We start from the raw sequence: 57,671 nt of genomic DNA on the forward strand, positions 1-57,671 counted from the left end.
ACAAGGACCAATTTATCCGGCGGTTGCAGGCTGAAGGGCGCACGGTGGCGATGGTCGGCGACGGCATTAACGATTCACAGGCGCTTTCGCGTGCCGACGTGAGCATCGCGATGGGGCGCGGCACCGATATTGCCATGGAGGTGGCGATGGTGACGCTGATGAACTCCGATTTGCTGCTCGTACCGCGGGCCTATAAACTTTCGCGTGATACGGTACGCGCCATCCGGCAGAATCTTTTCTGGGCGTTTGTTTACAATGTGGTGGGTATTCCGATCGCGGCCGGAGTACTCTACCCGGTATGGGGAATTTTGCTCAATCCGATGTTGGCCAGTGCTGCGATGGCTTTCAGTTCGGTGTCGGTGGTGCTGAACAGCCTGCGGCTCCGGTGGAAATAGCGAATGAACGGCATTGCGGCTGCAGGGGTTGACAAAAATTATCGGGACAGCATTCCGGATAGGATCAATCAAAACATCCGGGGATAAAATTATATTGAAAAAATAACGAAGGTGTGAACCTGAAAATAAAGGAGTAAATTATGAAAACGAGTAAATTCAAAACGAATGCGAAGTGCGGCGGATGTGTCGCGCGCATAGGAGAGAAGCTGGATAAGATGATACCGGGACAACAATGGGATATCGACCTGACGACTCCTGAACGGATATTGACCGTCACTTCGGACGAACCGGACGATAAAATCGTTGCGGCCGTCGTGGACGCTGGTTATAAGGCGGAAAAGCTCTGAACGGCATTTGTTCGCACAGCCCAGTAGCCCGATCCGGGGACGGAAGCGGCGTGGTGCGGCAGTGTCGGTTTCACACATGGGTAAAACCGGAAAATGGTTGGGATTCCTGCCTGACGAATTACCCGCCGAAGATAAAAAAGTGTTGTAAAGTCACGATTTTTTGTCGGATAAGGGCAATCGGTTTGCAATTATTTCGTTAGTTTTGTCGAAACCGTTTTGTAAGTGAACGTGAAAGAGACTGCTGCGAAAATACTTGATCCGTTCGAAGGCCAGGATGAAGAGTCGTTGTTTAAAATTTTTACCGCTACCGCCCAGGATCATCCTTTGCCCATGGAGGCCCTCGCTCCGCATCAAATCCGGGGGATGGGCCTCTGCATTTGTCTGGCCGGTGAAGTCCGGATATCCATCGACCTGAAGCATTATACGGTGCATAAGGGGGAAATGTTTATTATCCTGCCCGGGGTGGTGATACAGCCCATCGGCCGCAGCGATGATTTCGTCGGTTATGTACTCGGCCTTAAACCCGACCGGGTGGCGGAAATCGACTCTTCGGTCGGTCTCCAGTTCTATCTTACGGTCCGGGACAATCCTTGCCTTGCACTCCATGACGGAGATTTGCAGACACTCCTGGAGCTGTGCGATTTGATTAAAAAGAAATTGCAACGCACGGGACATCCTTATCACCGGGAAGTTGTCGAACACCTGATTCTCACCCTGTTTTACGAAATCAGTGCGATTTGCCACCGGGGACAGCCGCTGCGCCAAAAAGCACGCAGGCGGCAGGAAGAGCTGTTCGAAAAGTTCCTTTATCTGGTGGCGACCCATTACCGCACCCAGCGTAGCCTGAATTTCTATGCCGAGCAAATGTGCCTGACGCCGAAATACCTTTCGTCGATCATCAAGCAGGCTTCGGGTGAGAGCGCTACCGAATGGATCATCCACACGGTGATCCGCAATGCCCAGGCGTTGCTCGAGAATTCACAGCTGACCGTCCAGCAGGTAGCCGACTATCTCAATTTTCCTACGCCCTCTTTCTTCGGGCAATATTTCAAAAAACATGTGGGCATGACCCCCAAGGAGTACCGGTTGAGCAAGCGTTAGAGCTTACCTGTGCCGGGCTTGCGGGATGGTCGTTGTCTGGATACCTGATGTTTCGATTTGCATGGATCGGATTTTATTTTTGTCCCGGAATGCAAAAAATATTGTCATGATACATCAAAAAGAACAAAAAAATGTACTTTTGGGACATTAACCCAAATGTAATTTTTTGAAAACATATCGATTCGCAGCTCTGTGCCGGCTAGCCGTAGCTGTATCCGTAATGTTGTTGCGCGGAATTTTTCCGGTGTGTGCTTTGCCGTCCGTCATTTCTGACACGATGGCAAAAAAATGTGTGACCGCGCTGGATACCTCCGAAACCGCGCCAGGCGGTTTCTCCGTTTGCGTTGCCTGCGATACGACGGATACCCCGGTGCAGGACACGTTGCGGAACGGAGTGGCGAATATTTCTTTGACGGGTTCGGCAGCCCAAGATTCCAGCATGGCGGACAGGATGGAGCATGCAGCCTGGGCCGGTGTTTCGCAAATCGATACCGTGAGGCCCGACACGACCATCAGGCTTACCGGTTGGGATAAGTTCCGTGCCGGGGTCGACCGCATGACCACTACCCGGGCCTATAAAATGACTTATATCGCCGTGCCGTTGATGGTAGCCGGCATTGCCGTCAATAGCGAGCGCAACCATTTCTGCGACCTGCGCAACTCTTATATGCCTACGTTCCGCTACGATTTCGACGATTACCTGCAATACGCTCCCATGGCACTGATGTTCGGGTTGAAAGTCGCGGGCGTGGAGAGCCGCAGTTCGTGGGGGAGGATGTTGGTTTCGGACGCGTTTTCCGCCGGATTGATGGCGTTGATGGTCAATGGCCTCAAATATACCGTGAACCAGCCCCGTCCCGACGGTTCGGGCAACAATTCGTTTCCTTCGGGGCATACCGCGACGGCTTTTATGGCTGCGACGATGCTGCATAAGGAATACGGCCTTACGAGGAGCCCGTGGTACAGTATCGGGGGGTACACCATAGCGACGTGCATCGGCATGACTCGCCAGATGAATAACAAGCACTGGCTCTCGGATGTGCTGATGGGGGCCGGGATCGGCATCCTGTCGACCGAGTTGGGGTATTTTCTGGCCGACCTGATCTACAAGGATCGCGGACTGCGCCGGCCCGAGCAGGATTATACGAAATTCAACTACGCTCGTAAATCCTCTTTTTTCGGTCTCTATACGGGTTTCAGTTGGGCGAACCGGCATATCGCGCCCGTCGGCGACCTGAATCTGCGTTTCTCTACCGGTGCCAATGTCGGCGTCGAGGGGGCCTGGTTCATGAACCGTTATATCGGTGTGGGCGGCAGGTTTACATGCGCCAGTATCCCCATGTCGATCGATAACGACCTGTATTTCGAGGCTCACCCCGGGTTTGCCGCGAATTTGCAGCGGATCGAGCTTTCGTCGCTCAAAATATCGCAGATCATGGCCGGGCCCTATTTCTCTTATCCGGTAACGAACCGCTGGCTGCTGGGAACGAAACTGCTGGTCGGCTATTATCATATGCGCCGCAGTGAAATCAATGCCGTGGTGGGACAAAGCAACGATCAGCAAACCGCCTCTGCTCCTGGAGATGCCGCACTCCGGCATGTCGCGCATGGCAATATTGTGCAGGGGAATGCGGAGCGGCCTTGGGGACGTAGTGGTAATCCGGACTTTGAAACCTCCTCTTCCGAATCGTCGTCGGCGCCCGGAGAATTGCGGCTGCCGATGGTGGCCCTCGGTGAAACCGGCAATTTCGGTTTCGGTTCCGGCTTGTCGTTCACTTATCTGGTTGAACGTAATTTCGGGGTCCGCATATTTTACGACTGTAATTTTTCCCCGGCCAATCTGGCTGTGACCACTTATAATGCCGACGGGGCTTCCAAACAGACCAATGTCAAGCACTTCAGTACCTCTTCGACACTCGGTATCGCCGTTAATATCGTATTCTGGTAGAGCCTGAGGTCCATGTGCAGGGAGGCGGTTTTTCCGAAAATTTACTTTTTGCTATCTTTATCCGGCGGTCATCTCCTGATATCGGATCGTTTGGCGAACCTCGCAGGACGAGGTCCGGAGCGGATTTTCCCGATCGCAGATTTTTATCGAGCTAATCGGATGACCTAAAAACGGATGAAGATGAAACCAATCAAGAAGTGCGGATGGTGCAGCAGGCTGCGTATCCGGAAGGCCGGGATATGCGCAGTGCTGTCCGGCGGTGCGCTTTTGCTGGGTGCCGGCCGTGTCGCGGCGCAGGCGGACAAGGCCAACTATGATGAATCGAAAGTGCCGCATTATAGGCTGCCTGAACCGCTCGTGTGCAACGACGGCAGGCGCGTGACTTCGGTCGGGGAGTGGGAATCGCGCCGGGACCGGGAGATCCTGCCGCTGTTCCGGTCGCAGATGTATGGTTATGTGCCGGCACCGGAAGTGCCGTTATCGACGGAGTACACCGTGCTGTCCGAAGAGGAGGCGCTCGACGGGCGTGCGATTCGCCGTCAGGTACGCATCCGCTTTGTCCGGCCGGCGACAGGCCGTTCGCCGGCCGATCGGCAGGATGTGCTGGTGTTGATCTATCTGCCTAAAGATAAAGCGACCGGTGAACATCGCGGTAACCAGCGTGGGGTGCCGGTGTTCCTGGCATACAATTTTTACGGGAATCAGACGGTAAACGCCGATCCGGGTATTCTGCCGACTATCTCCTGGTGCCGCAATAACGAGCGTTTCGGCGTGACCGATCACGACGGCAGCAAGGCGATCCGGGGGAGTAATGCGTGGAGCTGGCCGGTCGATACATTGCTGTCCGAGGGTTTCGGATTGGTGACCGCATGCTATAACGACATCTATCCCGATGGGACGGGTAACCGGGATCGGAGTGTGATCCGCCTGTTCGGCGACACGTTGCAGCGGGCCGACGGTTGGGGCGCTATTTCGGCCTGGGCGTGGGGGCTCAGCCGCATTATGGACTATCTGGAACAGGCACCCGGAGTGGATGCTTCGCGGGTTACCGTTACGGGACATTCACGGCTCGGCAAAACTGCTTTGTGGGCTGCGGCGCAGGATCGGCGGTTCGCAGCGGTGATTTCGACCAATTCGGGTTGTGGGGGAGCGGCCCTTTTCCGCCGCGAATTCGGCGAGACGGCGGACCTGATTTGCGGACCGGTGGGATACTGGTTCTGTCCGAATTTCCAGCAATACCGCAACAACGAAGCGGCTTTACCGGTCGACCAGCATGAATTGATCGCACTGATGGCTCCGCGTCCGGCCTACGTGGCCAGCGCGACGGAAGACCTGTGGGCCGATCCGCGCGGAGAGTTCCTTTCGGCGGCGCATGCCGGAGAAGTGTATGCGCTGTACGGGTACCGGGGGCTGGATACCTTTACGATGCCTCCGGCCGATCGACCGCTGGCGCACCGCGTGGGCTACCACCTGCGTACCGGGCAGCATGACGTGACGGCTTGGGACTGGGCGCAGTATATTCCTTTCGTTAAACGGGAGGTGTGTGCGAATGGGAAATGAATCCCGAAACAGGAAATAGGCAGCCGCGGGCTATCTCGATCCCCAGTAGAGGAAGAGCATGCCGATCAACACCAGCACCAGGTCGACCGCTTTGCTGCGCAGATTTTTTTCGCGGAACAGCATCGCTCCGAATGCGAAGGAGACGATGACGCTGCCCCGCCGCACCATCGATACGACCGAAATCATCGAACCGTCGAGGCTCAGCGCATAAAAATAGGCGAAGTCGGCTGCCGACAGGAAGATCGAGATCAGCGGAATACTCCAGTGCCAATGGAATGGGGATGAGGCACGATGCGGCCACCACAGGGCGGGCAGCACGACGGACATGATTCCCAGTTGGTAGAGATTGTACCACGATTGGACGAGCATAGGGTCGAGCCGCCGCATCAGGAATTTGTCGTAGAGGCCGCTGACGGCCCCGAGCAATGCGGCGAGTACGATGCAGAAGATCCAGCGGTTATGTTTGAAGTCGATACCTTCCTTCCGTCCCGAGCGGCTCAGCATCAGGAACGACACGGCGGCGAGGATGACGCCGATCCACTGCCAGAGGTTCAGCCGTTCGCCGAAGATCAGCATCGCACCAACGAGCACCATAACCGGCCGTGTCGCATTGATCGGACCCACGATCGTGATGGGCAGGTGTTTGAGACCGAAATAGCCGAGCATCCATGAACTGAGTACGATCAGCGATTTGAGCAGGATCAGGCGGTGCACTTCCCATCCTGCGGCGGGGACGTAAATCAGCGGATGGGCGGCCATCTGTTCGGGCATCCACGCCGAAAGCAGGATAAACGGCAGGAAGATCAGCGAAGAAAACAGTGTGTTGAGCAGCAGTACCGGCAGGACGGCATTCCCGTCGAGCGACTGTTTTTTGAATACGTCGTAGAAGCCCAGTAACAGGGCCGAAAGGAAGGCGAAGGCTAACCACATGGGCGGATCAGGTTTGTCCGGGGTGTTTCCCGTCCCGGTTTCGGGGGGCAAATTTAACGGAATTTTTCCACTTTTCGCTAAAATCGGCTACCTTTGGGTTGCTTTGCCGGACCGTGGCGGTATTGCTCGCGTAAAGGCCTTGCGATAAGAGTTATCCGGTCGGTGCGGGTACTGTCGAGCCGGCACCGCCGGCGGCAGGGGCGGCTTGTGGCTTTCCCCGGTCCGCAGGTCATTGATCAAGCATATAATACAGATAACCAGATCAGATAAAAATGCAATCCGAAAACACCCAACCCGAAAACATTCAGTCCAATTCACTGCCGGACAACGCATACCGCGAACTGCGCCCCGGCGAAGAGTATCATCCCGTCATGCCGGCCGTGAGCCGTCCGAAAGAGGTCACGCTTTATTCTGTCCTGTTCGGTATTGTGATGGCCATCGTCTTTTCCGCCGCCGCCGCCTACCTGGGCCTTCGGGTCGGGCAGGTCTTCGAAGCGGCTATCCCCATCGCCATCATCGCGGTGGGCGTGGGTAACCTTACCGGCCGTAAAAATATGCTGGGACAAAATGTCATTATCCAGTCCATCGGCGCCACTTCGGGCGTTATCGTCGCCGGGGCGATTTTCACGCTGCCGGCGCTTTATATTCTGGGACTGGAGGCGCAGTTCTACCAGATTTTCCTCTCGTCGCTGTTCGGCGGCCTGCTCGGTATCGTGCTGCTGATTCCGTTCCGGAAATATTTTGTCAAAGATATGCAGGGACGTTATCCCTTCCCGGAGGCGACAGCCACTACCGAAGTGCTCGTTTCGGGGGAAAAGAAGGGTAATCAGGCCAAACTGTTGGCCGTGAGCGGACTGATCGGCGGCTTGTACGACTTCGTCGTCAGTACGTTCGGTTGGTGGACCGAAGAGATTTCGACGAGGATCATGCAGTGGGGCACGGTGTTGGCCGACAAAACCAAACTGGTGTTCAAGGTCAATACCGGCGCGGCGGTGCTGGGGCTCGGCTACATCGTGGGGCTGAAATACGCCGCGATCATTTGCGCCGGATCGTTCACCGTATGGTTCGTGCTGATTCCCTTTATCAGCCATTTTGCCGACGGGCAGACCATCGCTGTGGGCGAAGGTGTGACGACCTTGCTGCGGGATATGAGCCCGGAAGAGATCTTCCGTAACTATGCGCGCCATATCGGTATCGGCGGCATCGCCATGGCGGGCGTCGTAGGTATTATCCGTTCGTCGAAGATTATCCGGCAGGCGCTGGGGTTGGCCGTCAGCGAACTCAAAGGGAAAAAAGAAGCCGACGAGACGGCCGAGCGTACGCAACGCGACCTGCCGATGAAACTGATCCTCACGGTGCTGATCGCTACGTTGCTGACTACTTTTATATTTTTCCAGTTCGGGGTGCTGAACAATTGGTTTCATGCGTGCATTGCGATCCTGATCGTTTTTGTCATCGCATTCCTGTTCACGACCGTGGCGGCCAATGCGATCGCCATCGTCGGAACCAATCCGGTTTCGGGTATGACTTTGATGACGCTGATTCTCAGTTCTCTGGTACTGGTGAGCGCCGGGCTGACCGGAACGGGCGGCATGACTGCGGCGATGATTATCGGCGGGGTGGTTTGTACGGCCCTGGCGATGGCCGGAGGTTTTATCACCGACCTGAAGATCGGTTTCTGGCTCGGATCTACCCCCGCGAAGCAGGAGGGCTGGAAGTTCCTCGGTACGGCGGTGTCCGCGGCGACAGTGGCCGGTGTGATGATGATCCTGAACAAAACATACGGCTTTGTCGGCGAAGGGGCGCTGGTCGCTCCGCAAGCCAATGCGATGGCTGCGGTGATCAAGCCGCTGATGGAGGGCGGCGCCACCCCTTGGATGCTCTACCTGGCCGGTGCTGCACTGGCGCTGATTCTGACGATGATCGGCGTGCCGGCGCTGGCATTCGCGCTGGGAATGTTCATTCCGCTGGAACTCAATACGCCGCTTCTGGTCGGCGGCCTGATCAGCTGGTATGTGGCCAGCCGCAGCGGCAGTGAACGCGGGAAAAAGGCGCGGCGCGAGCGCGGAACACTGATCGCGTCGGGCTTTATCGCGGGCGGAGCGCTGATGGGCGTGGTGAGTGCGCTGCTCAAGTATTTCGGGGCCGACTGGTTCGCCTCGTCGTGGAACGCCACTTCCGGGGCTGAAATATTGGCCGTGGTAATGTATGTGGCCATTATCGGTTATTTCATCTGGGACAGTCTGCGAGCCAAACCCGAGGCCGAGTAAGCCGAACCGGTCGCAAATGTTGTAAAGTAGCTAAAACGAAATTAATTAAGATATAATAAAATGGAAATTAAGATTAGTCGGGAGAGGCTGGTGGAGCGGTTCCTGCGTTACGTGTCCGTCGATACCCAGAGCGATCCGCAGAGCGAAACATTCCCTTCGACGGCCAAGCAGTTAACGCTGCTGAACCTGTTGCTCGAAGAGATGCTCGCACTGGGACTCTCCGATGCGGAGATCGACCCGCACGGTTATGTGACAGGTACCGTTCCGGCGACGCCGGGGCACGAGGGGAAACCCGTCATCGGATTGATTTCGCATGTGGATACGAGCCCTGACATGGCGGGAGCCGGAGTGAAACCGCAATTTGTGCAGGATTACGACGGCAATGACATTCGGTTAAACGATACGCTGACGATGCGTGTGGCGGATTTTCCGGAACTGGCCTTTTTCAAGGGACATACGTTGATTACCACGGATGGTACGACGCTGTTGGGAGCCGATGATAAGGCGGGGGTGGCCGAGATTATGACGGCTGTCGAATATTTGATGGCCCATCCCGAAATTCCACACGGCAAACTGCGGATCGGTTTCACGCCCGACGAAGAGGTAGGGCGGGGCGTCGATTTCTTTGATGTGGAGGCTTTCGGCGCGCAGTTCGCCTATACGGTGGACGGCGGTTTCGAAGGGGAGTTGGAGTATGAAAATTTCAATGCCGCGAGCGCGAAGATCGCCGTGCAGGGGCGCAACATCCATCCCGGATACGCCAAGGACAAGATGATCAATGCGCTTCAGGTGGTTTGCGAGATCAACGCGCTGTTGCCTGCCGCCCAACGTCCCGAACATACCGAAGAATATGACGGTTTCTATCATCTGGTCGGCATTAACGGGACGGTCGAGCAGGCTGCTTCGGAATACATTATCCGCGACCACTCGCGTGAAAAGTTCGAGGCGAAAAAGGCTTATCTACAAAGTGCCGTGAAGTTGTTGGCTGAGAAATACGGTGAAGGAGTCATTACGCTGACGCTGAAAGACCAGTACTACAACATGCGTGAAATGGTCGAGCCGCATCCGGAGGTGGTCGAAAAGGCCGAAGAGGCGATGAAACTGACGGGCGTGACGCCTGTGGTGCGTCCTATCCGCGGAGGTACCGACGGTTCGCGGCTCTCTTACATGGGATTGCCCTGCCCGAATCTTTTTACGGGCGGAATGAATTTCCACGGTAAATTCGAATACTGCTCGGTCGATACGATGGAGCGGGCCTGCCGGACCTTGGTGAACCTGGCGCGGCTGTGGGGCGAATAGTGGTTGTAGGGCGAATATGTGTAGCGGAGGAATAGTCCGCGAAAAGAATTCCGCGAAAACTGTAAATCCCGCTCTTAAGAGCGGGATTTATTGTTTGCAGGCGTGCTGCGGGGGCTTCTGTTTGATTTTGAGCAGTCGGGTCATCATGAACGACTGCTTGTGGAAGATGAACACCGGCAATGCGACGCCGATCACCAATGCGAACATGATGAACAGCGTGGTGAGCCCGTTACGGAAGAATTCGACCATCAGTTCGTTCTGGCGTGTCACGTCGCCCCCTCCGATGAATTGCATCAGGGCCAGGACCGTTTTGTAAGCGTACATGCCCGGAACCATCGGCAGCAACGATGGAAACGAGAAAATTACGGCCGGACAGTGGATCAGTTTGGCGAACAGCATACTGAACATGCCGATGGTGAAAGCCGCCACCAAGGATGCCATTGCGATGTCGAGCGGCGTGTAGCGGATCAGGTAGAAACGCAGAGCGTGCCCTACGGCAGCCAGCAGGGCCGAGATGAAGATGGCCTTGCGGGGCGGGTTCGAGATTACGGCGAATCCGATTGCCGCGACGGCGGCAAGCAGGCCGTCTCCCAGAAGTTGTCCGATTACATCCCAGTTCATAGTGTGTCGAGTCCTAAGATTAACAGCGTGGCCGAAAGCCCGAGCGCAATGCAGACGATCAGGATCAGCGCGTTGACTGCGCGTGAGATTCCTACCAGCACATGTCCTTCGAGCAGGTCGAAGATCGAGTTGATCAGCGGCACGCCGGGAATCAGGAACAGTACGCTCGTACCGAGGGCGGTTTCCGGCGTGGTGCCGAGATGAAACCGGAAGCCGGCAGAGGCGATCAGGGATGCGATGAAGGAGCAGATCAAGAAAATGGCCATGTGGTTCGCATGGCGCGTGCTCATCTCCTGACGTACGAAAAAACCGACGAAAGTGGCCGCTGCGACGAGTCCCATTGCAGGGACATCTCCGCCGAAGAGGCGGCAGAAACAGGCATTCGCCGCCATGACCAGCACGAGTACCCACCACCTTGAAATGCGTGGTTTCCGGATGATTCGCTCGTATTTCTCGGTCAGTTCCCGGAACGAGAGGTGTTCGTCGTGCGCTTCCCAACTCAGGGAACTGATTTGTGAAATAATGTCGAAATTGAATGCCGCAGGCCCGATCTTGCCGACTGACGTACGCCGGATGGTATCGTCCCCGGCATGGCGGATCGTCATGGTGATATGCATCTGGAAAATGGTCATGTCGACTTTGTAGCCGAACGATTCGGCAATACGTGTCACGTTACGTACCACGCGGGAGGTATGAGCGCCCGCTCCCATCAGGGTGCGTGAGAGGTCGAGCAGAAAGTTGGCAAGTTCCCGTACCGAAACCGGATGCGGTTCGGTTGTTATATTCTCCAGACAGTGATGGCAAAGACAGCCGCTGTAATTACGTGCGATATAGTCGCGTTGCTCGTCCGAAAGGCGCACCGATGTACAGTGGCACGATTCGATCGAATCATGCCGGCACTCGAAACGGGCGCCGCAGCGGGGACAAATTTTTTCCATTCGGACTTTTTTGTGATTTTTTTCTTCGTCACAAAGATAAGCAGTTCAACCGGAAAGCCAATCCGTAGCAATTTCTTTTGGAGTTGCGCGTGTCTGGATTAGTGACAAAATTTCAGTATAAGTGTCTTGTTGTCAGTTATTAATGTAATTTTGGCGCTCCTTTTGCCGGTATGTCCCGTTCAAGTATCTGGCACAGGTTTTGAAAAATTACACCGTGAATCCGGAAGAATCCGGAGCATGAAAACGCAAAACTTAACCAAATATAGGAGGACAAGATTATGTTACCGACGAAAAAATCTCAGAACTGGTTACCGGGTATTTTTAATGACTTTTTCGGTAATGAATGGATGGAAAAGAGTAATTCGGCCGCACCGGCTATCAACATTCTCGAAACCGATAAAGAGTACAAGGTCGAACTGGCAGCTCCGGGGCTGACGAAGGATGATTTCAAGATCCGGGTCAACGATGAGAACCAGTTGGTGGTGACTATGGAAAAGAAACAGGAACAGAGCGAGGAGAAAAAAGACGGACGCTACCTGCGCCGCGAATTTTCGTATTCCAAGTACCAGCAGACACTGTTGCTGCCCGATAATGTGGAAAAGGATAAGATTGCTGCCTGTGTCGAGGATGGTGTCCTGAATATTTCGATTCCTAAGAATAGTGCCGAGGCTGAAAAGCCGAAGGAAAAGGAAATCGAGGTAAAATAACCGAGACGCCCCGGGTTGCAGTCATTTGATTCCCCGGAACCATTAGGGACCCTGTATCGTTGAGGCGATGCAGGGTTCTTTTTTTGCCGGGGAATTCATCTCCTTGTGAGATGTAACGTAGATCGGGTTGAGTCCCGATTTTACGGTTAAATCGCTTTTTTCTTGCCGTAAAGGTTTGCATGGATGGAAAAAATGATTACTTTTGCACTCGGTTTTAGGGATGGCGAGATAGCTCAGCTGGTTAGAGCGCATGATTCATAATCCTGAGGTCCCGGGTTCAAGTCCCGGTCTCGCTACGAAAATATCAAATGAACTGTCAGATAAAAAGCCTCCGTAATCGGAGGCTTTTTGTGTTCGTATATTTTCTTTGGCAAAGGAGAATCCGAATGTGTGTTTGACCTTTGATTGCTTCCATTCTGCCGGGAGAGTACAAATGGAGAAAATGTGTCTCCGAGGTTCAGTATAGTTCGATAAATTCGTAACTGTTGCCGCAACTTTCCAGAAATTGCAGGAATGCTCCGTGACGAATCACGACAGTGGCGGTATTGTCGTTGGGATGAAAACTCAATGCGGGTTGGTCGCGGAGTGTCTGGTCGAGGAATAGGTGGACGTGGTTTTCCAGGTCGTTGATTAGCCCGAAAGGTGATACCGAACCGGGGCGCAGTCCGAGATAGCGTTCCATGCGCTGTTCGGAAGCGAATGAAAGCTTCCCTTGCCGGAGCCGGTGCTCGAGGTCGTGGATGGCCAACTGCCGGTCGCAATCGAATACGACCAGGTAGTGGCGGTTACCCTTGTGGTTGCGGAAGAAGAGGTTCTTGCAGTGTTTAGAACCGTCGTCGTGCCAGTATTGCCGTGCGATTTCGATGGTAGGGGCTTCGGGGTGTTCGTAATATTCGTATGGGATTCCGGTTCGGTCGAGGTAGTCGAGTACTTTTTGTCTGCGTTCCATGGTGAGTGTTTAATTTTATGCTGCCGGGTCGAAGTAAATCGCTTTTTGACGAATTACTCTTTTCTGTCGGTGTAGGAGCGTTTCAGGTCTGTTTGTATATTTCCTTGTTATGCGCTTTCCTTGGCGAAGCGGCTTATTTTCTTCGTTAAAAATAGTGAAAATTCGATAATGTGATGTCTGGTCCGGATTGTCCTACCGGCATCCGTCCGGCAATCGTCGCATTTGTCGGCTATGGTCGAGCGCATGTATATTCGTTGCGGGCGAGCCCTAATTTTGTCGTGTCCGTTTCTTCCTGTTATGGGATTTTGTTTATCTTAGCACTCCGGCACACGGTTGTCGATGAATGTCCGTAAACTAACCCTGATATGATACGATTTAAATTGATTCTCTGTTGCCTGTTGTCAGGCGCAACTCTGACCGTTGAAGCCGCTCCCAAACGGGCCCCGAAAGCCAAACCGGCTCCGCTGCCTGCTGCGGTACAAACCCAACTCGAAGGCCGGTTGGGCGAGCGTATGAACGCCTGCATTCGCCAGCGGGTGATGAGCGAGGACGAACTGTCGCTCGTCGCACCTTTTAAGCAGCGGGACGAAAAGGAGCTTTGGCAGAGTGAATTCTGGGGAAAATGGACGCTTGGGGCTGTCGGTTCTTACCGTTACAACCGGGATCCGGAGCTGTTGGCCAAGATTACGCGCGGCGTACAGGCGATCCTCGCCACACAGTCGCCGGACGGTTATATCGGTAACTATGCTCCGGACGCACAACTCGGGGGCTGGGATGTCTGGGGGCGTAAATACACCATGCTCGGCCTGCTTGCCTATTATGATCTTACCGGTGACAAAAAGAGCCTTGAAGGGGCCGTGAAGCTTGCCGACCACCTGCTGACCCAAATTCCCGCGCAGAAGAGTATCGTTCGTGCCGGATATTACCGGGGAATGCCGCCCAGTTCGGTACTCGTGCCGATGGTGATGCTCTATAATCGCACGATGGACAGCCGTTACCTCGATTTTGCGAAATATATCGTTTCCGAATGGGAGACTCCCGACGGTCCGCAGCTGGTGTCGAAAGCGCTTGCGGATGTGCCGGTGGCGGAACGTTTCCCGAGTCACGGGTCGGCACAGGCGTGGTGGTCGTGGGAAAACGGTCAGAAAGCCTATGAGATGATGTCGTGCTACGATGGATTGCTGGGGCTTTATGCGCTCACCCGCAATGCCGATTACCTGAAGGCTGCCGAAAAGAGTGTGCGGAACATTATCGATGAAGAGATCAATATCGCCGGTTCGGGTAGTGCCGACGAATGTTTCTATCATGGCCGCCGGATGCAGACGACACCGGCCTACAGCATGATGGAGACCTGTGTGACGATGACCTGGATGCAATTGTGCGGACACCTGTTGGAATTGACTCATGATCCGCTTTATGCCGACCAGATCGAGCGGACGGTCTATAACGCTTTGCTGGCCGCATTGAAAGGCGACGGTTCCCAAATTGCGAAATACAGCCCGCTTGAGGGGGTGCGTTCGCCTGGCGGGCCGCAGTGCGGAATGCATGTGAATTGTTGCAACATGAACGGCCCGCGTGCTTTTGCGATGATTCCCGAACTGATGGCTACCTGTGCGGCCGATACGTTGTTCGTGAATCTTTACGGGGAGTCTGTCTCGAAAGTGCCGCTTGCGGGGGGAGAGGTGATTTTACGCCAGCAGACCAACTATCCCGAGCAGGGCAGTGTCGAATTGACTGTCAATCCCCGCAAGAGCCGTGAATTCGCCGTTGCGGTGCGTATTCCGGCCTGGAGCAAGATAACGATGGTGACGGTCAATGGCCAGGCGGTGGCCGATGTGCGCCCCGGCAGTTATCTGACCGTATCCCGGACTTGGAAAGAGGGCGATAAGATCGCGCTGAATTTCGATATGCGCGGGCGGTTGACGGAGCTGAACGGCTATCAGGCAATCGAACGCGGTCCGGTGGTTCTCGCCCGTGACACGCGCCTGGGCGAGGGATTTGTCGATGAAACCTGCGTCGTGCAAACGAGTGGCGGATATGTGGAATTGATGCCTGTTACCGATAAACCCGCAGGAGTTTGGATGGCTTTTTCGGCCCCGATGAAACTCGGGACCGATACCGAAGGGCGCGCTGCCGGAATTGTGCAGGTACCGCTGTGCGATTTCGCTTCTGCAGGGAATACCTGGCATCCTGCGGTACGTTACCGGGTTTGGCTCCGTAGGACTTTTGACCCGATTTCCGATCCGTGGGTGGAATAACAGGTGTGGCCAAACAGAGTATTTTCCGGGTTTTTAAAATTTTTTCAGAACAAACTTTTGTTTGCAATGTATATTGTATCGCCGGCGGCTGAGGTCGCCGGTTTTTTTATGGCCTCCGGATGGTGTTTCAAAAAGGCATCTTCGTCGTTTTGCAAAATATTTATTTGCATGTCATTGTAAATTAATAGTATAAAATGAGGATTGTTTTGCTATTTTTATTTCCGGAAGGCCAGGAGGAAGCTCTCCTGATTCCGGCCGCCGAATCATTCACTTCATTATTATTAACCATTTAAATTTTTTTACCATGAAAAAATTATGGATGATGTTCACATTCCTTTCACTGGCGGTGGCAGGTTATTGTGCAAACGGTCAGGCCGGCTCCGAAGTTAATGCGGATGCCCAGCAACAAACGGTTTACATTTGTGTGGTTACTTCGAGCTCCGGAACCGAGGTGATCGCTACGCGGGTCAACGGGGATTACAATGCGCAGGTTGCGGTTGCGAGTGAAGTTTCGTTCGATTACAGTTCGGAAAGCCATCAGACAGGTTACGTGTACTACATTCCGCAAGGAAGCTCTTCATCAGGACGGATCGAAGGCTCGAATTATACTTACGGAGCGGATATTGAAATGCTCCGTCCTTCACAAGATTCTCAATACGTTTACGTGAAAGGAAGCGAGATTAACCTGTAATCGGGGTATATGTCATTCGGCGGGTGGTTCTGAACCTGCCGGAGGTGTCGAAATAAACCGGGAAGGACATTAATCATCCTTCCCGGTTTTATCTTGGGTCGGTGTATACCCGGTGTTGATGCCTTTCAGTATTATTATTCCCTTTGCGGAATTCGGAATTGTACGTTCGTATCACTTTTTGCATTGATGTGAAACATCTGATTTTTTATCCAATGTTTAATCCCTTAAATTTTTGTTATTATGAAGAAGTTATTCGTAATGCTTGCTTTTCTGTTTTTATCTTGGACTGGTTATTGTGTTGACATCCAATGTTCTAATGGAAGTGATGCTGAGATTGAACCTCGTACCATCTACATTTGTCTGGTGATTTCGAAAATGGGAACTGAAGTGATCGCTACACAGGTTGACGGAGTGTACAATGCTCAAGCCAATTTGCAGAATTCTCTCCAGTTTTCCTACGTCTCCCAGAGCCATCCATATCATACGCTTCATTTAATCGAAAGCGGACGATCTTCGTCCGGGAGAATCGAAGGAACGGAGTACGCCGGCGGGGCTTCCATTGATTTGTTCAGTTCATATCCCAATATTGTAAAAGGTAGCACGATTGAAGTACCTTGGTAGGTTTGTCTTTACTAAGAAATTTGTAGAATTCGTCGTCTGCGGGGAAGGCTGTGCTTTCCCTGCTTTGTGTTTGTATCTGCCGCTATTTTTGCCTACCTTCACGCGACATTCCTGCTAACCCTTTGACAAAATGGATAAATCGGTATTGTACGGCCTCTCTTACGGCATGTATGTGGTCGGTGCCAGCGACGCTGGAAGGCCCGTTGGGTGTATTATCAACACTTGTATTCAGATTACCAGTGACGAACCGGTTTTGGCGGTGTCGCTCAATAAAAACAATTATACCCTCAGTGCCGTGAAACGCACGCGCCGTTTCGGACTGTCGGTTATTGCCGAGCGGACCGATCGTAGTATTATCCCTATTTTCGGGTTCCAGTGTAGCCGTGACTGCGATAAATACGCCGCTTACGGTTATGACTCCCTGCGGGGCGTCCCTTTGGTGAAAGGATGTTTTGCCGGGCGATTGGTTTGTGAAGTGTTGCATACGGTCGATTGCGGTACCCATGAGGTCGTTTTCGCCCGGTTGCTCGATACGTTGCCCGGCGAACCGGATGCGCATCCGATGACGTACGAATATTACCATAAAGTGGTTAAGGGGCGTGCTCCCAAGAATGCTCCGACCTACCGGGCCGAGGAGGATTCGGTTGTGCCGGAGGAAAGTTCGCCGGCATCCGTTGCAAAGGCGCAACCCGCAGTTGCTGCGCCTGTTGCGCCACCTGCCGCTGCGCCGAAGGATGCTCCTGTTTCGCAGGCAGGAAAGGCGGATTACGTCTGTCCGGTCTGCGGTTATCTGCACAGAGGAGATATGAGCGGCGAGGCACCGGATTATGTTTGTCCCGTCTGCGGCATGCCGGGCAGTGCATTCGAACCCAAAGAAGAGTAAAATCCACCTTGAAAATAGTGAAGCATCGGTTCAGAAGATGCTTACATGGCGCGGTTTGATGACGAACCCGATGCGAAGGTAGTTGTGAAACTGGTTGTAGGCGAGTAGGCCTTCGCCGTAGCCGTTGTAGTATTGCAGCGTCAGGTAGAGGTTGCATTTACGGATGGCGCGCCAGGCTACCTCGAGTTCAGTGTTTGCGTTGAGGTTCCATCCGCCGCGTTTGGTAATGCACGCCGACAACCAGAGCCGCTCGTTGTCGCTCTTGTAATTGGCTGCCACGAGTCCGTAGCCGTTGTAATAAACGATGTCGCGGTTGGGATCGTCCAGCGAAAACGGCGCCCATAGTTTCACTTCCATCGACCAGTTGCGGCTGAAGAAGATTTGTCCCAGCAGGCTGATCCGGTTCCAACTGCGCGACCAGATGCTGTCTCGTCCGTTCGATTCGTGTTCGTATTGCAGCATCACCAACCCCACCGCTTTCCCATTTTTCCGCAGCAGGTTGCCCAGCCCCAGGGTCGGGTTGTAGTTATTGTCCGAAAATGGCTTCGATTTGCGGTAAATCTCCCAAAACGACTTTTGCGTGTAAGTCAGAAAAAGGTAGGTGTTATAGGGCAATACGCCCTGGATCAGGCGGTAGCGCAGGCTGATCTGGAACTTCGCGTCTGAATTGTATTTGTTCGGACCACCGTGCGAAAAGCTGCTTCCCGTTACGAAATAGTTGTCTTTGTAGATCCCGAACGGGGGCTCCCGGTCGATCTCGCGGCGTACGCTGTCGCTGTCGAGCAGCTGTGCGAGCCGGGCATGGCGCGTTTGCCGTTCTTGGCCGATGGCCTTGCCGGGCAGGATAGTTGCATGGGCAACCAGCAAAAAGAGAAGAAAAATTCGTAGCATGGGCTGGATTTGTTGCAAAGGTCACGCTCCGGTGGTTCAGGTTAAAGTCTTGCTGTCCTGATTTTTTGTTCTAAATGTCTGTTTTCTTGTGATAAGGAACATATTTACCCTATATTTGAAGGTGAAAAAAGATAGAAATGGTAAAAATGGACACATTTTCCACCCCTGGTATCTATTCGATTGCGGACTTGTTTCATTGCAGCAAGAGTGACGAAAAATCCGGTAACCTGTTCGACGACCGGTTGTTTATCGGCGAGCGGGTCAATTACAATGCCAAGTTGTTTCAGCATCCGCACCGGATGGACGGTGTCGTGCTGCTCATCTGCCGCAAGGGGTGGCTGAACGGCAGTGTCAACCTGATGCCTCACCGGATCGAAGAGGGGATGCTCGCGGTGTTCCATCGCGAGCACCTGTTGCAGTTCTGGTCGCAAAGTGACGATTTCGAAGCGAGTGCGATCGTACTTTCTTCGCAGTTCATCCAAGAGATGCATATCGACCTGAAGCAGGCTATTCCGATCTTTATGCACCTGAAAGATAATCCTGCGATACACATTACCGAAGAGGAACATTCCGTGCTGAACATGTTCTACGAGACGATCCGTTGCGTACTGCGCTCTTCGGACGATATTCACCGGCCTGCCATTATCCAACGGCTGCTCGAGGCGATGTTCTACAAAATACTGGCAATCCATCAGAACAAGGTGCCGGAAGTCAGTTTTCGCCGCGGTCGCCGTGAGGAGTTTTTCGAGCGGTTTATGGAATTGCTCACGCAGTATCATAAACAGGAACGGAGCATGGGCTTTTATGCCGAGCGGTTGCACATTACACCCAAATATCTCTCCTCGGTCATCAAAGAGGTCAGCGGCAAGTCTGCCGCCGAATGGATCGATCAATACGTCATTCTGGAAGCCAAAGCGTTGTTGCGGTATTCCGGCCTCAGCATTCAGGAGATCGCCTATGAACTGAATTTTTCCACGCAGTCTTTCTTCGGTAAATACTTCAAACACCATACCGGCATCTCGCCGTCGGCATACAAACACAAGTGAAGTCTATCCCGGCGGATCTTTGCCTGATTTGGATTTTATGATCGGTGAATGAGGTTTGGGCTGCAGGAGAAGGGGCGCTCTGTGAATTGCCGTTTATTTGATCTTCTCCCAGGGTTCGACAGGTCCCGATGTGACCGAAAACAGAGGGTGCGGTCGGATGGTAATCTGTTTTTCCGGTCCCGGGTCGCATCTTTCCGTTGTACCCGTTTCCCCGTCTGGTTCCGCGCCGGGCAGTAGCAATGCGGTTTCAGGACTGCGCCGAAGCAATTTATGGCGTAAGTGTTCCAATTCGTAAGCGAGTTGTCCGTCTGTGACCGTTATTTGCAGTGCCGGGTCGTCGGTTCCCAGTTTGTTCCTGTCGAAGCGGTAGCCCCTTCGGTGCGCTTCGTCGCAGATGCCGTGCAGGTATGTGTCGATGGCGGCTGACGGATTGGTGCAGTGGCGGAAGCGTGCCAGTTGCGGGTGGTTGCGGTAGCCTGTGGTTTGGTTCAGCAATACTTTGCGGGCCAGCAGGCCTTCGCGCCAGCAGGCCGTAAGGCCTGCCGGGTCCAGATAGGCAGGATGGATAGACCAAAGTCTCATGGGATCGTGGCGGTGTAAAGCAATACCGTAGAGGTTTACGTCAATAAGGTTATGGTTGAAAAAGGAGCAAACCTTGTACCGTTACGGCGTGTATGTGCTCTCGTTCAGCTGATGGAAAAATCCCCGGAGACCCGCATTGCGGATACTTCCGGGGAAATACAGAAAATGAGATTACAGGCTTGCTACTTTGCTTTGTCCGTGTGTAAAACTTTATTCATGTAAATTATACGTTTTTATAAATGGACGTCAGCTTCCGGTGACCCGACTCAACTCGCCAGTTGTTGTCGTTTCGCGATCAGTTCCTGAACCGAGGCATAACGATTCCGGAATTTGTTGAATGTATCGCGGGAAACGCCGTAGTCACGGCAAATCCTGATGATCGACTGTCCGTATTTGAGTTTTTTGATCACATCGTTACGGTTGTCGATCAGGATTTGCAGTTTCGTACAACTTCCTTTGCGGCGTCCGAGTTGGATGCCTTCGGCACGGCGGAGTGCGAGAGCCTCTTTGGTTCGCATGGAGATGAGGTTGCGCTCGATCTCCGCTACCAGGCCGAATGCAAAGCAAAGTACCTTGCTGTTAATACTGTCGTCGAATGCATAACCGTCTTTCGTACTGTAAATCGTGATTTTACGTTCGAGACATTCTCCGACGATAGACATGATTTCAGTCAGTGTACGACTCAGTCGCGACAGTTCGGTAACAATAAGGATGTCACCCTGTTTGAGGCGGCGTAAAGTCTTGCCCAATTTGCGCTCTTTCTTCGCTTTCTTTCCGCTGACCACTTCGGTAACCCATTTGTGGATCTCGAGGTCTTTGGATAGGGCGAATCGCATGATCTCATCCTGCTGGTTTGCAATGTGTTGTTTGCCAGTGCTGATTCTTAAATAAGCGATAACCATAGATACATAGTTTTTATTGTTCACGCGGCTAAATTGGCGCATATGAAGCCATTTACCTAACGAAACGACGGTAACCGGCAGTGTGCGGCATATGCTCGCAACGCGTCCTTATGCACCATTAATGCACCTGAACATGTTATAACGGGACTGATTATCAATCCCGGAACAAAAATTTTGGGGAGAGGATGAAGGCGCTTTTTTAAGGGAGATTTTTTGCAGAGTCTACGTGAACAGAAGAAATTCCGTTCTAAACAGGGGAGAGTTGAGCCTGCAAAAAGAAACGGCCTCATCCCGAAGGTGAGGCCGTTTTGAATCCGGATTGCCGATTAATCATCAATCTTCCCAACAAACCCGTTCGGCAATCCGGGCCCAACTGTTAACATGGTCTTGTTGCGCCGTGACCAGCTTCATGGTTTTTACCTTCGGAATAAGGGATTGTGGTTACTCGGATTGATTGTAGGTTTATTTGATATTTACTTCTATAATTGGGATGTAGGTATCCTCTTCTCTTTGTTTTGATGGTTTTGTCTTTTTGCTGCTATTTCAGGTCTGTACCATTTCTGTGACCATCATAACCAATGCAAAAATAGGTAATCCGTTTTATTCCTCCGGTTCGTAAATCGGCAACTTTGACTCTCGGCAGCCTACTGATTTCGGATCTGAAACCGGCGGTTTGACGGGAAGCGTCGTTTTGCAGTCCTGTCTAACCTCCTGTTTGTGAAATACGAAAATCACAGCCGGGTGCTGTTGCGGTACATGTTGCCGGACGCAGCAGAGTACTTGTCCATACCGTCCCCGAAAGATCGGGTTTCCACTGATGGACGGAGGCTTTCCGTTTTTCTCTTATTTAGCGGCTTTTTTGGTGGCTTTCGCGACCAACGCTCGTGGCCGGGGCCCGGACGTTGATTGCCGCGGATGATGCGGTTCCGGGCGGCAGCCGTCCCGATTGCCGTTGCAATCCCGTGTGGCGGCTGCACGGGTAGGAATAGCGAGTTGTTTCCCGATTCATAATAGTGGATTAATAAGGGATTGATGGTGATACTTGGTAATTTATCTGTCATTGGCGGCAAGTGTTTCACCGTGAGGGGATCGGATTGTTTCAACTGTTCATCTTTAATTCGGAATCCGCATAAAGTCTGCCAAGAATCGTTGTGCCCGGTTCGCGGACTTTGTTTCCGGTAATTGTTTGCTGTGGGCTATTAGGGTTAACGGTTTGGGGTGAATTTGAGGTTCAGAGGGTTGGTATTATGGGTTTCATGGCGGTGCCTGTGTCCCGGTAAACAAAACTCCCTGTTACATTTTATTGTAACAGGGAGTTTTGTTATCGGAGAACGTCCGGCCGCCGGACTTTTGGATGATGGATCTTTGTATGGCTTCAATACTTGAGCGGTTTATAACAGGGATGCCGAGAATTGGTGCAGCGAAATGTAGTCAGCCTGCGGGTTGTCTTCTCCGATCAGGACGGTGTGCATGCCTGCGTTCCGGCCGAACAGCAGGTCGGAGGAAGTGTCGCCCACCATAAGCGCCGATGCAAAATCGATCTCCGGAAACTCCTTTTGCGCTTGTAAGGCCATCCCGATATTGGGCTTGCGGCACGGATCGTTCTCGGACAGTCCGGTACAGCAGTAGATTTTGTCGATACGGCCTCCGTGTGCAGCGATCGTTTGGAGCATCCGGCGGTGAATTTCATCCAGCGCCTGCCGGGTCATGAGGCCCTTGCCGACTCCCCGCTGGTTCGTGACGACCAGGATGCGGCGGAACATCGCGTTGCATTTGGTCAGCGCGTTCAGGGCTCCGGGCAGAAATTCGAATTCGTCCCAGCTTTTGACGTAGTCGCCGGGCCTGAGCCTGTTGATAATCCCGTCGCGGTCCAGGAAAAGCGTGTCGTATGTGCGGTTACCAAGTTGTGCCATCGAACATGTTTTTAAAGTCGGTTTCGGCCTTGGCGTAGTCGGATGGAATACCGATATCGATAAAATAACCGTTGTCGGGAAAACCGAACAGGTTCCCCTTGCCGACCTGTTTTTCGAGAATCTCCGTTTCGAAGGAGAATCGTGCGGGCATTCCGTCGAAAAGCGAGTTGTGCGTTTGGAGTATGTAGACTCCGCCGTTGATCGTCCCTTGGGTGCAGAAGCGTTTTTCGTGAAAAGCCGTAACGCGCCCCTCTCCATCGGTCGTAACGGTCCCGTACCGGTCGAAATGCTCCATCGGTTTGAGTGCCATGCTCAGTGCAGCCCCCCGTTGGCGGTGGGCGGCTACCAGCGCTTCGATATCCGCATCGAACAGCGTATCGCCGTTGAGAATCAGGACTTCGTTTCCAGTGGCCTGTGCCAGGGCCTGCTTGACCGCGCCTCCGGTGCCCAGCGGTTCGCTTTCGACCGAGTAGACGAATTCGAATCCGGAAAGGGCCGGGGTTTTGGCAATCCACTCCTCGACGGTTTCGTGCAGATAGCCCAGTGACAGGATGACACGCCGGACGCCTTGTTTTTTCAAGTATTCCAGTAGGTAGTACAGGAATGGGTGTCCGCCCACCGGGGCCATGCATTTGGGCAGGTCCTGCACGACGCTTCGCAGCCTTGTGCCCAGCCCCCCGGCCAGAATAATCGCATCCAGACCTGCAGAGCCGGGTTTATGCTCGGGACGGGGATAACGTAAAGGTTGCTGTTCCAAAATGATTACTGATTATTATTTGCTTATTTGGTGAAGATTTTCCAACCGTGTGTTCCTCCTTCGGTGAATTGGAATTCGACGACGCGTCCCTCCAATCGGTTGAGTGCGCGGACTACCTGCACCCGTTTGGTCGGTTCAACGGCAAACATGATGAAGCCCCCGCCGCCTGCGCCCGAGACCTTTCCGGTCGTGGCTCCGGCTTCGAGTGCGACCCGGAATACTTTTTCGATTTGGGGATTGGTAATCGATGCGGCCATTTTTTTCTTGTCTTCCCAGGCGTTGCCGAGGATTTCGGTAAAATGCCCGATGTCGCCGGTCAGCAGCGCACCTTTCATGTCTAACGCGCTCTGTTTGATACGGTGCATCGCTTCGACGGCTTGCCGGTTGCCCTGCGTCGTGTTGACTTTCTGCTCGTCGATGATTGCGGCCGATGAACGGGAAGCCCCCGTATAATAGAGCAAAATATTCGCTTCCAGTTCGTCGACGATCCACCGCTTGATGCGCAGTGGGTTGACGATTACATGGTTGTCCGGAAGGAACTCCATGAAGTTGAACCCGCCGAAGGCGGCTGCATATTGATCCTGCTTGCCCCCGCTCAGCTTCAGGTCGTTTCGCTCGATGTCATAAGCCAGTCTTGCGATTTCATAATCTCCTACGGGCAGGTGGAGCCATTCGGAGAAAGCCTTGAGGATCGCCACGACCATGGTGGACGACGAGCCCAGCCCGCTTCCCGGTGCGGCATCGGAGTAGGTGGTGATTCTGAACGACAGCCTGCCGGGGGTGTAATCGCGCATGATCCGGTTGTAAACGCCCTTGTGCAGGTCGACGACGCCGTCGATCGGCAACTGCGGAGCCGAATCGAATACCTGGCGTTGCCGGATATCGGTCGCTTCGATCTCGATCCGGCCGTTGTCGGTCTCTTCGATCGTGCAATATGCATAGAGGTTAATCGTGGCGTTGAGGATCAGGCCCCCGTAGAGGTCGCTGTAAGGGGATACATCGCTGCCTCCTCCGGCCAGTCCCAACCGCAACGGGGCTTTGCTGCGTATGATCATGCGTGGGAAAATATGGTTTTTCTTTGGTAAAGATATTAAAAATTGGCGATTCGCCACCACGGTATGCGTTTCAGAAGGAGTTGGTCGGATGTGAAAACCCTCCGATGTATCGATCCGAGATGTTCTATCGGTCGGCAATGCACAATTTGGACGTGCTGTGGACGGACCAAGAGGAAGCACCTTAAGACAGCAAAGAGGCAGCCGAAGGCTGCCTCTTTGCTGCGAAATACATGTGTGGGTTCGGATCGTAGGGTCGGCTGTGTTACGATCTGCTGGTTTGCAGTCCCGTCATCGAAATGACCATCTCGACGAACCGGGCCTTGTCGTTCGGCGGGTTCCGGGTCAGGATTTCGCGGATCCGCCGTGCGGCCCCGGGGTCTTTGGCAATCATGTAGAGGTAGCCCCCTCCGCCGGCTCCGGGTAATTTACAGCCGAGGATATAGTCTTTGATCCGGTCGATGATGGCATCGACTTGCGGAGGATTGGTTCCGGCGTCGAGTCGTTTGTTCTGCTCCCATGTTTTTCCGACCAGATGTCCCAGTCGGTCGAAATCCCCCGCCTGGATCGCGTCGAAAGTTTCGAGGGCGTGTTGTTTCATCGCGTACAGCAAATCGAGCTGTTCCGTGGTGTTCAGGAACATATTCCGAACGATGTCCGCAAGGATGTTTTTCGCCACCCGGGTGATGCCGGTGTAATAAAGCAGGTGGCACTCCTTGTGGGCCGGATCGGAAAAGAGGAAGTTCGGAGTCCACCGGATAGCCGGGGTCTGTCCTGTTCCGGGTACTGTTTGCAGCAATTTCACGCCGTGGAAGACGCCGCCGTACTGATCCTGCCATCCGCCTCCGGTGGTGAGCAGTTGCTCCAGGATAAGCGATTGCTGGCAAATGTCGTTTTTATCCCAGGCGAGCCCGCAAAAATCATTCAATGCGCCCAGTACCGTCGCGGCGAGGATAGAGCTGGTACCCAGTCCCGATCCGGCCGGAATGGCCGAAAGCAGCGTGACTTCGAATCCTGAACCGAACTCTTTGAGTTGGGCTTCGAGTGAGGAATACGACCGGGAGCAGAACCGGGGCAGGAATCCGGCGAGCGCTACGGCGGCTTTCGGGATGGAGAACGGGGAACCGACCGTCGTGAATTGTTGCAGCTCTTCCCAGGTGCGAACCCGTTCTGCATTGCCGAGGTCGATCGAGCGGAAAACGATGTGGAATTCCCTGCATGGTTTGATATAAATCTGGATCGGCGGCTGTCCGTTCAGTTCGATGGCGATGTTAACGACATGGCCTCCTTCGAGAAAACATTGCGGCGGAGTATCCGTCCATCCGCCGGCCAGATCGATACGCACCGGGCAACGGCTCCAGACGATCTGGTCGGGATGGATCGTGAGCCGGGGTTCCCGTTTCCGTCCGGCCGCCGTGCGGATGATGGTTTCACTGAGCAGGCCGAACGCTTGTCGTTCGTAGGCGTCGGCCTGTCCGGGTTGTTCCTGCTGTATGGCCTTGGACCGGAACATCAGGTCGTGCATCCGAACCAACGGGGATTCCTGTTCGGACAATTCCGCGGGAAGGGGTAAACCGTGTGTTGCATATTGGCGGGCGGCATCGTCCAGATTCAACTGGTAAAAGACGCTTTTGCGGTAGTTTGCGGCCAGCATCGGCAGGTTGCGGCTGCGGAAATAATCTCTTTGGGCATATAACCTGACCAGGTTCGCCCGGTTTGAAATCTCGTCTGCCGATAACTTTTCCCGTTCCAGCCAAAGTTGCCTGCCGGACCCCTCGCCCGGTTCCCCGATCATAAACCTCAATACCGTTTCAATCTCCCGGGCCGAGTCGCAGAGTGGAAATAGCGGTGCATTCTGCAGGTCGGTTCCGGTTTCGCCGCATGCGGAGAATGCCAGGTTACGTTCTTTACACCAATCCGTCAGTTTGTTCCCCATCCATACGGTTTCCTCGGCCCGGACATCGCCTTTGAACGGATCGTTGAAGCCATACGGGCGTACGGCGTATTGCCGCTCCCCGACCGGGACGATGTCCACGCATACGCCGGCGGGGATGTCGATCTGCCAGTTGTTTTCGGGAATACCTGTGAGGATGTGATGATCCGAAAGATGCCAGCCGTTTCCGATGCAACTGTTTTCAATCCAGACCTGGGCATTCCCCGAGGTGAAGGTGAGATCGACGTTGGCATTTTGGGTGAAAATGGCGGGATGCGGTTTGACTTTGCGCTGTTTGATCTCCCGCTGGTCTGCAATCAGGTTTTGCAGGGCGAGGGTAGAGGAGATCAGTTCACGGCTGGTGCCGTAATGGTAGAATTCGCCGCCTTCGAGCGGCAGGATAGCGACCGAGAGGGACCCGATCTCCGGATCGGGACGTGAAGGTTCTTCGCCCAGGGCGAGCCCGAAATCGCTGTACAGGTCGTAGTATCCGATCTCTCCGTCGGGCCGGTTGTGCGATTTGCGGATCAACAATTCGACCGCCCGGTCGCTGAGCAGCCATATGCCGATATCCATCAGGAAAAGATGGCTCTCGATCAGTTCGTCCAGCACCGTTACGGATGGCTTCTGGAGCATGTATTTGAGCGTATTCGGGGAGTTTCGGTCCGAGATGAATACGCCGTGGTTGGTTGCGAGAGAGGGATCGCCCCAAAGTCCGTAGCAAACGATATCCACATCCGGGATCGGAGCCAGGGGTTGTGTCGAGCGGATATAGACATCGCCGCTGGCGATCAGGGTGTTGATGTTTCGGGGCGCTTCGCTGATCATTTGCTCGAGCAGCGGTAGTTGCAGTTCGAGCAGGTTCTGGTCGATGCGTTGTCCGCGTGCCCAACGGAAAACGGGGATGGGGGTGAGTATTTTCCCGGAAGGAGCATAAGCTGGCAGCCGGCGGCTTTGGCCTCCTGCGTGGAGGATGATTCGCTTGTTCGCTGCCAGCCAGGGAATCACTTGCCTGTTAGGGACCTCTCTACTCTCGGGGGCGATTGCAGAGCTATCTGTATCATGCCGGTAGCTTTGTTCCAGCAGCCAGGCTGTTCCGCCGCCGGAACCGACTTTTGTCCCAGAGGGATCAGATGTACAGAACCATTCGTTCGGGTCTGCGTGTTCAATATTATGGAAGCTTCCTACCAGATTGGCAGGAAGTGACAATAATTTTTTGATCATATGCTTGGAGAAAAGGCGGTATGGATATTTCTATCGGACTAAATGGGGAACTGATTCCCAGAGTTTAGAAAAGTAACGTAGACTTAGCCTTAATGCATTGTTTTTAATTCCGTGATTCCGGAATGCTCTCAAATGTTCTCGCATAATTGTCACTCTATTTGCAAGGGAGGCCGTGCTGGCTCCACCTGTTCGCATGGTGACAAAATCCATGTCGAGATATTGTGTTTTTATGCGGTGAATATAAATGTAACGTAAGAGAGATTCGAAATCTGCGGCAATTTTATATTGGATATCGAACTTCCCGAATCGATCGTATACCTCTTTTTTGACGTAAAATGACGGGTGAGCCGGCATAAACCCGAATTTCATTTTGGCTCGCGTAAATGATTTGGATGAATAATAGCGGACTGTTTTAGATAGATCGTCGGGATGAACAAAATGAATATCTCCGTATACTCCATCTAGATATTTATCAGCAGTAAAAGCTTTCGCTACCTGATCCAAAATGTTGTTGGCAGAATAAAAATCGTCAGCATTGAGCATCCCGATAACTTGGCCGGATGCCATTGCGATGCCTTTGTTCATGGCATCGTAGATCCCTTGGTCCGGTTCACTTATCCAGTGAAGCCGGCCGTTAAAACGCGTTTCATAACTGCGCAATATATTGCGTGTCCCATCTGACGATGCACCGTCTATAACAATACATTCCCAATCCTGATAGGTTTGGGCTAATATAGACCGCAGTGTGTCCTCGATGGTCGCGGCACTATTCCAGGCTGCTGTTATGATTGAAATCTTCATTGCTGTTCTTGTATCCATTGAAGGGTTGTCCGTATACCTTCAATTCTGTCATATGGCGGATTAGGTGCAACTCTGTAAGTATTTTCCAAATTGACCTTATTGTCAGTGGTCATATTGGTTAATCGGAAAGAAGTCATGTGTTTTTGTACATCCTCGGTGAGCTATATTATGAGAACACCGGCCATCATGGTACCATATTAAAAAAGTTTCTATACAGAGTACCGAACTGAGATATACAGATGGATGTCGGTCGTAGAAATGGCCCTATCACAAGAGGGCGGATCTTGCATATTTTGGTTTTAGACGGAGTTTATACTTGCGAAGACTATCTACGATTCGGTCTGTTACCCCCGTCTGTAATCAAATCCCAGAAAATCTATATTTCCTAATACTGTACTTTTAGTTTCCTCTCTTCGATCGAAGCTTTGTCATGGTCTGCCTGAACCTGCTGCCCGTCGACCCAACGGGTGGACTCGGTGATCCCGCGCTCGAATGGCCAGCAAGGGGTGAAACTCAACAACCGGCGAGCCTTCGAAAAGTCCGCATAGTTGTGGCGGATGTCGCCCAACCGCGAGTTGTTGCTCACCTCCACGGTACCTCACTTCCACATACGGCGATCAGCATCTGGGTTTCGTCAATACGTCGGTGGCCACCCTTTCGACCGTATTTTGTGTTTGTGAGTAGACCAAGCATCAACGAGGTGTTGTCGATATTGACAGAGGTGTATTTCTCTATTTCGTACATCGACTGTTCCGTGCCGCTCTCGGTAGCTAAATGGATCACGACATGCTGTCCATCGAGGGTTCGCGGCTCGTAGTCGTTGCGATTGGTTACGCTACCCTCAGAAAACGTATCTGGTCGCATATGCTGCGGTATAGCGGGGAAGCGTTCTTTTGATCCCTACCGTGAATCTACGGCTAAGGGTTGTTGTGCACGGTGAATTCACATCCTTTGTTTTGAAGCTGAGTATGATATGCGAGTCGATAAAGTCTGCAGCTGTCCGTTGCCAGAATATTTGTCATAGGAATATTTATTTTCGACGACGATCAAGTCGCATTCGATCGATCAATCGGCATAGCAGGTAGAAACGATACTTCAGTTTAAAACCCACTGTCGTGGTGGAAGAACCTATGCCGCCGGTCGAGGTGTTATGGGTGTGTCGACGATAGAGAATTAATTTCTCGTTCACAATTATGCTTTTGAAAAAAGCGCTTCCTACCAGATAGAGCCAATTATCGTGGAGACAATATTTGCGATTCGTCGGAAACGGTAGAGCTACTTCCAGAATCTCGCGTCGGAAAGCCATGCAGCATCCCAAATATCCGAATTTGACAAGATTGCCTATGAGCGTTCTATGAACATGCCTCACACGGTAGAAAGAGTCGTGTAAAACGTTTTTGTTCTCGTCGACGACGACGGCATCGTGGACTACCAGATCGCACCCTCCGGCCAGACGCTCCATGCAATAGGTGACTTTGGAGGGCATCCATATATCGTCTTGATCCGACAGGAATATGATCGGTTTAGTGGCATGTTTCAAGGCATTTTCGAAATTAGACGTGAATCCCTGTTCTCCAGTGTTGTAGAAAATTTTGATGCGTGGGTCTCCCAAAGCTTTGATCCGTTCGATTGTATCGTCCGATGAATGGTCGTCCGATATGACTATTTCGTCGTCGTCGTTCAATTGAGGTAAGATTGAGTCTAGTTGTTCCCGGATATAATCTGACCCATTGTAGGTTGCCATGCATACAGAAATAGACGGTTTCATGTAAAAATCAAATGTTTATGAATGATGTTGACCGCCAGTAGCAGAGTGCCGATTCCGATCACCGCCATCTTGGCAGCTATTCGAGGCCGGAATGCGTACATGAACAGCGGATACAGGATAATCTCGACGACGCCCAGTAATTCGGATCCCCGATACCCGAGTAACGAGATGAATGAAAGCGCGGGAAACAGAAAGAGGGCGATTCCTTCTATCTTAATCAATAGCGGGAAATAGGGATTGTACGTTCCGATCGTGTCACGTTTCCACAGCATGCCGTAATACAGCGCACATCGGAACAAAAAGTACGGGTTGAATAAATTGGCGTCCGTAAACCCTTGTACGCTTTGTTCCTGAAGATGTTGATACATTTCCAGTTTGAGTCGAATGCTTTCGATGGGAATGACGGAAATATCGAACATCGTACCGTGGACTATGAATCCCAGCGGTACGATACTCCACCAGAGGTATTTGCTTTTGCTTGCAATCGGTTGGTTTTTCAACACGACTAGCGGTAATAGCAACAGTGAAGAATAATGGAAAAGCGAGGCCAGCAGAATCAAAGCCGTATAACGGAATATTTTGTGCTCGGCGAGTGGTCGGATGGCTAGCAAAAAAATACCGGACGCAACTCCGGCTCTGATTTGCGTCATGTCGTGTAGCAAGTACACGTTCGATATGTAAATGACTAACGACAGAAATAATAGTGAAGTTAGTCTCTTGATTGCGAAAATCTTGCATGTGACGCCGATGCTCGCGTAAATCACGAATAACAGGACGGGCCACGGACAAACCGCTTTGACAAGGGAACTGATGAGGGTAAATGTGGGTTCTACCGTAGGTGTCTCTTCCGGAAATCGATACATTTCGAGATACACCTTATAGTCTCCGACCGTATTCCCGTCACGTAGTCCGGCAATTAGTACCATGGCCACTCCTACCGATGCATATAAAAATAGACACTGGCGTGTCTTTAAAGCCGGTTCTATCAGTGCTATGAAACAACAGAGCACAAACAGTATTCCAACAATACAGAGAGTATTCACGTGTTAGTTTCTTCGGAAAAGGCCATATCCTTTTTTTATTCGGGAGACAATGCGCAGCAATGTCTCTTTTTTCAGGACTATTCGTATGAGCGAGGCCGTTGCTTTGGGAAATAGCCAGAGCATTTTCCCTTGGAATACGGACACAAGTTCATACACACAGTTATGCATATATCGGTTCTCTACCTCCATATAGATAGCTGTGATCGCCTCATAGTCGATTGGAACGTGGACGAACGAAGCCGGTTGCTTCGATTGTCCGAATAGATGTGTGTGCAGCGAACGAGAGAATGCTTCGGGAGGCAGCAATCGGCTATGCAAGGCTTCACCTTCAGCTTTACGAAACGTCTTATCGCCGATCAATCTTTCTGCATAGCAACAGAATTCCTCAATGTTTCCTCGGACAATCGGCCTGTCTCCTTGAGGACCGTAGGGCAACAACTCGTCTATGTATTTGCAGGAAATGTTTTTATCCGCAAAGGCCAAGACGGGAACACTGCAATATGCGGCAAGTTGTGTCATCAACCCTCCGCCGATGGGATAAGTCGACAGGTAAATGTCGATATTCCGGAAAACATGGACGATATCGTCACGCTGACCGATCAAATGCAAACGATTCTCATAACCGTTCCGGTGGATAAATCGCCGGATAGGAGCCTCATTACCGCTTCCTGCTATATAGATAACTACTTCGGGATAGTGATTGAGTAACAATCTGAGCAATCCGAAATAGCGTTCGTTCTCGCCGTAAATTTTATAAAGCGCTCCTCCGGAAAAGATACGGACCGCACGATCGTCTGGTACCGGCGGTAACCCGCGAAATGGCTGGCATGAAATGATCGGATAATAGTACTGCAATAACAAACGTTTAGGGTCTATTTTACGCTTTTCTGTTGAGATTGTTATTCCGAAGTTCCTGAATTCCAGGAAGTAATCGACCGAATCTCGTCCAAGCCAGAATGCATGGTCCGTTATGTTAATCAGATACCGTTCGCATTGAGATAGGGCATTGCAAACAATTAGCGGTACGACGTCCGACGGTGCAAGATGGAGCAGTATTTTCTCTGGAACAAAAGCGATGATCTCACGGTGAATGGCACGTACGGCCTCGCTTCGTGTGAGGTGTGACGGTACACAAAATACAGTCGCTTTGTCGTTTTTTCGTAACGCATCGTTGATGTAGGCAGCCCGTCTTGCGTTGGAATACGGATTGTTGAGAATGTATAGTAACTCAATATTCCAGGTGGCGAAAGCGGTGAGGTATTGTTGCGTAAGAGCTACGTTGTCTATACCGGACGAATCATAAAACACGATCTTACCCGGCATGGGGCGAGGAGTGCCGGTCGATTGGACAATTAATCCTCGGGATAGACTGCCGATCAGCTCCTCAAGATCGTCATCGGCATAAATTTCATTGGTTTGATATGCGATCATCGTCGCACACTCGACGTACCGAATGGCACGGTCATATCGCGCTTTCCCGCAAGCTTTGATAGCCTGCCGCTTCACTTTATCGAAAATATTCCGTATATCGCGTTGTGTGAATTTCATGGAAAAGAAGTCATACATAACCTATCTTTCGTAAATAGAGATACACCACCCCCATATGAAGTAAATAGGCAGCCATACCCGCTTGTGTGACGCCGATGATCCCGGCGCTCGTTTGCATTAGCTGGCAGGCTAATCCGATATAAATTATAGTGAACACTATTTCGGTTGTTACGTAAACCACAGTACGCGCTTTGGCAATCATCACATAGGTCAGAATATAGCAACCTATCTTGAACAGGTCGCTGCCCATTTGCCAGCCGAATAACTTGGCCATAGGTAAAAATTCCGACGTAAACAAAATTCGGATGATTAGGAAACGGCATAGATAAACCAATACGAAACCTGTGAGCAGAAGCGGAATAATGACCTTGAATGCCTTACCGATCTCGCGCCGCACCTCGTTCGGCTCGGTGATCTCAGAAAGGCGGGGCAGGTAATAGACGCTGAACGATGTCGTCACTACCAATAGATAAATGTTGGAGATACGGTTCATCGCTTCCCACCATCCGGCTTCGAGCTCCGACAGGTCGAGCATGATATAGCGCCGGATGAGGATCTGAGCCACCGGCATCGTCCCGATCGACACAAGGGTCATCAAAGCATATTTCAGGTAGTTGCGGATAATGCTCCGGTCGATCCTGCCGCGGAAATACGACCACCGTGCCCAGGGTTTCCGACGCACCATATAGAGCGTGACGAAGAAGACGGCACTCTGGTAGGTCGTCGCTCCGATCAGGGCACCGGGCAGGCCGTACAGCAGAGTCAGGACGACGGCGAAGACGAGCCCGGCCAGGCTGTTCGCCACATTGATCCGGATAAACATTTTATATTCCCGGTAGCCGTTGACGATCGAAAGTAACAGCATATTGAACGCATAGAGGATGACCGTTACCCCGAAAACGATGAAAATATAGCCGTATTCGTCCGAGAGCATGATCCAGCGGCTCAATCTGCGGTGGCACGCGATCATGGCCGTGCCGCACGCGAGTGAGCAAACGACCGTGACGAGCAGCGCATTGGTCAGTAGCGTCCGTACTTTGCCGACCGATCCCTTGTGTTCAGAGACGTATTTGACGACCCCGTTATTGATCGCTCCGCTGGCCAGGTATTGAACGATATAGACTAGATTGTTCAGTTGGCCCAACAAAGCTACACCGCCCGGTCCGATCAGTACCGCAACGACCTTGGTGCTGATCAGCCCGGTGAGCATCTTGACTAGCGTGGCTACCGATGAGAGCGAAAATACCTTGACGAGCTCGGAACGGCAAAAACGGCCGATCAGTTCTTTCAGCGCTCCGAATGGGGACATCAAAAGGCATTGATCGTTGTGACGACATATCGGACCTCTTCATCGCTCATGACCTGGCTGATGGGCAGGCTGAGCTCCTCGTCGTGGATCAGTTCGGTGATCGGCAGCGAGCGGTCGTTCCACGCCCGGTAGCACTCCTGCTTGTGGGGCGGGATCGGATAGTGGATGAGGGTCTGAACACCGTTCGCGGTCAGGTACTGCTGCAAGGCGTCGCGTTCGGCGCACCGTACCGGAAAGATGTGGAATACGTGTGCGTCGGGGGCCGGCACCTGAGGCAAGACGACTTTCGGATTAGTGATGTGGGTCAGATAGTGGGCAGCGATGGCTTTGCGCCGAGCGTTATCCTCGTCGAGGTGGCGGAGCTTCACGTCGAGTATGGCGGCTTCGATTTCATCGAGTCGACTGTTGCGGCCGGTGTACCGGAAAACATATTTTTGTGTTGAGCCGTAATTGGCCAGCGCGCGCACTGTGGCGGCCAGCTCGTCGTCGTCCGTGGTTACTCCTCCGGCATCGCCCAGTGCTCCGAGGTTCTTGCCCGGGTAGAAGCTGTGCCCGGCGGCGTCGCCGAGCGATCCGGTTCGCCGGCCGCGGTAGAGGCAGCCGTGCGCCTGTGCGTTGTCTTCGACCAGTTTCAGCCCGTATTTCCGGCACAGTTGGCCGATTCTGTCCGTGTAAGCGCACTGCCCGTAAAGGTGGACTATCAGAATAGCCCGGGTACGGGGAGTGATGGCGGCTTCGATGCGTGTATCATCGATCTGGTAAGTCTGTAAGTCTGGTTCGACAAGCACCGGGACGAGTCCGTTCTCAGTGATCGCGAGAATAGAGGCGATGTAGGTGTTCGCTGGGACAATTACTTCGTCGCCGGGTTGGAGTACACCCATTTCGAGGTAGGCGCGGAAGATCCAGACTAGTGCATCGAGCCCGTTGGCAACGCCGATCGCGTGACGCGTCCCGATGTAGCGGGCGTAGTTGGCTTCAAACTGCGCGTTCTCTGTTCCCTGAAGGTACCAGCCAGAACGAATGACACGCTCCACAGCCTCACGGATATCCGCGCCATGGCTTTCGGTTACTTTCTGTAAATCGAGAAATTTGATCATCGCTTATTTGTGTTAATCCTCGCGGACGCGTTTCATAAATTTGGCGGGTGTCCCGACGTGAATTTCGTAGTCTGGAATATTGTGCGTGACTAGACTTCCAGCTCCGGCCACGGCGAAGTCGCCGATTTTGACTTTTTCGATCACTTTGGCACCGAGTGTAACGTCGGAGCAAAGGCCGATAGTGATGTACGAGCTGGTGATCGAGCCGACCGAGAAATGGCAAAGCGGTCCGACTGTCGTGTTGTGTCCTACCAACGAGTTGGCCATCATCAGCGAACACTGGCCGAGCCGCGCCTGGGCCCCGACGTAGCAGTTCGACATGACGAAGACGCCCGGTTCGAGTACGGCGCTGTCGGCCACGAATGCGGTTTTGTGGACGATCGTGGCGAATCGCTCGCGCGGAATGTTCACTTTGCGAAAGGTTTTTTCGGTCAGTATGTTGCGGCCGATCATGTGGATGCCCCACATGAAATGGTAGTCCGGATTTTTGAGCAGTTCCTGCACGTCGTCCGTCCCGCCGAGCACGGGATAACCGCAGACCTGTGTTTCGTAGTCGTTGACGAAGCCGGCCACCTCCCACTCGAGGTCGCCGAACCGTTTGCGGTTGTCTTCGATACAGGCAGCGATCACGCCTCCGTTGCCTTCGCCGCCGATGATGATTACTTTTTTATTCATAATAAGTTATAGACCAAGATTGTCGTTTACGACCAGCAGATGTGTCCGGTCGGCATTGAATTCGACTTCGCCGCGCATGATGGCGATTTTCCGACATGCACTGCGCGGATGGACGCAGTCGAAGCATTTGCCTTTCTGAACACAAGGTAGTTCGTCATATCGGTTATGGTGTTTGTTGATGTGCCGGATGTAATTCAGCGGTGCTGCCACATTGCGGATACGTTTGAGGGCTTCGTCGAGATCCAGACAGATTTTATTGGCGCCGACTACGATAATGACGTGCTTGGGGCCGAACATCATGCCTGCCACTCGGTTGCCGCTTCCGTCGATTGACACGATCTCCCCTTTCAGCGTTATGGCGTTCGCGCCGATGATTAGGACATCCGAGAGTAGAGTTTGCCGCATTGCTTCTACCACAGTACCCATTCTGCGGTAGTATTCGTCTCGGGGCAAGTCGAGCTTTCCGGTAGGTTGATCCTCAAATATTTTGTATTTGCCGTCAGGAGTGCGCTCGAAAGGGTTGATGATCCGGTGATCGGGTCCTCCGAATTGTTCAGCCACCTGACGGTACACATCGCATTCGTGCAATGAAACGCTGTCGCTGAAAGCGATTGTGCGGAGGTTACGTTGGTGGATGAAGCTGGTGATGAACGGCGCGACATCGTGTTTGTCTGTGACGGGGTGAAAGTTGATCCTGCGTGCCCCGAAAGTTTTCTCCATCAGTGTGCACTGATGGAGAAAATGCGTATGGCGCTCTTGTGCGAGATTTCGTTCGTCGATTTTATCAATCATGGTTTGTCGTCGTTTTTGTTTGACCGATCATGGCATGTTTGCTAAGAATGGTTTGCGCCATCTTGACCATCGGCGGACCGATAAACTTGTTGTCTTTGAGCGCCACTCCTTTGCCTTCACGCTCGGCTTCCTCGGCCAGCGCGAGCATCTCTTCGGCCCAAGCTACCTCGTCCTCGCCGGGCGAGTAGTAACGATGGCAGAGCGGTAACTCTTTGGGATTGAGGACGAGCATTCCTTCAAATCCGAGTTTTTTAGAAAGAACTAGATTATGTTCAAGGTCTTCGAGATCATGAACATGGATATGTACCGTGTCAATCGGAACCACCCCGCACGCTTTAGCACCCATAGCGATCTGGGCCCGGGCCGTGAAAATGCTCTGTCCCTCGGGATCGTGTTTGCCGCCGAGGTCGGTGACGAAATCTTCGCAGCCGAAAGCGACTGCCGTAACACGGTTCGGGCAGGCGTTGCAGATCTCCTGGATGTTCATGACTGCGCCCGTTGTTTCGATCAGTGGAATGATCTTGAAGGTCCCGATCGGGAAACCCTTTTCATACTCGATCGTTTCGAGCAGCTTGCCGAAGAAATAAATGTCTTCTCCTTTCTTGCTTTTGGGGTACATGAATCCGGTGATCCCCTCGACGGTCAGTTGGTATACGTCGCGCAGCAGCTCGCCGCTTTCTCGGTCGTTGACGCGGGGATAGAGTACGCGCCCGCGGAACGTGCCGTCGGCAATGTATCGCAGAATGTTGTCGCGGGCTACCTGTTTGTTTGAGGCCGGCTGAACCGAGTCTTCGATGTCGAGCAGCAGCACGTCGGCGTTGACGCGTGCCGCACTGTTCATCAACCGATCGTTATGGGCCGGGACGAACATCAGGCTTCGGAATAAATGGTCCATGATTATGCTTGTTTTTTGACGAGAACGTGACGGCGGAAACTGATCACTGCTTCATCATGTTGGTTATAGCCTACGGTTTCGACATGAACGATTCCCCGGTCGGGTTTAGACTTCGATTCTCGTTTATCGAGGACGATGGTTTTTGCGTACAGTGTATCGTTGATAAATACCGGTCTGAGATGTTTGATATCTTCATATCCCAGATTGGCAATCGCTTTACCGCTGATATCGGGAACAGTCATGCCGACAACAAGTGAAAAGACCAGTGTACCGACGACTAGGAGCTGGCCATGCTGGTTCTTGCGTGCATAGTCCAGATTGGTGTGTACCGGATGGTGGTTCATCGTGAGCAGGCTGAAGAAATTGTTATCGCTTTCGAAAACGGTTTTGGAAAGAGCATGCTCGACGGTCTCACCGACGACGAATTCGTCGAAGTAGAGTCCGAGTTTACTTGGTTTCATGGCGGGTGTAATTGATGAATGATGCATAATCACGGATATAGTCGGCCTCGTCGTAAATGTGCGAGGTTAGTACCAGGCAGATCGAACCCGAAGAAAAGCCTTGCTCGGCAGCCCAGATACCCGGCGGGATGTGCAAACCGAAGTAAGGCCGATTAAGCGTGACGGTCCGTTTGTTGTACCCGTCATCGAGCACGACCTCGAAGCTACCGCTCGCCGCAACCAGGAACTGATGGCATTCGCGATGGGCATGCGCTCCGCGAGCCTCACCTCCAGGGATGTCGTACAAATAGAAAATCCGGGCGATCTCGAACGGCAGGTTAATCCCACTGTGTACTGGTGTAATGTTCCCTTTTGCGTTCTCTATGCGCGGCAGTTCGATCACCGAACAATCATACACAGATTTCAGCATGATATTATGTAAGTTTGCGTTTTAACCATCGGGTTATGGGGCGTTCGATCCATTTCAGGCAAGCCACACTGCTAGCGTGGTAAGCACGAGAAAAACGAGTAGGGCCGGTAGGTTGTCCGTGTCGAGACTGGCTTTGGCGGCAAAGGTACGTCCGACCAGAATGGCTTGTTAATGAATTAGATAAAAACAAAAACTGGCTTTCCTGAACAATTGTACGGCACGACAGGACAACCCTTGTGAGAAGATGCCTCCCGTCCGGTTTTGTAGCGGCTTACGCCGTTTGCGGGGCTCCCGTTGATTTGGGTAATACGCAATGCGTTTCTCGTGATGCAGGTGGTGTTTGGTGGAGTGTAAATTACTTATAACGAACTAATTGTGAACATGTATAGCTGTTTAACAAAACGGGTAGGACGAACGGGAACATCAGGTAGAAAAACAATTCGTCCGATCAAAACCATGATACGGCATTGTATGACATATAGTAGTCGGACAGCGGAACCCAGCTTTGCAAAAGGAGCAGGTTCAGAGCCGCTTTGGGTAGGTCTGTCATGGCAAAAGAGCGAATACCTAGCAGAAATATTGCAGCGAAACACAAAAGATGAAGCGGATATAGCTTGACCACTCTGGCTTTCCAAAAATCACATGTTGTCATTTCCCGGGTCAGCAAACGTTTTTTTATAGTCGTAAGCGAGTAGAAGCCAGCTCAGTATGAAAAAAAACGTTACTCCGATCACACCTCCTGCCTGCAAGGCCGATTTACCGTCGATCAGATAATGGTGCAAAAAAAAATCACGACAGCGAAAACGTATCGCCATCCGGTCAATGAGCGGATCATCGGCATCCTTCAATTATGAATTGATCGAAGTCGCGGATATAATCTTTAGAGTCGTAGGTAGTCGATGAGAGAATGAGTGCCAGTGCATTGGTCGAAAAATTTTCGAGCATGCGCCACGTCATTTTTGGAATATAAAGTCCATAATACGAACGGTTCAGACTGAATCGCTGTTCCTGCTTGCCGTCGTGCAGGACAACGTCGAAACTTCCGCTGAGGGCAATGACCAGTTCCTCGTTTTCACGATATGCATGTCCGCCTCGGACTTCGCCTCCCGGGACATCGTAAATCCAGTATGTTCTGTGAATTTCGAAAGGCACATGGCGCTTCTCTTCAATGAAAGAGAGGTTTCCGCGTTTGTCAAGTATTTTCGGCAGGTTGATGATCTTCGCTGCGTGGGTCATAATTCAAATTGTTTCACCGGTTTTCGTACATTTCGGAGTAATATTTTTGGTATTGACCGGATGTAACGTTATCGATCCATTTTTGGTTATCGAGGTACCAACGGACGGTTTTTTCGATGCCTTCTTCGAACTGGAGTGTCGGTTCCCATCCGAGTTCGTTTTTGAGTTTGGAGGAGTCTATAGCGTATCGCAGGTCGTGTCCGGCCCTGTCTGTGACGTAGGTAATCAGTTTTTCGCTGGTCCCTTCCGGCCTGCCCAGGAGTCGGTCGACGGTTTTGATGACGACCTTTATCAGGTCGATGTTCTTCCATTCGTTGAAGCCTCCGATGTTGTATGTACCGGCAATTTTACCTTCGTGGAAAATGAGGTCTATGGCCCTTGCGTGGTCCTCGACATACAGCCAGTCGCGTACGTTTTCACCTTTACCGTATACGGGCAGGGGCTTGTTGTGCCGGATGTTGTTGATGAACAGCGGGATCAGCTTTTCGGGAAACTGGAACGGCCCGTAGTTGTTCGAGCAGTTGGTGACGAGGGTGGGCATTCCGTACGTGTCGTGGAATGCCCTGACGAAGTGGTCCGAAGAGGCTTTGCTGGCCGAATACGGGCTGTGCGGGTCGTATTTTGTCGTTTCGGTGAAGAACTCCTCGCCGTAGGGTCCGCCTCCGCATTCGTTTCCGTCGGGTTCACCGTGGGGTTTTGTGAGCTCGAGTGCCCCGTAGACTTCGTCGGTGGATATGTGGTAAAATCGCTTTCCCTGGTAATCTCCGTTCCAGAACTCTTTTGCCGCCTGGAGCAGGGAGAGGGTTCCCATTACATTTGTCCGTGCGAAGGTGAAAGGATCCTTGATCGACCGGTCGACATGGCTTTCCGCTGCGAGGTGTATGACCCCGTCGATTCGGTATGTCCGGAAGGTTTCCAGCATCTTCTCGAAGTCGCAGATGTCCGCCTTTACGAAGGTGTAGTTCGGCGCGTTCTCGATGTCCGCCAGGTTTGCGAGGTTTCCGGCATAGGTCAGTTTGTCGAGGTTGACGATTCGGTATTGGGGATATTTGTTGACCAGCAGCCGTACTACATGGCTGCCGATAAAACCGGCTCCGCCGGTGACGAGTAAATTGCGTTGGAAGGTCATATGCAAGGAGAGTTAGATTGCCGTGCCGGCCGTTTGCGCCCCCAGGCGTTCGAGACATCGCTCGAGCGCATCGCGCCAGTAGGGTATCGTTAGGTTGAAAGTCTCTTTGATTTTGGTTTTGTCGAGCACGGAATAGCGGGGCCTTTCGACAGGGGAGGGGAACTCTTCGGAGTGGCAGGGTATCACCCGTGCGGGGTCGAGCCCTGCCAGTACCGCGATTTCGTGAGCGAAGTCGTACCAGGAGCATACCCCTTCGTTGGAAAAGTGGTAAGTCCCTTCGTTTCCCCGGTATGCCCCCGAGGAGATCATGCGGTGTATGGCCCCGGCGAGGTCTGCGGCGTACGTGGGCGTTCCCGCCTGGTCGAAGACCACTTTTACCCGGGGCGTCTGGGCCGTTAGCCGGAGCATGGTCTTGACGAAGTTGTTTCCGAACTCGGAGTAGAGCCATGCGGTACGCAGGATCAGTGCGGCACAGCCGGCTTCGGCGATGGCCTTCTCCCCGGCGAGCTTCGTGCGTCCGTATACGCCCAGCGGCCTTACGGGATCGTCCTCGCGGCGGGGGACGTTTCCGTCCCCTCCGAAGACGTAATCGGTGGAGATGTGGATCAGCGTGGCTCCCCGTTCCCGGGCTGCGGCAGCGAGGTTCGCCACTGCGCGGTGGTTGAGCAGGTCCGCCGTGGCTTCGTCCTCTTCGGCTTTGTTGACGTTGGTGTATGCGGCGCAGTTGACGATCACCTCCACGTCGTTCTCGCGCATCGTGCGCCGCACGGCTTGGGGATCGGTGATGTCCAGCTCGGCGACGTCGGTGAACAGGTAGCGGACGTTGCCCGGAGCGGTTGCTGCCGCCGGGGCTGTTGTCGCATCTGTCGCCGCGATCCTGCGCATTTCGTTGCCCAGCTGCCCGTTGGCTCCTGTGACGAGCACGGTTATGGCTGCGGTGCGCCTGCCGGTTCCGGGGAGCGTTGCGCTTCCCGCCGTAGCTGTGGGGGGCGTTGTCGCCGGGGCTGTTGTCGCATCTGTCGCCGCGATCCTGCGCATTTCGTTGCCCAGCTGCCCGTTGGCTCCTGTGACGAGCACGGTTATGGCTGCGGTGCGCCTGCCGGTTCCGGGGAGCGTTGCGCTTCCCGCCGTAGCTGTGGGGGGCGTTGTCGCCGGGGCTGTTTTTGCAGCAGTTGCCGCTGTGTCCGGCGCTGCGCCTGCGGTTTTCTCCGCCGTTGCGGGGGCCTGTGCCGCCGCCGTTTTATCGTTGGGCATAGTAATCCGTGTTATAGTCGAACAGTTCGGGCGCCTCATCCAGTCGCGGATGGCGGCTGTCCTTTTCCGAGAGGAGCACGTCTGCGGGGTCGAGCCGCCAGTCGATACCGATCTGCGGGTCGTTCCAGGCGATCGCCCCTTCGCTCTGCGGCGCGTAAGGCGCATCGCACTTGTACTGGAAAAGCGCGCGGGGGCTCAGTACGGCGAAGCCGTGCGCGAAGCCGCGGGGGATGAACAGCTGGCGGTGGTTCTCTCCCGAAAGCTCGACGGCCACGTACCGTCCGAATGTGGGGGATCCGCGGCGGATGTCCACGGCCACGTCCAGTACGGCACCTTCCACGACGCGCACCAATTTCCCCTGTGCATGTTCTCCGCGCTGGAAATGGAGCCCCCGCAGCACGCCGTATGAGGATCGCGATTCGTTGTCCTGTACGAAGCGGACCGGCCGGACCGATTTGTCGAACAATTGCCGTGAGTAGCTTTCAAAAAAGTATCCCCGCGCATCGCGGTGCAGTTCGGGCTCGAGGATCACGACCCCTTCGAGCGCAGTTTCGATAACTTTCATAAAGACGAACCCCTCGTTTATATTTTGGGTTTTGGTGTAGAAGAGTGTTTGGCAGATGTTCCGGATTCGCCCGGGGCTCCTGCCGGATCGCTTCGCAGCCCGACAAGACCGGGCTGCGACGGACGGACGATGGCAGGGCGGAGATGCGTCTTGATCCCGTTTCCCGGTCAGCGCCCGTCGCGGGCGACCTCTGCGATCACTTTGAGCAGGTATTGTCCGTACTGGTTTTTGAGCATGGGTTCGGCCGCCTCGCGCAGTTTCCCTTCGGAGATCCAGCCGTTGCGGTAGGCGATACCCTCGAGGCATGCGATCTTGAGCCCCTGCCGCTTTTCGAGCACCTCGACGAAGATGGATGCCTCCGAGAGCGAATCGTGCGTTCCGGTGTCGAGCCAGGCGAAGCCGCGTCCGAGGGTCTGCACCTTGAGCGCACCCTCGGCGAGGAACCGCTGGTTCACCGAGGTGATCTCCAGCTCTCCGCGTGCGGAGGGTTTAATCGATTTGGCCACGGAGACCACCTCGTTCGGGTAGAAGTATAGCCCGACCACGGCATAGTTCGACTTCGGCTCTGCGGGCTTCTCCTCGATGGAGAGGCAGTTTCCCCGGCGGTCGAACTCCGCCACGCCGTACCGCTGGGGATCGTCGACCCAGTATCCGAATACGGTTGCCTTTTTTTCCGCTTCGGCGGTGCGTACTGCCCCTGCCAGCAGCTCGGAGAATCCGGCCCCCTGGAAGATGTTGTCCCCGAGTACGAGGCATACGGCATCGTCGCCGATAAATTCCTCGCCGATCAGGAACGCCTGCGCGAGCCCGTCGGGCGACGGCTGTTCGGCATAAGAGAGATGTACCCCATAATCGGATCCGTCGCCCAGCAGCCGCCGGAAAGAGGGCAGGTCACAGGGGGTGGAGATCACCAGGATCTCCCGGATTCCGGCCAGCATCAAAACCGACAGCGGATAGTAGATCATCGGCTTGTCGTAGATCGGGAGCAACTGCTTGGAAACTCCCTTCGTGATCGGGTACAGCCGCGTACCAGAACCCCCAGCCAATACAATGCCTTTCATGCGGATTGCCTTTGAAATTTAGTAAATAGAATGTTATCGTGAAATTGCCGTCCGAACTCTTGCCGGCGTAACCGACGCAGATACATGCGTTGCGTTATTCCTGATTCAGTACGAATAGTTTGAATCCCGAATTGTCGATGGTTATTGCTCGGGTGTTTTTGATGATTCACATTTGAGCGAAACCGAATGCGGAATAAACCGGCAACAGAGAGTGATAGTTGCAAACATTGGAACAGTCGCGGAAGAAAACTCGTGTCAGATTTTCTCCAGGAAATTGCCCGGAATGTATACGGTGGCCAGTGCCGCTACATCCTGCAGCCGGATGACCACTCTTTTATGTCCTTTGATACGGATCAACTCTCCTTCGATACCTTTGAACTGCCCCTCCGTCACGCGCACCCGGTCGCCGGGACGTAGATCGGGGGAGACGAACTCGATCTGATCTTCGCAATGGCTGAGCAGGAAGATGAAGTCCTCCATCTGTTTGTCGGGCACAACGAGCAGCGAACGGGTCTCGCGATTACGCAGGTATCGCATTTCGAAACCGTAATCGTTGACTAATGCGATACTGCCGCGGAAATCGTAACGGATAAAAATGATTCCATTGACAATCGGTTCTTCAACGGCAACCCTCCGTGCCCCGAACTGTTTAACGACTTTGTGAAACGGGATGAAATGTTCGATGCCGAGGATTTCGAGGCGCTCTTTGATTTTTCTTTCCCGGCGGAATGTTTTCGCTACGTACCAGTGCAGTTCGGTCTGGGGGCTATCTGTCATTTCCTTCGGATAAAACCACGCCTAAGCTTCCAGACCGTGTGTATACGATCCTCGAAAATCGGGTTGAAGTGTGGGGTTCAGCTGCCTCATCTCTTAAACAGAGATATGACCGGTTGAAAGTCCTACAAAAGTAGGATAAAATTCTTTAGTAAGCAAGCCTGAATGTGAATAGCAGTTGATTTTCAGTGTAGTACTATAACAGATGAAAATAGAGGGTTATAGTTGAAACGATAAATGGAAGCAGTTGCAGTTCAGCGTCGTTTCCTTGTGGCCCGAATCTTTTTAGGAAAAAATATATATCTTGTCGGCCGATAGATTAGGGTAAAAACGATGTAGTTATGAGAAACGGAGTAAACGTTTTTTGCTGGATGTCGTTTTGTGCGGCTCTGATGGGGGGCTGCAAAGAGGCTCCGGCTGAGATTCCGGTGGTCGGGGTGGAAGATGTGTTGGTCGACAATATCGAAATTTACGGGGATTATGTCGGCCTGATCAAGGCGGCCAGCCGTGTCGAGATCAATGCCCGGGTCGAAGGGTTTCTCGAAAAAATGACGTTCGAAGAGGGCAAACGGGTCCGCATGAACGAACCCCTCTTTTATATCAATGACGATCAGTATAAGGCGCGCGTCGAAAAGGCGAAGGCGCAGCTCAAGAAGGACGAAGCGCAGGCGGCCAAGGCCGAACGCGACGTACAGCGCCTGCGTCCGCTTTATGAGCAGAATGCCGCGAGCCAGCTCGATCTGGACAATGCCGTAGCCGCGTTGGATATGGCTCGTGCGAGCGTGGCGATGAGCAAGGCCGATTTGCAGCAGGCCGAATTGGAGTTGAGTTACACGGTGGTGCGATCTCCGCTGACGGGCTATATCAGTGAACGGTACGCCGATATCGGCTCGTTGGTCGGCAAATCCAATTCCACACGGTTGGCTACCGTGGTCAAAAGCGATACGGTACTGGTCGATTTCAAACTGACGGCGCTCGATTACCTGCGCAGCCAACGGCGTAACGTCCATCTGGGCGAACTCGACACGTCTCGTTCGTGGCAGCCTACCGTTTCTGTGACATTGGCCGACAATTCGGCTTACGGTGAAAAAGGGATCGTCGATTTCGCGTCACCGCAGGTCGATCCCCAGACCGGGACTTTCGGGGTGCGTGCCGTATTGCCCAATCCGCACCAAGTGTTGTTACCGGGACAGTTTACGCGGGTCAGGTTGCTGCTCGACGTGCTGGAAAACGTAATGGTGGTACCCAAGAAGGCGATTTCAATCGAAAAGGGCGGTGCGTTTATTTTCGTCGTCCGGCCAGACAGTATCGTCGAAAAACGGTTTATCGAGTTGGGTGCCGAACAGGGCAACCGCGTGGTAGTGGACAGGGGGTTGTCTCCGGACGAGAAAATCGTATCCGAGGGGTATCAGAAACTCAAGCACGGCCAGCATGTGACGTGGACTTCGGACGACAGGTTCACTTCGGAAGAATTGAGGGGTGATAGTCAGCCGGATGCGAATCCGGGTGAGCAACGGCCGGCCGGAAAATCCGGGGATGCAGCCGCACGACAGCCGGCAGCAGGGCAGGCTGCCAAGGGGGCTAAAACCGCACAAGATGCCGAAGCTGTCAAGGCAGGGCCATCCAGTACTAACCAAAACGAATAGGCGATGAAACCGGGATTTTTTATTGACAGACCGGTCTTTTCGACTGTTTTGTCCGTGCTGATCGTGTTGGTGGGTATCATCGGCCTCGTATCGCTGCCCATCGAGCAATATCCGCAGATTACCCCGCCCGTAGTCAAGATCAGCGCCTCTTATCCGGGAGCGAATGCCGCGACGGTGTCGCAGGCTGTCGCCACGCCGCTGGAGCAAGAGCTCAACGGCACGCCCGGCATGATTTATATGGAGTCGAGCAGTTCCAACTCGGGCGGCTTGTCGATTACGGTGACGTTCGATGTGAGCACCGATGTCGATCTGGCGGCCGTCGAGGTGCAGAACCGTGTAAAACTGGCCGAGGCACGCCTTCCGGCCGAGGTGCTCCAGAACGGTATTTCGGTCGAGAAACAGGCCCCCAGCCAATTGCTGACGATTGCGCTGACCTCGGACGACCCGAAATTCAATGAGATCTACCTGAGTAATTACGCGACGATCAATGTCCTCGACGTGTTGCGGCGTATTCCGGGCGTCGGGCGCGTGTCGAATATCGGCAGCCGGTATTACGGCATGCAGATCTGGGTTTATCCCGATCGGCTGGCCAGTTTTGGATTGACGGTGAAGGATTTGCAGAATGCGCTGAAAGACCAGAACCGCGAATCGGCCGCCGGGGAACTGGGAAAGCCGCCTGTGGCGGGTGTCGATGTAGCCATTCCGCTCACTGCGCCGGGGCGCCTGTCGTCGGTAAGCGATTTCGAAGAGATTGTAGTCCGGGCCAATCCCGACGGTTCGTTCATCCGCATGCGCGACGTTGCGCGGGTCTCGCTCGAAGCGTCGTCGTACAGCACCGAAAGCGGGCTGAACGGCAGCAATGCGGCGATCCTGGGGATCTATATGCTTCCGGGGGCCAATGCGATGCAGGTGGCCACCGAGGTGAAAGAGGCGATGAAAGAGATTGCGAAGGATTTTCCCGAAGGGCTGGATTACCTTGTCCCGTTCGATATGACCGAGTATATCGCCGAATCGATCCACGAAGTGTATAAAACGTTGTTCGAGGCGCTGTTTCTGGTGATTCTGGTCGTCTTCCTCTCGTTACAGAGCTGGCGTACGGCGTTGATCCCGATCGTCGCGGTACCGATCTCGCTGGTGGGGACTTTCGGCTTTATGCTGATCATGGGCTTCTCGCTCAACATGCTGACGCTGCTGGGACTGGTCCTCGCCATCGGTATCGTGGTGGACGATGCGATCGTTGTGGTCGAGAACGTCGAGCGCATCATGGAGCAGCGTAAGATCGGGGCACGCGAGGCGACGCACATCGCGATGAAAGAGCTGACCGGCGCGCTGATCGCCACGTCGCTGGTGCTGGCTGCCGTCTTTATTCCGGTCAGTTTCCTGGCGGGCATCACCGGTTCGCTGTTCCGGCAATTCTCGGTGACGATCGTCGTGTCCGTACTCATTTCTGCCGTCGTTGCGCTGACGCTGAGCCCGGCGATGTGCGCGATTATCCTGCGGCCGCAAACCGGGCGCAAGAATATCGTATTCCGCAAAATCAACATCTGGCTCAACCGCGGCAATAAAAAGTACACACGTCTGTTAGGTGTGGTGCTGAACCGTCCGCGCCGGATCATGGCCGGTTTCGGGATGGTGCTCGTTTTGATTTTCGTACTCAGCAAATTTATTCCTTCGGGTTTCATTCCGCAGGAAGATCAGGGTTTTTTCACCGTCGAACTGGCGATGCCCGAGGGAACGACCATTGAGCGGACGAGGGAGGTGACCGAACGTGCGATTGCTTACCTGGGTGGGCACGATGCCGTGGAGTATGTGCAGAACGTAACCGGTTCGAGTCCCCGGGTGGGTACGAACCAGGGGCGTGCGACGCTCACGGTGATCCTCAAGCCGTGGAAAGAGCGCGATAAGAAGGTCGAAGAGGTGATGCGCGACGTGCAACGCGAGTTCCACGATTATCCGGAGATCAGTGCGTTCACGACCCGTCCGCCCGTGGTGCCGGGCCTCGGTTCGGCCGGTGGCGTCGAGTTCCAGTTGCAGGCCCGTTCTGGAGCCGAGTGGGATGACCTGGTGGCGGCGGTGGATACATTCCGGCGTTATGCGGCAGAGACTTCCGAACTGGCCTCTGTCTCCACGTCGTTGCAGCCGGAGATTCCGCAGCTTTACTTCGATGTGGACCGCGATCAGGCGCAGTTGCTCGGAGTCCCGATGTCCGACATTTTCTCGACGATGAAAGCTTATCTGGGATCGGTCTATGTCAACGATTTCAACATGTTCAACCGCATCTACCGCGTATATATCCAGGCGGATCAGGAGTTCCGTACGAACCGCGACGACATCAACCTCTTCTTCGTCAAAACCTCGTCCGGTTCGATGGTGCCGCTTTCGGCACTGGGCAAGACCGCTTACACGACCGGGCCGGGCAGTATCACGCGCTTTAATATGTATACTTCGGCTCCGATGCAGGTGACACCGGCCCCCGGCCGCAGTTCGGGACAGGCGATGGCGGCGATCGAGGAGATCGTCGACGAGCACTTGCCGGACAATATAGGCTTGGCCTGGAGCGGCCTTTCGTTTCAGGAGCAAAAGGCTTCGGGACAGACCGGCAAGGTGATGGCCCTCGTGTTGCTGTTCGTTTTCCTGTTCCTTGCCGCGCAATACGAAAGCTGGATCGTGCCGCTGGCGGTGCTGTTGTCGTTGCCTGTGGCGGCGTTGGGCGCCTATTTGGGCATCGGTGCGCTGGGACTCGATCAGGATGTCTACTTCCAGATCGGTCTGGTGACGCTGATGGGGTTGGCGGCCAAAAACGCGATCCTGATCGTCGAATTCGCCAAGATACAGGTCGACGAAGGGGCCGATCCCGTTGCTGCTGCGATTCATGCCGCACAGTTGCGCTTCCGTCCTATCCTGATGACGTCGCTCGCGTTCGTACTCGGTATGTTGCCGATGGTGATCGCCTCGGGGCCCGGTTCGGCGAGCCGCCACTCGATCGGTACGGGTGTGTTCTTCGGGATGATCTTTGCGATTACGGTGGGGATCGTGCTGGTGCCGTTCTTCTTCGTGATGGTCTATAAGCTCAAGGAGCGGCTTCGCCTGCCGGAGCTTCGTTTTCCGAAAATGCGCCTGCCGCACATCCATGTCTCGTTCAGGGAGAAACGCAAAAAACGTTGACATTATGAGAGTCTTGTATCCTATATTACTGGTGGTCGCTGTAGCACTGAGCCTCTTTTCCTGCCGGGTGGGGCGTTCGTTCCGGACACCGGAACTGAAAGAGATGCCCGCTACGTTCGACGAAGAGGGTATGACTGAAGGAACGACTGCCGACATCGGCTGGAGTACGCTTTATGCCGATACGGTCCTGCAGGGATTGATCTCGCAGGCGCTCGACCACAACAAGGACATGCTTGCCGCAGCGGCGCGTGTCCGCGAATTGATGGCGGCCAAGCGGATCACTTTTGCAAAGATGTTTCCCGGGGCCGGAATGGACCTCTACGGCGACCGCGAATACCTCAATTACGGAGGCGATAACAAAAAATACGACCCTGAACTGCACGCGAACCTGACTTTCGGGTGGGAAATCGACATTTGGGGAAACCTGCGCTGGCAGAACGAGGCGGCCGTAGCGGCCTACCTGCAATCGGTTGAGGCGCAGCGGGCGTTGCGACTGACGATCGTTTCGCAGGTCGCGCAGATGTATTTCGACCTGAAAGCGCTCGACCGCGAACTCTCCATTGTCCGGCAGACCCTCGAAGCGCGGCGTGATGCCGTCCATTTTGCCACATTACGCTACGAGGGGGGACTTACTTCGGAAATTCCGTACCGCCAGAGCCTCGTCGAGTTGGCCCGTACCGAAACGCTGTTGCCGAAGCTCGAAAATGAGATCAAGCTCAAGGAGAACGACCTGTCGGTACTGTTGGGAGAGTTTCCTGCCGGAATTCCCCGTGGCGGAAGCGACCTGGGGGATGTGCAAATGGGCACGGAGTTGCCTGTGGACCTGCCTTCTTCGCTGTTGGAGAGGCGTCCCGACGTGCGGCAGGCCGAGCAGGCGTTGCGCGAGGCGAATGCGAAGGTGGGCGTGGCATTGACCGATATGTTCCCGAAACTGCGGCTGACCGCTAACCTCGGTGCCGAAAATGCAGAGTTGACTGATTTCCTCAAAAGCCCGACGTGGTTCGTTTCCGGTGCATTGACCGGTCCTTTGTTCCAATTGGGGAGCAAACGGGCGGCGCACAAAGCTGCCAAGGCCGCTTACGAGCAGCAGGTGTATGCTTACGAAAAGAAGATTCTCGAGGTGTTCAAAGAGGTGAACAATGCGCTGGTGACCTATCGCAAGAGCCGCGAAATGCGGCGTTCGGCCGATGCGCTGTACCGATCAGCGCTCTCTTATAACAAATTGGCCAAATTGCAATATGTAAACGGCGTGGTGAGTTATATGGACGTGCTTGACGCCCAGCGCCAGTTGTTCGACTCTGAAATCGCCGTCAACGATGCGATTCTGACCGAATTTACCGCAACGGTTTCGCTTTACAAAGCTTTGGGCGGCGGATTGGAGCGGTAGTGTTTGCTCTTTCTTTCTTTTTGTATTACTTTTGTTTCGTTTTTAATGGTTTTGGTGGTAAACGAAACTGGAAAAGCGAAAAATGATAATATGAAGAGGGAAGAGAGCCTGAAATTGCTGGCCGATGAAGGCCGGGTATGGGATATGGTAATCATCGGGGGCGGCGCCACCGGACTGGGGTGCGCGGTAGATGCGGTATTGCGCGGTTACAGCGTAGCGCTGTTCGAACAGGATGATTTCGCAAAGGGCACTTCGAGCCGGAGTACGAAACTGGTGCACGGAGGGGTGCGTTACCTGCAGCACGGCGATGTCGCATTGGTATTCGAAGCGCTGCGCGAACGGGGCCGCATGAAGGCCAATGCGCCGCACCTGGTCAAGGACCAGGCGTTCGTGATCTCGAACTACCGCTGGAGGGACAATTTTCTCTATTTCTGCGGGCTCGCTTTTTACGACCTGCTTTCGTTGGGTTTCGGTTATGGCCGTTCACGTTTCATTTCGGCCGCGAAGACGGCCCGTTGTCTGCCGGTGTCCGTCAAACGCGGATTGAAGGGCGGTATCGTTTATCACGACGGCCAGTTCGATGATTCGCGCATGGCCGTCAACCTGGCGCAGACCTGTGCCGAGCATGGCGGCTGCCTGTTGAATCATGCTCCTGTCGAAGAGATTATGCACGATGAAAAGGGGCGCGTTTGCGGTGTCCGGATGACCGACAGCGAGACCGGCCGCAGGTATAGGGTCCGTGCGAGATCCGTGGTCAATGCCGCCGGCGTCTTTGTCGACCGGGTGATGGCGATGGACCAGCCCGGCCATGCGCCGCTGGTGCGCCCGAGCCAAGGGGTTCATCTGGTGCTCGACAAACGTTTTTTGCAGAGCGATTATGCGATTATGGTACCCAAAACCAGCGACGGCCGCGTGTTGTTCGCCGTACCGTGGCACGACAAGGTTGTAGTAGGTACGACCGATATTCTTCGCGAAACACCCGAAGAGGAACCCCGCCCATTGGAAGAGGAGATCGACTTTATCCTCGGCACGGCGGCCCTTTACATGGATCCGGCCCCGACGCGAGCCGATATTCTGTCGATGTTTGCGGGGCAGCGCCCGCTGGCGGCACCCAGTAGAGAGGGCAAAAGTACGAAAGAACTTTCGCGCGGCCACAAAATCATCGTTTCGGATCACAGCCTGATTACCATTACCGGGGGCAAATGGACTTCCTACCGTAAGATGGCCGAGGATACGGTCGACAAGGCCGGGGTGTTGGGGCTGTTGCCCCTGCGCAAATGTATGACCCGCCGTTTCCCGATTCACGGTTACCGCGAACACCCCGACCTGACGAACCATCTTTATGTCTATGGCTCCGATATGCCGGCGATTGCCGAATTGATGCGGCAGGGGTATGATACGAAACTGGTCGAAGGGCTCGATTACACCGAGGCCGAGGTCGTGTGGGCCGTTCGCGAGGAGATGGCCCGGACAGTCGAGGACGTGTTGGCCCGGCGGGTGCGAATCCTGTTCGTCGATGCGCGCCGTGCCGTGCAGGCCGCTCCGCGTGTGGCGCAACTGCTCGCTGCCGAACTGGGATACGACGAGGTGTGGGAACGCGCTCAGGTCGAGCAGTTCACTCGCCTTGCCGAACATTACTACCCGTCGGTGTGATGAGCCGTGCCGGAATACGCGGAATTGCGCCACGATTGAAATTTAACTCCGTCTTGACGGAGTCCAGGACGCGACAAACACCCTTTGGATGGATTTGTCCTGAAAGGGAATATTTCAAATAAGAGCTCCCGAAATACTGTAACTGGTGAAGGACAGCCAATCCTGTTTCTGTTTGCAGTGTACCGGCATTCGCCGCCGGAGGGGGGCATTTTTCTTGATTATTCAGCGATGATGACTTCCACCCCCTGCTCTTCGAGCATGCGGACGGTCGAGGCGTGAATACCTCCGTCCGTAACTACCGTGTGGATTTGACTCAGCGGGCAGATGCGGCCGAAACCTTTGCGCGAAAATTTAGACGAATCGACCAGTACGATCGTTTTTGACGCCGCTTTCATCATTTCGCGGTTCAGCTGCGCTTCTTCCAAATTGGAATTGGTTACGCCGTATTCTTCGTTGATGCCGTCGGCGCCGATAAAGAGTTTCGAACAGGAGAACTCTTCCATCGAGATGAGCGGGGAGGTTCCGCGTACCGAGAGCGATTTTTTGTGTACGACACCTCCCAGCTGGATGATGTTGACGTTCCCGACGGCGGAGAGCAGCATCGACACCTTCAGCGACGGGGTTACGACGTTGAGCGTTCCTTTCGGGACGATCTTCTCGGCGAAGGCCATGATGGTCGAGCCGGTGGCGATGATTACCGAGTCGTTCTCCTCGAGCAGTTGCGTCGCGGCCTGAGCGATTTTCTCTTTTTGCACCCGGTTTTCGAGTTCTTTGAGCTGTACGCTCCGGTCCGCTACATGCGGATTGACAGGGCATGCGCTGCCGTGCGTGCGGAACAACAGTCCCTGTTCCTCGAGCGCCTTGAAGTCCTTGCGGACCGTCACGGCTGTTACCTTCAGGCTCTTGGCGATGTCGGCCACGCGGATGTAGCCGTCCTTTTTCAGCTTATCGAGGATGTATTTGTGCCGTTGGGCAATGCTGATAATCTGTGTCATTGTGTGGTGGTGTTGGCGCTGAATGATCCGGCGTCGCAGTTTGTATTATACACAGGGACTTCCTGCGGTATGCTGCGCGCTCCTATATCGTTTGCTGCAATCCTTTCGGTCCGGAAATCGGAGCTCCGTGGCGTTGATCGTAGAACACGCAATGTATTGCTACGGACGGGACTGCCGTGCCTCTTCGAGCAGCTCCCCGAACTCTCTGAGCGTGCGTGCGGTCAGGTCGGGTCCGGGATCGGAGGCGAGGGCCGTTTCGAGTGTCGTCTCGCCCGAGAGTACCAGTACGCCGAGCGATCCGGCGTTGCGTGCCGTGGCTACGTCCGTGTAGATTCGGTCGCCCGCCATGGCGATTTCGGACGGTTGCAACCCGTAACGTGCGGCGATACCCGTGAGCATTCCCGGATCGGGTTTCCCCAGTACGACGTCCGGTTCCCGGCCGGTGGCGTACTCGATGCATTTGCAGATCGAGCCGCAATCGACCAGCACCTCTGCCCGGTCGGTGGGGCAGACGCGGTCGGGATTCGTCGCAACGTACGGAATGCCTTGTGCCGCGAGCCATGCCGCATGGCACAGGCGAGGGTAGGCGAGGGTCATGTCGAACGCCACTACCAGCATATCGGGTTTGTCTCCCTCCGTGGCGGGGGCGGACTCGAACCCGGCCGCTTCGAATTCCGCGATCATACTCGGCGTACCGAGCAAAAAGAGCCGTTTGGCCTCGGGATGGTGCGTACGGATGTGGTCGATGGTGGCCAGTGCGGAGGTGTACATCCGTTCACGGGGCACCCCGATGCCCATCCCTTCCAGTTTGTGCAGGTAGTCGTCGATGTTTTTCGACGGGTTGTTCGTCAGGAACGAGTAACCGATTCCCAACGCGTCGAGTTTGGCGAGGAAGGCTTTGGTCCACGGGAAAAGTGTCGAGCCCATGTAGATCGTGCCGTCCATGTCGAGTGCGACGTGCCGGATCGCAGCGAGCCGGGTCATCAGTTCCTCGTGTGCCAGTGGAGAATAGCAGTCTGTGAAGGTGTTTTTATCCATGGTTTGGTTGCGTTGTCGTGAAGCTTCCTGTATGCTTGCGTACTTTGCGTTTGTTGTCGGATTACGAGTTGATCCGGGCGTATCCGTCCATCTTGGCGCGCCACATCAGCGAGAATACGAGCATACCCACCAACGCCATCGTGATCATTGTAATATAGGCCCAGTTCCATCCGTAATGTTGTGCTACGTAGCCCAGGCCGGTACCGGAAACGATCGTGCTCGCATAACCGAACAGTCCTGTGAATCCGGTGGCCGTGGCGGCGTATTTTTTTGTCGCCTGGTTTGCGGCGGCGATGCCGATCAGCGCCTGCGGACCGTAGATGCAGAAGCCCGCGCCGCATAGCAGCAGGAAGGTGAGCCAGATCGGGGCACCCTGCGGCAGTTCCCAGAATCCGAAGATGAACAGTGCCGTCCCGGCCATACAGAAGACGCAGGTGCGGTGGGCGCGGCCTTTCAGGTAACGGTCGGTGGCCCAGCCCGCGAAGATCATACCGACGATTCCTGCGATCTCGAACAGGGCTACGAGCCATCCGGCCATCTCCAGCGAGATGCCCTTCGACTGTTTGAGCAGCGACGGTCCCCAGTCCAGTACTGAGAAGCGCACGATGTAGACGAAAAAGTTCGCGATCGAAAGGACCCAGATCAATGGATTGGCAAATACCATCCGGCGCAGCATGTGTTTCTCTTCGGCGCTCTTTTTACCCGGTTTCTCTTTTTTGATTTCGGTTCCGGGTAGTTCGGGCAGCCCCACCGAGCGCGGCGTATCGCGCAGCGTGATGAAAAGGCCGATCGCTCCCGCGAACGAGATCGCCGCCGGAATCCAGAAACACCATTTCCACGCTCCGACATGGTTGGGTCCGCTGCCCAGGGTGCCCATGATATAGCCGCAGAGGATGACCACTAGCCCGGCGCCTATCGAGTGCGAGGTGTTCCATACGGACATTTTGGTCGCCAGTTGTTTGGGCGGTATCCAGTGCGTCAGCAGCCGCGCGCACGGCGGGAACCCCATGCCTTGCAGCCAGCCGTTGGCGACCCACAGCAGCCCCATGAAGAGAATCAGCGTGTTGGTGAATTGCGATCCGCCGGTTTCGCCCGTAATCCAGGTCGAGATATCTTCGCCGAATCCGAATGCAAAGTTCGCCAGCGCGCAGAGGGCCAGTCCGGAAGCCATGAAAAAGCGGGCGTTGACCCGGTCGGCCAGTACGCCGTTCAGGAAACGCGACAGGCCGTAAATCAGCCCGTGCAGCGTGAGGAAGATGCCTAGACTCGTTTTCGAGATGCCCAGATCGGTTTCCATGCCGGTCATTGCGAAAGAGAAGTTCTTACGTACGAAGTAGAAGAGCGCATAACCGACCATCGTGGCGATGATCGTGCGGGTCTGCCAGTATTGAAAACGTTTACGCACTTCGGGGCTGAAGCCGTGCTCGTCCTGCAGATCGGCGGCAGCGGCGGTTTGTGCTGAGGCTTGTGTGTTATCGTTCATCGGTTCGGGTTGAAGTTTTGTCCGGTTTTGGTTAGCCGTTGGTTGTTGGGTTGTGCAATTTTTCGGTTTCGGCGAGTCGAGTGCGCCGGATGTTGCGGAACTCTGCGAGGTTATTTTGCCGCCGTGCGCCGGCTCGTTGTGCGGGGTATGGTACCCGGTGCAGGCGCGTTGGCTTTTGTAAGGCGGAATAGCTTGGTCTGGGGATTATTTGATCTCCCAGACCCCGCCGGGGCCGAAAATCGCATCGGTCCATTGCCCGAGCAGGTTCGTCCGAACGGCTACGTCGAGGATGGTGAAACGCCGGCGGATATGCTGCGCACGGATTACGCTCTCTTTCATGCGCCGGCGTGTGATGCCGATCTCCTCGGGCCGGGTGGGGGCGCCCACGATCCGCAGCCGGCGGCTCGCCTCGGCAAACGGGATGATCTGCTTTTCGAGCCTTGCCTTGATTTGCGGCCAGTTATTTTTCAGCGTGGCCAGCTGTTCGCGCAGTTGTTGCTTGCCGATATATTTTGCGTGCGTCTCTTTCAGCCCGATTTCGGGGAAATCGGTGCCCGCATAGAGTTCCAGCGCATATTTTTCCGCTTCGGCCAATTCGGGCCATGCGGCGACGGCCCCTTCGATATCGAGGCGGGCGATGTCGCTGTGGAGGAATTGTTCGTAATAGGCGGTCGCGGCGAGCAATCCGATGCTGACTTGGAAACCGTGCGACGGGGTGTGCCCGTCAGCCATTTTATGGTGTTCCATGTTCCACAGATGGCTGAATTGGTGGTCGGCACCGCTGGCCGGTCGGCTCGTCTGGTGCGCCTGCATCGCGAAACCGCCCAGCATGAGCCCTTCGATCAGCGGCCCGATCGTTTCGACGGTACCCTGGCGCACCCCTTCCGGATCGCCGAGCGCATCCTGCAGTCCGTCCTGGACGATTGCGAAAGCGCGTTCGTCGAGCGGCTCCACGCCCAGTGCATCCGAAATGATCCAGTCTGCACCCGCCGGGACTTTGGCGAACAGGTCGGCATAACCGCTGGCTGTCATCTCTTTCGGGGCTGCGGCGATTATCGCGGTATCGGCCAGTACGCCCAACGGAGCGGGACACGAGAAGGTCTGCTTGGCCCCTTCGAAGGTGATCGACGCGCCGAACGACGTGTAGCCGTCCATCGAGGCGGCGGTGCCTACGACCATGTAGCGGCGGCCGTTGCGGTGCGAGCAGAGTTTTACCAGGTCGTTGATCGTTCCCGATCCCACGGCTACGGGAATGGCATCGGTTCGTTGCAGTACGGCATCGAGTTCTTCGACGAATTCCCACTCGGCGTGTAGGTCCGGCGAGGTGAAAATATGCGGCTGGTCCTGTTCCACGCCTGCGGCCGCGAGACTGTCCCGTACATCGCTGCCCGCCACCCGCAGCGTCGTCGGGTCGGCTATGATGACGGCCCGTTTTCCGGGAAACAGTTCCCGGAACATATCGCCGGACTGGGGCAGGATGCCGGCCCCGATACGCAGCGCTTTGGTTTCCGTGGCGTGGGCCAGCGCGTTTTCTACTCGGTTCATATCGTTGTTTTTTGTGTTTGTTTGTCAGTTCGCCGGTCGGTCGTTGTCCCGCTGTTGTTGCCGGTCAGGGCTTTTTGCAGGAGTGTTGTGGCCGTTGCGGATGCCCGCGACGGTTTTTCCGGTC

General features: G+C 54.1%; 51 protein-coding genes and 1 tRNA gene (1 of these 52 cut by a window edge). 18 read left to right on the forward strand and 34 right to left on the reverse strand.

Annotated features, from left to right (window positions below; translation table 11 throughout):
* The 5 genes from NQ495_RS11115 to NQ495_RS11135 form a co-directional block, all read left to right on the forward strand.
* On the forward strand, nt 1–395 hold the end of the coding sequence (locus NQ495_RS11115; protein WP_009133338.1) for a heavy metal translocating P-type ATPase. It extends 1,999 nt beyond the left edge of the window; the window shows 395 of its 2,394 coding nt (coding positions 2,000–2,394); the start codon falls outside the window, past its left edge; it ends in the stop codon at nt 393–395.
* Between the two features lie 140 nt (nt 396–535).
* Nucleotides 536–742, forward strand: a complete 207-nt coding sequence (locus tag NQ495_RS11120) for a heavy-metal-associated domain-containing protein (RefSeq protein WP_009133339.1) — start codon at nt 536–538, stop codon at nt 740–742.
* 222 nt (nt 743–964) lie between these two features.
* Entirely contained in the window at nt 965–1,843 is an 879-nt protein-coding gene (locus NQ495_RS11125; RefSeq protein ID WP_009133340.1) for a helix-turn-helix domain-containing protein, read from the forward strand.
* A gap of 277 nt (nt 1,844–2,120) precedes the next feature.
* A complete protein-coding gene (locus NQ495_RS11130; protein ID WP_009133341.1) occupies nt 2,121–3,791 on the forward strand; it encodes a phosphatase PAP2 family protein in 1,671 nt (556 codons plus the stop codon).
* A 180-nt stretch (nt 3,792–3,971) separates the two neighbouring features.
* Nucleotides 3,972–5,351: an alpha/beta hydrolase family protein gene (locus tag NQ495_RS11135; protein ID WP_009133342.1), complete on the forward strand. Its 1,380-nt coding sequence runs from the start codon at nt 3,972–3,974 to the stop codon at nt 5,349–5,351.
* Between the two features lie 30 nt (nt 5,352–5,381).
* On the opposite strand, the gene NQ495_RS11140 is transcribed toward NQ495_RS11135, so the two are convergent.
* The gene (locus NQ495_RS11140) at nt 5,382–6,281 is read right to left on the reverse strand and encodes a DMT family transporter (protein WP_040294145.1); all 900 of its coding nucleotides are present in this window, start codon (nt 6,279–6,281) and stop codon (nt 5,382–5,384) included.
* Between the two features lie 272 nt (nt 6,282–6,553).
* On the opposite strand from NQ495_RS11140, the gene NQ495_RS11145 reads away from it, so the two are divergent.
* Nucleotides 6,554–8,551 carry an OPT family oligopeptide transporter gene (locus tag NQ495_RS11145; RefSeq protein ID WP_009133344.1) on the forward strand — a complete coding sequence of 666 codons (1,998 nt, stop codon included), beginning with the start codon at nt 6,554–6,556 and terminating at the stop codon, nt 8,549–8,551.
* Nucleotides 8,552–8,611: 60 nt separating this feature from the next.
* Entirely contained in the window at nt 8,612–9,850 is a 1,239-nt protein-coding gene (gene pepT, locus NQ495_RS11150) for a peptidase T (RefSeq protein ID WP_009133345.1), read from the forward strand.
* 87 nt (nt 9,851–9,937) lie between these two features.
* Here pepT and NQ495_RS11155 read toward each other — a convergent pair whose 3' ends face one another.
* On the reverse strand, nt 9,938–10,471 hold the full coding sequence (locus NQ495_RS11155; protein ID WP_009133346.1) for a threonine/serine exporter family protein: 534 nt from the start codon (nt 10,469–10,471) through the stop codon (nt 9,938–9,940).
* Nucleotides 10,468–11,409 carry a cysteine-rich CWC family protein gene (locus tag NQ495_RS11160; protein WP_009133347.1) on the reverse strand — a complete coding sequence of 314 codons (942 nt, stop codon included), beginning with the start codon at nt 11,407–11,409 and terminating at the stop codon, nt 10,468–10,470. Before NQ495_RS11160 ends, NQ495_RS11155 begins: the two co-directional genes overlap by 4 nt.
* Before the next feature lie 278 nt (nt 11,410–11,687).
* Between NQ495_RS11160 and NQ495_RS11165 the strand changes: the two genes are divergently transcribed.
* Nucleotides 11,688–12,116 carry an Hsp20/alpha crystallin family protein gene (locus tag NQ495_RS11165; RefSeq protein WP_009133348.1) on the forward strand — a complete coding sequence of 143 codons (429 nt, stop codon included), beginning with the start codon at nt 11,688–11,690 and terminating at the stop codon, nt 12,114–12,116.
* Between the two features lie 222 nt (nt 12,117–12,338).
* Nucleotides 12,339–12,412: transfer RNA gene (locus NQ495_RS11170), tRNA-Met, on the forward strand.
* A 161-nt stretch (nt 12,413–12,573) separates the two neighbouring features.
* On the opposite strand, the gene NQ495_RS11175 is transcribed toward NQ495_RS11170, so the two are convergent.
* On the reverse strand, nt 12,574–13,065 hold the full coding sequence (locus NQ495_RS11175) for a prolyl-tRNA synthetase associated domain-containing protein (protein WP_009133349.1): 492 nt from the start codon (nt 13,063–13,065) through the stop codon (nt 12,574–12,576).
* Nucleotides 13,066–13,430: 365 nt separating this feature from the next.
* On the opposite strand from NQ495_RS11175, the gene NQ495_RS11180 reads away from it, so the two are divergent.
* The 4 genes from NQ495_RS11180 to NQ495_RS11195 all read left to right on the forward strand — a co-directional run bounded on the left by NQ495_RS11180 (nt 13,431) and on the right by NQ495_RS11195 (nt 17,518).
* Nucleotides 13,431–15,323, forward strand: a complete 1,893-nt coding sequence (locus NQ495_RS11180) for a glycoside hydrolase family 127 protein (RefSeq protein WP_009133350.1) — start codon at nt 13,431–13,433, stop codon at nt 15,321–15,323.
* Nucleotides 15,324–15,627: 304 nt separating this feature from the next.
* A complete protein-coding gene (locus NQ495_RS11185) occupies nt 15,628–16,014 on the forward strand; it encodes a hypothetical protein (RefSeq protein ID WP_040294146.1) in 387 nt (128 codons plus the stop codon).
* A 240-nt stretch (nt 16,015–16,254) separates the two neighbouring features.
* Nucleotides 16,255–16,635: a hypothetical protein gene (locus NQ495_RS11190; RefSeq protein ID WP_009133352.1), complete on the forward strand. Its 381-nt coding sequence runs from the start codon at nt 16,255–16,257 to the stop codon at nt 16,633–16,635.
* 130 nt (nt 16,636–16,765) lie between these two features.
* A complete protein-coding gene (locus NQ495_RS11195) occupies nt 16,766–17,518 on the forward strand; it encodes a flavin reductase family protein (protein WP_009133353.1) in 753 nt (250 codons plus the stop codon).
* A gap of 30 nt (nt 17,519–17,548) precedes the next feature.
* On the opposite strand, the gene NQ495_RS11200 is transcribed toward NQ495_RS11195, so the two are convergent.
* A complete protein-coding gene (locus NQ495_RS11200; protein ID WP_009133354.1) occupies nt 17,549–18,409 on the reverse strand; it encodes a phospholipase A in 861 nt (286 codons plus the stop codon).
* Nucleotides 18,410–18,555: 146 nt separating this feature from the next.
* Here NQ495_RS11200 and NQ495_RS11205 point away from each other — a divergent pair, with 146 nt between their 5' ends.
* Complete coding sequence (locus NQ495_RS11205) at nt 18,556–19,455, forward strand: AraC family transcriptional regulator (RefSeq protein ID WP_040294361.1); 900 nt, start codon at nt 18,556–18,558, stop codon at nt 19,453–19,455.
* A 93-nt stretch (nt 19,456–19,548) separates the two neighbouring features.
* Here the strand turns inward: NQ495_RS11205 and NQ495_RS11210 are convergent, their stop codons facing one another.
* The 25 genes from NQ495_RS11210 to NQ495_RS11330 form a co-directional block, all read right to left on the reverse strand.
* Complete coding sequence (locus NQ495_RS11210; protein WP_009133356.1) at nt 19,549–20,037, reverse strand: pyrimidine dimer DNA glycosylase/endonuclease V; 489 nt, start codon at nt 20,035–20,037, stop codon at nt 19,549–19,551.
* A 266-nt stretch (nt 20,038–20,303) separates the two neighbouring features.
* On the reverse strand, nt 20,304–20,939 hold the full coding sequence (locus NQ495_RS11215) for a recombinase family protein (RefSeq protein WP_009133357.1): 636 nt from the start codon (nt 20,937–20,939) through the stop codon (nt 20,304–20,306).
* Between the two features lie 731 nt (nt 20,940–21,670).
* Nucleotides 21,671–22,000, reverse strand: coding sequence for a hypothetical protein (locus NQ495_RS11220; RefSeq protein WP_147513020.1), 330 nt, complete (start codon nt 21,998–22,000; stop codon nt 21,671–21,673).
* 330 nt (nt 22,001–22,330) lie between these two features.
* A complete protein-coding gene (locus NQ495_RS11225) occupies nt 22,331–22,852 on the reverse strand; it encodes a D-glycero-alpha-D-manno-heptose-1,7-bisphosphate 7-phosphatase (RefSeq protein ID WP_009133358.1) in 522 nt (173 codons plus the stop codon).
* Entirely contained in the window at nt 22,836–23,609 is a 774-nt protein-coding gene (locus tag NQ495_RS11230) for a nucleotidyltransferase family protein (RefSeq protein ID WP_009133359.1), read from the reverse strand. Before NQ495_RS11230 ends, NQ495_RS11225 begins: the two co-directional genes overlap by 17 nt.
* 23 nt (nt 23,610–23,632) lie before the next feature.
* Complete coding sequence (locus NQ495_RS11235) at nt 23,633–24,664, reverse strand: GHMP family kinase ATP-binding protein (protein ID WP_009133360.1); 1,032 nt, start codon at nt 24,662–24,664, stop codon at nt 23,633–23,635.
* 262 nt (nt 24,665–24,926) lie between these two features.
* Complete coding sequence (locus tag NQ495_RS11240) at nt 24,927–27,815, reverse strand: bifunctional fucokinase/fucose-1-phosphate guanylyltransferase (protein WP_040294363.1); 2,889 nt, start codon at nt 27,813–27,815, stop codon at nt 24,927–24,929.
* Nucleotides 27,816–27,848: 33 nt separating this feature from the next.
* Nucleotides 27,849–28,619, reverse strand: coding sequence for a glycosyltransferase family 2 protein (locus NQ495_RS11245; protein ID WP_009133362.1), 771 nt, complete (start codon nt 28,617–28,619; stop codon nt 27,849–27,851).
* Nucleotides 28,620–29,004: 385 nt separating this feature from the next.
* Nucleotides 29,005–29,211 (reverse strand): hypothetical protein, encoded by a 207-nt coding sequence (locus NQ495_RS11250; RefSeq protein ID WP_040294147.1) that lies wholly within the window; start codon nt 29,209–29,211, stop codon nt 29,005–29,007.
* 438 nt (nt 29,212–29,649) lie between these two features.
* On the reverse strand, nt 29,650–30,363 hold the full coding sequence (locus NQ495_RS11255) for a glycosyltransferase family 2 protein (RefSeq protein ID WP_232208882.1): 714 nt from the start codon (nt 30,361–30,363) through the stop codon (nt 29,650–29,652).
* 20 nt (nt 30,364–30,383) lie between these two features.
* Nucleotides 30,384–31,313, reverse strand: coding sequence for an EpsG family protein (locus tag NQ495_RS11260; RefSeq protein ID WP_009133365.1), 930 nt, complete (start codon nt 31,311–31,313; stop codon nt 30,384–30,386).
* Between the two features lie 120 nt (nt 31,314–31,433).
* Nucleotides 31,434–32,996, reverse strand: a complete 1,563-nt coding sequence (locus tag NQ495_RS11265; RefSeq protein WP_009133366.1) for a glycosyltransferase family protein — start codon at nt 32,994–32,996, stop codon at nt 31,434–31,436.
* Complete coding sequence (locus NQ495_RS11270) at nt 32,989–34,287, reverse strand: O-antigen translocase (protein WP_009133367.1); 1,299 nt, start codon at nt 34,285–34,287, stop codon at nt 32,989–32,991. The genes NQ495_RS11265 and NQ495_RS11270 overlap by 8 nt, the downstream gene beginning before the upstream one ends.
* Nucleotides 34,287–35,384 carry a DegT/DnrJ/EryC1/StrS family aminotransferase gene (locus NQ495_RS11275; protein WP_009133368.1) on the reverse strand — a complete coding sequence of 366 codons (1,098 nt, stop codon included), beginning with the start codon at nt 35,382–35,384 and terminating at the stop codon, nt 34,287–34,289. Before NQ495_RS11275 ends, NQ495_RS11270 begins: the two co-directional genes overlap by 1 nt.
* Nucleotides 35,385–35,396: 12 nt before the next feature.
* Nucleotides 35,397–36,059: a PglD-related sugar-binding protein gene (locus tag NQ495_RS11280; protein ID WP_009133369.1), complete on the reverse strand. Its 663-nt coding sequence runs from the start codon at nt 36,057–36,059 to the stop codon at nt 35,397–35,399.
* Between the two features lie 6 nt (nt 36,060–36,065).
* On the reverse strand, nt 36,066–36,851 hold the full coding sequence (locus NQ495_RS11285; RefSeq protein WP_009135151.1) for an LUD domain-containing protein: 786 nt from the start codon (nt 36,849–36,851) through the stop codon (nt 36,066–36,068).
* Nucleotides 36,844–37,746 carry an HpcH/HpaI aldolase/citrate lyase family protein gene (locus NQ495_RS11290; RefSeq protein WP_259801343.1) on the reverse strand — a complete coding sequence of 301 codons (903 nt, stop codon included), beginning with the start codon at nt 37,744–37,746 and terminating at the stop codon, nt 36,844–36,846. The genes NQ495_RS11285 and NQ495_RS11290 overlap by 8 nt, the downstream gene beginning before the upstream one ends.
* Before the next feature lie 2 nt (nt 37,747–37,748).
* On the reverse strand, nt 37,749–38,207 hold the full coding sequence (locus NQ495_RS11295; protein WP_009133373.1) for a MaoC family dehydratase: 459 nt from the start codon (nt 38,205–38,207) through the stop codon (nt 37,749–37,751).
* The gene (locus NQ495_RS11300; protein ID WP_009133374.1) at nt 38,194–38,616 is read right to left on the reverse strand and encodes a sugar 3,4-ketoisomerase; all 423 of its coding nucleotides are present in this window, start codon (nt 38,614–38,616) and stop codon (nt 38,194–38,196) included. The genes NQ495_RS11295 and NQ495_RS11300 overlap by 14 nt, the downstream gene beginning before the upstream one ends.
* 831 nt (nt 38,617–39,447) lie before the next feature.
* On the reverse strand, nt 39,448–39,852 hold the full coding sequence (locus NQ495_RS11305) for a sugar 3,4-ketoisomerase (protein ID WP_009133375.1): 405 nt from the start codon (nt 39,850–39,852) through the stop codon (nt 39,448–39,450).
* Between the two features lie 13 nt (nt 39,853–39,865).
* Nucleotides 39,866–40,981 carry a dTDP-glucose 4,6-dehydratase gene (gene rfbB / locus NQ495_RS11310; RefSeq protein ID WP_009133376.1) on the reverse strand — a complete coding sequence of 372 codons (1,116 nt, stop codon included), beginning with the start codon at nt 40,979–40,981 and terminating at the stop codon, nt 39,866–39,868.
* Nucleotides 40,982–40,993: 12 nt separating this feature from the next.
* A complete protein-coding gene (rfbD, locus tag NQ495_RS11315; protein ID WP_040294365.1) occupies nt 40,994–41,911 on the reverse strand; it encodes a dTDP-4-dehydrorhamnose reductase in 918 nt (305 codons plus the stop codon).
* A 310-nt stretch (nt 41,912–42,221) separates the two neighbouring features.
* Entirely contained in the window at nt 42,222–42,800 is a 579-nt protein-coding gene (gene rfbC / locus NQ495_RS11320; protein ID WP_009135149.1) for a dTDP-4-dehydrorhamnose 3,5-epimerase, read from the reverse strand.
* Between the two features lie 167 nt (nt 42,801–42,967).
* Nucleotides 42,968–43,861 (reverse strand): glucose-1-phosphate thymidylyltransferase RfbA, encoded by an 894-nt coding sequence (rfbA, locus tag NQ495_RS11325; RefSeq protein WP_009135148.1) that lies wholly within the window; start codon nt 43,859–43,861, stop codon nt 42,968–42,970.
* Nucleotides 43,862–44,116: 255 nt separating this feature from the next.
* Nucleotides 44,117–44,638: a UpxY family transcription antiterminator gene (locus NQ495_RS11330; RefSeq protein WP_009135145.1), complete on the reverse strand. Its 522-nt coding sequence runs from the start codon at nt 44,636–44,638 to the stop codon at nt 44,117–44,119.
* Between the two features lie 368 nt (nt 44,639–45,006).
* On the opposite strand from NQ495_RS11330, the gene NQ495_RS11335 reads away from it, so the two are divergent.
* From NQ495_RS11335 to NQ495_RS11350, 4 genes are all read left to right on the forward strand, one after another.
* On the forward strand, nt 45,007–46,281 hold the full coding sequence (locus NQ495_RS11335) for an efflux RND transporter periplasmic adaptor subunit (protein WP_232208933.1): 1,275 nt from the start codon (nt 45,007–45,009) through the stop codon (nt 46,279–46,281).
* Between the two features lie 3 nt (nt 46,282–46,284).
* The gene (locus NQ495_RS11340) at nt 46,285–49,446 is read left to right on the forward strand and encodes an efflux RND transporter permease subunit (RefSeq protein WP_009135143.1); all 3,162 of its coding nucleotides are present in this window, start codon (nt 46,285–46,287) and stop codon (nt 49,444–49,446) included.
* 4 nt (nt 49,447–49,450) lie between these two features.
* Nucleotides 49,451–50,833, forward strand: coding sequence for a TolC family protein (locus NQ495_RS11345; protein WP_009135142.1), 1,383 nt, complete (start codon nt 49,451–49,453; stop codon nt 50,831–50,833).
* A gap of 90 nt (nt 50,834–50,923) precedes the next feature.
* The gene (locus tag NQ495_RS11350; RefSeq protein ID WP_009135141.1) at nt 50,924–52,486 is read left to right on the forward strand and encodes a glycerol-3-phosphate dehydrogenase/oxidase; all 1,563 of its coding nucleotides are present in this window, start codon (nt 50,924–50,926) and stop codon (nt 52,484–52,486) included.
* A gap of 218 nt (nt 52,487–52,704) precedes the next feature.
* On the opposite strand, the gene NQ495_RS11355 is transcribed toward NQ495_RS11350, so the two are convergent.
* The 4 genes from NQ495_RS11355 to NQ495_RS11370 form a co-directional block, all read right to left on the reverse strand.
* Complete coding sequence (locus NQ495_RS11355) at nt 52,705–53,481, reverse strand: DeoR/GlpR family DNA-binding transcription regulator (protein ID WP_009135140.1); 777 nt, start codon at nt 53,479–53,481, stop codon at nt 52,705–52,707.
* A gap of 159 nt (nt 53,482–53,640) precedes the next feature.
* Nucleotides 53,641–54,519, reverse strand: coding sequence for an HAD-IIA family hydrolase (locus NQ495_RS11360; RefSeq protein ID WP_009135139.1), 879 nt, complete (start codon nt 54,517–54,519; stop codon nt 53,641–53,643).
* 61 nt (nt 54,520–54,580) lie between these two features.
* A complete protein-coding gene (locus tag NQ495_RS11365) occupies nt 54,581–56,002 on the reverse strand; it encodes an MFS transporter (protein WP_009135138.1) in 1,422 nt (473 codons plus the stop codon).
* 204 nt (nt 56,003–56,206) lie between these two features.
* Entirely contained in the window at nt 56,207–57,547 is a 1,341-nt protein-coding gene (locus NQ495_RS11370; RefSeq protein ID WP_009135137.1) for a sn-glycerol-1-phosphate dehydrogenase, read from the reverse strand.
* Between the last annotated feature and the right edge of the window lie 124 nt (nt 57,548–57,671).

It is taken from the genome of Alistipes indistinctus YIT 12060 (genome assembly GCF_025144995.1).
In the GTDB taxonomy this organism is placed as follows: domain Bacteria; phylum Bacteroidota; class Bacteroidia; order Bacteroidales; family Rikenellaceae; genus Alistipes_A; species Alistipes_A indistinctus.

Excerpts from the sequence above, each read along its gene's own strand:
- NQ495_RS11120 (WP_009133339.1), top strand. The coding sequence starts at position 536 with ATGAAAACGAGTAAATTCAAAACGAATGCGAAGTGCGGCGGATGTGTC.
- NQ495_RS11130 (WP_009133341.1), top strand. The coding sequence starts at position 2,121 with ATGGCAAAAAAATGTGTGACCGCGCTGGATACCTCCGAAACCGCGCCA.
- NQ495_RS11135 (WP_009133342.1), top strand. The coding sequence starts at position 3,972 with ATGAAACCAATCAAGAAGTGCGGATGGTGCAGCAGGCTGCGTATCCGG.
- NQ495_RS11140 (WP_040294145.1), bottom strand. The coding sequence starts at position 6,281 with ATGTGGTTAGCCTTCGCCTTCCTTTCGGCCCTGTTACTGGGCTTCTAC.
- NQ495_RS11145 (WP_009133344.1), top strand. The coding sequence starts at position 6,554 with ATGCAATCCGAAAACACCCAACCCGAAAACATTCAGTCCAATTCACTG.
- pepT (WP_009133345.1), top strand. The coding sequence starts at position 8,612 with ATGGAAATTAAGATTAGTCGGGAGAGGCTGGTGGAGCGGTTCCTGCGT.
- NQ495_RS11155 (WP_009133346.1), bottom strand. The coding sequence starts at position 10,471 with ATGAACTGGGATGTAATCGGACAACTTCTGGGAGACGGCCTGCTTGCC.
- NQ495_RS11160 (WP_009133347.1), bottom strand. The coding sequence starts at position 11,409 with ATGGAAAAAATTTGTCCCCGCTGCGGCGCCCGTTTCGAGTGCCGGCAT.
- NQ495_RS11165 (WP_009133348.1), top strand. The coding sequence starts at position 11,688 with ATGTTACCGACGAAAAAATCTCAGAACTGGTTACCGGGTATTTTTAAT.
- NQ495_RS11175 (WP_009133349.1), bottom strand. The coding sequence starts at position 13,065 with ATGGAACGCAGACAAAAAGTACTCGACTACCTCGACCGAACCGGAATC.
- NQ495_RS11180 (WP_009133350.1), top strand. The coding sequence starts at position 13,431 with ATGATACGATTTAAATTGATTCTCTGTTGCCTGTTGTCAGGCGCAACT.
- NQ495_RS11185 (WP_040294146.1), top strand. The coding sequence starts at position 15,628 with ATGAAAAAATTATGGATGATGTTCACATTCCTTTCACTGGCGGTGGCA.
- NQ495_RS11190 (WP_009133352.1), top strand. The coding sequence starts at position 16,255 with ATGAAGAAGTTATTCGTAATGCTTGCTTTTCTGTTTTTATCTTGGACT.
- NQ495_RS11195 (WP_009133353.1), top strand. The coding sequence starts at position 16,766 with ATGGATAAATCGGTATTGTACGGCCTCTCTTACGGCATGTATGTGGTC.
- NQ495_RS11200 (WP_009133354.1), bottom strand. The coding sequence starts at position 18,409 with ATGCTACGAATTTTTCTTCTCTTTTTGCTGGTTGCCCATGCAACTATC.
- NQ495_RS11205 (WP_040294361.1), top strand. The coding sequence starts at position 18,556 with ATGGACACATTTTCCACCCCTGGTATCTATTCGATTGCGGACTTGTTT.
- NQ495_RS11210 (WP_009133356.1), bottom strand. The coding sequence starts at position 20,037 with ATGAGACTTTGGTCTATCCATCCTGCCTATCTGGACCCGGCAGGCCTT.
- NQ495_RS11215 (WP_009133357.1), bottom strand. The coding sequence starts at position 20,939 with ATGGTTATCGCTTATTTAAGAATCAGCACTGGCAAACAACACATTGCA.
- NQ495_RS11220 (WP_147513020.1), bottom strand. The coding sequence starts at position 22,000 with ATGACAGATAAATTACCAAGTATCACCATCAATCCCTTATTAATCCAC.
- NQ495_RS11225 (WP_009133358.1), bottom strand. The coding sequence starts at position 22,852 with ATGGCACAACTTGGTAACCGCACATACGACACGCTTTTCCTGGACCGC.
- NQ495_RS11235 (WP_009133360.1), bottom strand. The coding sequence starts at position 24,664 with ATGATCATACGCAGCAAAGCCCCGTTGCGGTTGGGACTGGCCGGAGGA.
- NQ495_RS11245 (WP_009133362.1), bottom strand. The coding sequence starts at position 28,619 with ATGAAGATTTCAATCATAACAGCAGCCTGGAATAGTGCCGCGACCATC.
- NQ495_RS11255 (WP_232208882.1), bottom strand. The coding sequence starts at position 30,363 with ATGGCAACCTACAATGGGTCAGATTATATCCGGGAACAACTAGACTCA.
- NQ495_RS11260 (WP_009133365.1), bottom strand. The coding sequence starts at position 31,313 with ATGGTACTAATTGCCGGACTACGTGACGGGAATACGGTCGGAGACTAT.
- NQ495_RS11265 (WP_009133366.1), bottom strand. The coding sequence starts at position 32,996 with ATGTATGACTTCTTTTCCATGAAATTCACACAACGCGATATACGGAAT.
- NQ495_RS11270 (WP_009133367.1), bottom strand. The coding sequence starts at position 34,287 with ATGTCCCCATTCGGAGCGCTGAAAGAACTGATCGGCCGTTTTTGCCGT.
- NQ495_RS11275 (WP_009133368.1), bottom strand. The coding sequence starts at position 35,384 with ATGATCAAATTTCTCGATTTACAGAAAGTAACCGAAAGCCATGGCGCG.
- NQ495_RS11280 (WP_009133369.1), bottom strand. The coding sequence starts at position 36,059 with ATGAATAAAAAAGTAATCATCATCGGCGGCGAAGGCAACGGAGGCGTG.
- NQ495_RS11285 (WP_009135151.1), bottom strand. The coding sequence starts at position 36,851 with ATGATTGATAAAATCGACGAACGAAATCTCGCACAAGAGCGCCATACG.
- NQ495_RS11290 (WP_259801343.1), bottom strand. The coding sequence starts at position 37,746 with ATGGACCATTTATTCCGAAGCCTGATGTTCGTCCCGGCCCATAACGAT.
- NQ495_RS11295 (WP_009133373.1), bottom strand. The coding sequence starts at position 38,207 with ATGAAACCAAGTAAACTCGGACTCTACTTCGACGAATTCGTCGTCGGT.
- NQ495_RS11300 (WP_009133374.1), bottom strand. The coding sequence starts at position 38,616 with ATGCTGAAATCTGTGTATGATTGTTCGGTGATCGAACTGCCGCGCATA.
- NQ495_RS11305 (WP_009133375.1), bottom strand. The coding sequence starts at position 39,852 with ATGACCCACGCAGCGAAGATCATCAACCTGCCGAAAATACTTGACAAA.
- rfbB (WP_009133376.1), bottom strand. The coding sequence starts at position 40,981 with ATGACCTTCCAACGCAATTTACTCGTCACCGGCGGAGCCGGTTTTATC.
- rfbC (WP_009135149.1), bottom strand. The coding sequence starts at position 42,800 with ATGAAAGTTATCGAAACTGCGCTCGAAGGGGTCGTGATCCTCGAGCCC.
- rfbA (WP_009135148.1), bottom strand. The coding sequence starts at position 43,861 with ATGAAAGGCATTGTATTGGCTGGGGGTTCTGGTACGCGGCTGTACCCG.
- NQ495_RS11330 (WP_009135145.1), bottom strand. The coding sequence starts at position 44,638 with ATGACAGATAGCCCCCAGACCGAACTGCACTGGTACGTAGCGAAAACA.
- NQ495_RS11335 (WP_232208933.1), top strand. The coding sequence starts at position 45,007 with ATGTCGTTTTGTGCGGCTCTGATGGGGGGCTGCAAAGAGGCTCCGGCT.
- NQ495_RS11340 (WP_009135143.1), top strand. The coding sequence starts at position 46,285 with ATGAAACCGGGATTTTTTATTGACAGACCGGTCTTTTCGACTGTTTTG.
- NQ495_RS11345 (WP_009135142.1), top strand. The coding sequence starts at position 49,451 with ATGAGAGTCTTGTATCCTATATTACTGGTGGTCGCTGTAGCACTGAGC.
- NQ495_RS11350 (WP_009135141.1), top strand. The coding sequence starts at position 50,924 with ATGAAGAGGGAAGAGAGCCTGAAATTGCTGGCCGATGAAGGCCGGGTA.
- NQ495_RS11355 (WP_009135140.1), bottom strand. The coding sequence starts at position 53,481 with ATGACACAGATTATCAGCATTGCCCAACGGCACAAATACATCCTCGAT.
- NQ495_RS11360 (WP_009135139.1), bottom strand. The coding sequence starts at position 54,519 with ATGGATAAAAACACCTTCACAGACTGCTATTCTCCACTGGCACACGAG.
- NQ495_RS11365 (WP_009135138.1), bottom strand. The coding sequence starts at position 56,002 with ATGAACGATAACACACAAGCCTCAGCACAAACCGCCGCTGCCGCCGAT.
- NQ495_RS11370 (WP_009135137.1), bottom strand. The coding sequence starts at position 57,547 with ATGAACCGAGTAGAAAACGCGCTGGCCCACGCCACGGAAACCAAAGCG.